Source organism: Burkholderia sp. AU18528 (assembly GCF_002223215.2).
GTDB classification, from domain to species: Bacteria; Pseudomonadota; Gammaproteobacteria; order Burkholderiales; family Burkholderiaceae; genus Burkholderia; species Burkholderia semiarida.
In genome coordinates, this window is the sequence record NZ_NKFC02000008.1 from 111780 (window position 1) to 167762 (window position 55983).

Annotated in this window: 53 protein-coding genes and 2 pseudogenes (2 of these 55 running past the window's edge); 18 read left to right on the forward strand and 37 right to left on the reverse strand. The window is 67.6% G+C overall.

The window, feature by feature from the left end; all coding sequences use genetic code 11:
- Window positions 1–437 carry the 5' portion of a LysR family transcriptional regulator gene (locus tag CFB52_RS30015; protein ID WP_099318274.1) on the reverse strand. 481 nt of this gene lie to the left of the window's left edge, so 437 of the gene's 918 nt are visible here — the first part of the coding sequence; it begins with the start codon at window positions 435–437; its stop codon lies beyond the left edge, outside the window.
- Between the two features lie 129 nt (window positions 438–566).
- On the opposite strand from CFB52_RS30015, the gene CFB52_RS30020 reads away from it, so the two are divergent.
- Window positions 567–1292, forward strand: coding sequence for a pirin family protein (locus CFB52_RS30020; protein ID WP_059579385.1), 726 nt, complete (start codon window positions 567–569; stop codon window positions 1290–1292).
- 62 nt (window positions 1293–1354) lie between these two features.
- Window positions 1355–1957, forward strand: a complete 603-nt coding sequence (wrbA, locus tag CFB52_RS30025; RefSeq protein ID WP_059579387.1) for an NAD(P)H:quinone oxidoreductase — start codon at window positions 1355–1357, stop codon at window positions 1955–1957.
- A gap of 90 nt (window positions 1958–2047) precedes the next feature.
- On the opposite strand, the gene CFB52_RS30030 is transcribed toward wrbA, so the two are convergent.
- The 6 genes from CFB52_RS30030 to CFB52_RS30055 form a co-directional block, all read right to left on the reverse strand.
- Window positions 2048–2353, reverse strand: a complete 306-nt coding sequence (locus CFB52_RS30030) for a hypothetical protein (RefSeq protein ID WP_099318275.1) — start codon at window positions 2351–2353, stop codon at window positions 2048–2050.
- Window positions 2354–2578: 225 nt separating this feature from the next.
- On the reverse strand, window positions 2579–3313 hold the full coding sequence (locus tag CFB52_RS30035; RefSeq protein WP_059579392.1) for an LrgB family protein: 735 nt from the start codon (window positions 3311–3313) through the stop codon (window positions 2579–2581).
- Window positions 3310–3681: a CidA/LrgA family protein gene (locus tag CFB52_RS30040; protein ID WP_060967232.1), complete on the reverse strand. Its 372-nt coding sequence runs from the start codon at window positions 3679–3681 to the stop codon at window positions 3310–3312. Before CFB52_RS30040 ends, CFB52_RS30035 begins: the two co-directional genes overlap by 4 nt.
- A gap of 257 nt (window positions 3682–3938) precedes the next feature.
- A complete protein-coding gene (locus tag CFB52_RS30045) occupies window positions 3939–4973 on the reverse strand; it encodes an alpha/beta hydrolase (protein WP_059579397.1) in 1035 nt (344 codons plus the stop codon).
- Between the two features lie 57 nt (window positions 4974–5030).
- A complete protein-coding gene (locus CFB52_RS30050) occupies window positions 5031–5456 on the reverse strand; it encodes an organic hydroperoxide resistance protein (RefSeq protein WP_059579400.1) in 426 nt (141 codons plus the stop codon).
- A gap of 224 nt (window positions 5457–5680) precedes the next feature.
- Complete coding sequence (locus CFB52_RS30055; RefSeq protein WP_099318276.1) at window positions 5681–6247, reverse strand: TetR/AcrR family transcriptional regulator; 567 nt, start codon at window positions 6245–6247, stop codon at window positions 5681–5683.
- Window positions 6248–6534: 287 nt separating this feature from the next.
- On the opposite strand from CFB52_RS30055, the gene CFB52_RS30060 reads away from it, so the two are divergent.
- Window positions 6535–8388 carry an ABC transporter ATP-binding protein gene (locus CFB52_RS30060; protein ID WP_099318277.1) on the forward strand — a complete coding sequence of 618 codons (1854 nt, stop codon included), beginning with the start codon at window positions 6535–6537 and terminating at the stop codon, window positions 8386–8388.
- An 87-nt stretch (window positions 8389–8475) separates the two neighbouring features.
- Here CFB52_RS30060 and CFB52_RS30065 read toward each other — a convergent pair whose 3' ends face one another.
- The 10 genes and pseudogenes from CFB52_RS30065 to CFB52_RS30110 form a co-directional block, all read right to left on the reverse strand.
- Entirely contained in the window at window positions 8476–9840 is a 1365-nt protein-coding gene (locus CFB52_RS30065) for an FAD-dependent oxidoreductase (RefSeq protein WP_099318278.1), read from the reverse strand.
- Window positions 9841–9899: 59 nt separating this feature from the next.
- A pseudogene (locus CFB52_RS35255) lies at window positions 9900–9995 on the reverse strand (alpha/beta hydrolase); the annotation flags it as partial.
- 16 nt (window positions 9996–10011) lie between these two features.
- Window positions 10012–11019, reverse strand: a complete 1008-nt coding sequence (locus tag CFB52_RS30075; protein WP_059579634.1) for a zinc-binding alcohol dehydrogenase family protein — start codon at window positions 11017–11019, stop codon at window positions 10012–10014.
- A gap of 32 nt (window positions 11020–11051) precedes the next feature.
- Window positions 11052–11906, reverse strand: a complete 855-nt coding sequence (locus tag CFB52_RS30080; RefSeq protein WP_059579412.1) for an alpha/beta fold hydrolase — start codon at window positions 11904–11906, stop codon at window positions 11052–11054.
- Between the two features lie 45 nt (window positions 11907–11951).
- Window positions 11952–12671: a hypothetical protein gene (locus CFB52_RS30085; protein WP_059579415.1), complete on the reverse strand. Its 720-nt coding sequence runs from the start codon at window positions 12669–12671 to the stop codon at window positions 11952–11954.
- Window positions 12668–13714, reverse strand: coding sequence for an alcohol dehydrogenase catalytic domain-containing protein (locus CFB52_RS30090; RefSeq protein ID WP_059579417.1), 1047 nt, complete (start codon window positions 13712–13714; stop codon window positions 12668–12670). The genes CFB52_RS30085 and CFB52_RS30090 overlap by 4 nt, the downstream gene beginning before the upstream one ends.
- Window positions 13711–14400, reverse strand: coding sequence for a hypothetical protein (locus CFB52_RS30095; RefSeq protein ID WP_257220766.1), 690 nt, complete (start codon window positions 14398–14400; stop codon window positions 13711–13713). The genes CFB52_RS30090 and CFB52_RS30095 overlap by 4 nt, the downstream gene beginning before the upstream one ends.
- 96 nt (window positions 14401–14496) lie before the next feature.
- Window positions 14497–15351: an alpha/beta fold hydrolase gene (locus CFB52_RS30100; RefSeq protein ID WP_099318279.1), complete on the reverse strand. Its 855-nt coding sequence runs from the start codon at window positions 15349–15351 to the stop codon at window positions 14497–14499.
- 104 nt (window positions 15352–15455) lie between these two features.
- Entirely contained in the window at window positions 15456–15782 is a 327-nt protein-coding gene (locus CFB52_RS30105; protein WP_230961827.1) for a response regulator transcription factor, read from the reverse strand.
- 179 nt (window positions 15783–15961) lie between these two features.
- Entirely contained in the window at window positions 15962–16387 is a 426-nt protein-coding gene (locus tag CFB52_RS30110; RefSeq protein WP_059579427.1) for a DUF3331 domain-containing protein, read from the reverse strand.
- A gap of 256 nt (window positions 16388–16643) precedes the next feature.
- On the opposite strand from CFB52_RS30110, the gene CFB52_RS30115 reads away from it, so the two are divergent.
- Entirely contained in the window at window positions 16644–17993 is a 1350-nt protein-coding gene (locus tag CFB52_RS30115) for a sensor histidine kinase (protein ID WP_179231814.1), read from the forward strand.
- An 18-nt stretch (window positions 17994–18011) separates the two neighbouring features.
- Here the strand turns inward: CFB52_RS30115 and CFB52_RS30120 are convergent, their stop codons facing one another.
- The 3 genes and pseudogenes from CFB52_RS30120 to CFB52_RS30130 all read right to left on the reverse strand — a co-directional run.
- Complete coding sequence (locus tag CFB52_RS30120; protein WP_059579432.1) at window positions 18012–18647, reverse strand: response regulator transcription factor; 636 nt, start codon at window positions 18645–18647, stop codon at window positions 18012–18014.
- Window positions 18648–19128: 481 nt separating this feature from the next.
- Complete coding sequence (locus tag CFB52_RS30125) at window positions 19129–20082, reverse strand: GlxA family transcriptional regulator (protein ID WP_060310008.1); 954 nt, start codon at window positions 20080–20082, stop codon at window positions 19129–19131.
- Between the two features lie 172 nt (window positions 20083–20254).
- A pseudogene (locus CFB52_RS30130) lies at window positions 20255–20645 on the reverse strand (aldehyde dehydrogenase family protein); the annotation flags it as partial.
- Between the two features lie 14 nt (window positions 20646–20659).
- Here CFB52_RS30130 and CFB52_RS30135 point away from each other — a divergent pair.
- Complete coding sequence (locus tag CFB52_RS30135) at window positions 20660–20836, forward strand: LuxR C-terminal-related transcriptional regulator (RefSeq protein WP_180278283.1); 177 nt, start codon at window positions 20660–20662, stop codon at window positions 20834–20836.
- A 147-nt stretch (window positions 20837–20983) separates the two neighbouring features.
- Window positions 20984–22156: a porin gene (locus CFB52_RS30140; protein ID WP_059579444.1), complete on the forward strand. Its 1173-nt coding sequence runs from the start codon at window positions 20984–20986 to the stop codon at window positions 22154–22156.
- A gap of 290 nt (window positions 22157–22446) precedes the next feature.
- On the opposite strand, the gene CFB52_RS30145 is transcribed toward CFB52_RS30140, so the two are convergent.
- The 3 genes from CFB52_RS30145 to CFB52_RS30155 all read right to left on the reverse strand — a co-directional run bounded on the left by CFB52_RS30145 (window position 22447) and on the right by CFB52_RS30155 (window position 24329).
- Window positions 22447–22911, reverse strand: a complete 465-nt coding sequence (locus tag CFB52_RS30145) for a hypothetical protein (RefSeq protein ID WP_059579635.1) — start codon at window positions 22909–22911, stop codon at window positions 22447–22449.
- Window positions 22912–23137: 226 nt separating this feature from the next.
- Window positions 23138–23605, reverse strand: a complete 468-nt coding sequence (locus CFB52_RS30150; protein ID WP_099318281.1) for a sodium:proline symporter — start codon at window positions 23603–23605, stop codon at window positions 23138–23140.
- Window positions 23606–23666: 61 nt separating this feature from the next.
- Window positions 23667–24329 carry a hypothetical protein gene (locus CFB52_RS30155; RefSeq protein WP_059579449.1) on the reverse strand — a complete coding sequence of 221 codons (663 nt, stop codon included), beginning with the start codon at window positions 24327–24329 and terminating at the stop codon, window positions 23667–23669.
- 397 nt (window positions 24330–24726) lie between these two features.
- On the opposite strand from CFB52_RS30155, the gene CFB52_RS30160 reads away from it, so the two are divergent.
- Window positions 24727–25329 (forward strand): hypothetical protein, encoded by a 603-nt coding sequence (locus CFB52_RS30160; RefSeq protein WP_099318282.1) that lies wholly within the window; start codon window positions 24727–24729, stop codon window positions 25327–25329.
- 45 nt (window positions 25330–25374) lie between these two features.
- On the opposite strand, the gene CFB52_RS30165 is transcribed toward CFB52_RS30160, so the two are convergent.
- The gene (locus CFB52_RS30165; protein WP_059579454.1) at window positions 25375–26337 is read right to left on the reverse strand and encodes a LysR substrate-binding domain-containing protein; all 963 of its coding nucleotides are present in this window, start codon (window positions 26335–26337) and stop codon (window positions 25375–25377) included.
- Window positions 26338–26394: 57 nt separating this feature from the next.
- Between CFB52_RS30165 and CFB52_RS30170 the strand changes: the two genes are divergently transcribed.
- The 3 genes from CFB52_RS30170 to CFB52_RS30180 all read left to right on the forward strand — a co-directional run bounded on the left by CFB52_RS30170 (window position 26395) and on the right by CFB52_RS30180 (window position 29479).
- Window positions 26395–27294 (forward strand): DMT family transporter, encoded by a 900-nt coding sequence (locus CFB52_RS30170; protein ID WP_099318325.1) that lies wholly within the window; start codon window positions 26395–26397, stop codon window positions 27292–27294.
- 640 nt (window positions 27295–27934) lie between these two features.
- A complete protein-coding gene (locus CFB52_RS30175) occupies window positions 27935–29089 on the forward strand; it encodes a branched-chain amino acid ABC transporter substrate-binding protein (protein WP_059579457.1) in 1155 nt (384 codons plus the stop codon).
- Between the two features lie 87 nt (window positions 29090–29176).
- Entirely contained in the window at window positions 29177–29479 is a 303-nt protein-coding gene (locus tag CFB52_RS30180; RefSeq protein WP_059579460.1) for a hypothetical protein, read from the forward strand.
- Window positions 29480–29573: 94 nt separating this feature from the next.
- Here CFB52_RS30180 and CFB52_RS30185 read toward each other — a convergent pair whose 3' ends face one another.
- Window positions 29574–32621 (reverse strand): FAD-binding and (Fe-S)-binding domain-containing protein, encoded by a 3048-nt coding sequence (locus tag CFB52_RS30185; protein WP_099318283.1) that lies wholly within the window; start codon window positions 32619–32621, stop codon window positions 29574–29576.
- Window positions 32622–32773: 152 nt separating this feature from the next.
- Here CFB52_RS30185 and CFB52_RS30190 point away from each other — a divergent pair, with 152 nt between their 5' ends.
- On the forward strand, window positions 32774–33664 hold the full coding sequence (locus tag CFB52_RS30190; RefSeq protein ID WP_060310015.1) for a LysR substrate-binding domain-containing protein: 891 nt from the start codon (window positions 32774–32776) through the stop codon (window positions 33662–33664).
- Between the two features lie 20 nt (window positions 33665–33684).
- Here the strand turns inward: CFB52_RS30190 and CFB52_RS30195 are convergent, their stop codons facing one another.
- Window positions 33685–34536: a LysR substrate-binding domain-containing protein gene (locus tag CFB52_RS30195; RefSeq protein ID WP_059579469.1), complete on the reverse strand. Its 852-nt coding sequence runs from the start codon at window positions 34534–34536 to the stop codon at window positions 33685–33687.
- Between the two features lie 111 nt (window positions 34537–34647).
- Between CFB52_RS30195 and CFB52_RS30200 the strand changes: the two genes are divergently transcribed.
- Window positions 34648–35295 carry a LysE family translocator gene (locus CFB52_RS30200; RefSeq protein WP_059579641.1) on the forward strand — a complete coding sequence of 216 codons (648 nt, stop codon included), beginning with the start codon at window positions 34648–34650 and terminating at the stop codon, window positions 35293–35295.
- A gap of 60 nt (window positions 35296–35355) precedes the next feature.
- Here the strand turns inward: CFB52_RS30200 and sfnG are convergent, their stop codons facing one another.
- Window positions 35356–36459, reverse strand: coding sequence for a dimethylsulfone monooxygenase SfnG (sfnG, locus tag CFB52_RS30205; RefSeq protein ID WP_059579471.1), 1104 nt, complete (start codon window positions 36457–36459; stop codon window positions 35356–35358).
- 37 nt (window positions 36460–36496) lie between these two features.
- On the reverse strand, window positions 36497–37057 hold the full coding sequence (gene msuE / locus CFB52_RS30210; RefSeq protein ID WP_099318284.1) for an FMN reductase: 561 nt from the start codon (window positions 37055–37057) through the stop codon (window positions 36497–36499).
- A 453-nt stretch (window positions 37058–37510) separates the two neighbouring features.
- On the opposite strand from msuE, the gene CFB52_RS30220 reads away from it, so the two are divergent.
- Both CFB52_RS30220 and dhaL read left to right on the forward strand, forming a co-directional pair.
- Window positions 37511–38638, forward strand: a complete 1128-nt coding sequence (locus tag CFB52_RS30220) for a sigma-54-dependent Fis family transcriptional regulator (RefSeq protein WP_081066442.1) — start codon at window positions 37511–37513, stop codon at window positions 38636–38638.
- 244 nt (window positions 38639–38882) lie between these two features.
- Window positions 38883–40583, forward strand: a complete 1701-nt coding sequence (gene dhaL, locus CFB52_RS30225; protein WP_099318285.1) for a dihydroxyacetone kinase subunit DhaL — start codon at window positions 38883–38885, stop codon at window positions 40581–40583.
- Between the two features lie 19 nt (window positions 40584–40602).
- Here the strand turns inward: dhaL and CFB52_RS30230 are convergent, their stop codons facing one another.
- Entirely contained in the window at window positions 40603–40890 is a 288-nt protein-coding gene (locus CFB52_RS30230; protein ID WP_059579480.1) for a DUF1330 domain-containing protein, read from the reverse strand.
- 262 nt (window positions 40891–41152) lie between these two features.
- Between CFB52_RS30230 and CFB52_RS30235 the strand changes: the two genes are divergently transcribed.
- Entirely contained in the window at window positions 41153–42538 is a 1386-nt protein-coding gene (locus tag CFB52_RS30235; protein ID WP_059641089.1) for an MFS transporter, read from the forward strand.
- A 296-nt stretch (window positions 42539–42834) separates the two neighbouring features.
- Window positions 42835–43767, forward strand: a complete 933-nt coding sequence (locus CFB52_RS30240; protein ID WP_059579484.1) for an MBL fold metallo-hydrolase — start codon at window positions 42835–42837, stop codon at window positions 43765–43767.
- A 153-nt stretch (window positions 43768–43920) separates the two neighbouring features.
- On the opposite strand, the gene CFB52_RS30245 is transcribed toward CFB52_RS30240, so the two are convergent.
- The 8 genes from CFB52_RS30245 to CFB52_RS30280 form a co-directional block, all read right to left on the reverse strand.
- Entirely contained in the window at window positions 43921–45315 is a 1395-nt protein-coding gene (locus tag CFB52_RS30245; RefSeq protein ID WP_099318286.1) for an aspartate aminotransferase family protein, read from the reverse strand.
- A 20-nt stretch (window positions 45316–45335) separates the two neighbouring features.
- On the reverse strand, window positions 45336–46814 hold the full coding sequence (locus CFB52_RS30250; RefSeq protein ID WP_099318287.1) for an NAD-dependent succinate-semialdehyde dehydrogenase: 1479 nt from the start codon (window positions 46812–46814) through the stop codon (window positions 45336–45338).
- Between the two features lie 121 nt (window positions 46815–46935).
- Window positions 46936–47406: an Lrp/AsnC family transcriptional regulator gene (locus CFB52_RS30255; protein WP_099318288.1), complete on the reverse strand. Its 471-nt coding sequence runs from the start codon at window positions 47404–47406 to the stop codon at window positions 46936–46938.
- A gap of 13 nt (window positions 47407–47419) precedes the next feature.
- Window positions 47420–48445, reverse strand: a complete 1026-nt coding sequence (gene doeB / locus CFB52_RS30260) for a N(2)-acetyl-L-2,4-diaminobutanoate deacetylase DoeB (protein ID WP_099318289.1) — start codon at window positions 48443–48445, stop codon at window positions 47420–47422.
- A gap of 4 nt (window positions 48446–48449) precedes the next feature.
- Window positions 48450–49658, reverse strand: coding sequence for an ectoine hydrolase DoeA (doeA, locus tag CFB52_RS30265; protein ID WP_099318290.1), 1209 nt, complete (start codon window positions 49656–49658; stop codon window positions 48450–48452).
- Window positions 49659–49668: 10 nt separating this feature from the next.
- Window positions 49669–50673, reverse strand: a complete 1005-nt coding sequence (locus CFB52_RS30270; protein ID WP_099318291.1) for a cyclodeaminase — start codon at window positions 50671–50673, stop codon at window positions 49669–49671.
- A 1-nt stretch (window position 50674) separates the two neighbouring features.
- Window positions 50675–51646: a hydroxyectoine utilization dehydratase EutB gene (gene eutB / locus CFB52_RS30275; protein WP_059579506.1), complete on the reverse strand. Its 972-nt coding sequence runs from the start codon at window positions 51644–51646 to the stop codon at window positions 50675–50677.
- Window positions 51647–51753: 107 nt separating this feature from the next.
- Window positions 51754–53166: a PLP-dependent aminotransferase family protein gene (locus CFB52_RS30280; protein WP_059579509.1), complete on the reverse strand. Its 1413-nt coding sequence runs from the start codon at window positions 53164–53166 to the stop codon at window positions 51754–51756.
- A gap of 415 nt (window positions 53167–53581) precedes the next feature.
- On the opposite strand from CFB52_RS30280, the gene CFB52_RS30285 reads away from it, so the two are divergent.
- Window positions 53582–54061, forward strand: coding sequence for a MarR family winged helix-turn-helix transcriptional regulator (locus CFB52_RS30285; RefSeq protein ID WP_059579512.1), 480 nt, complete (start codon window positions 53582–53584; stop codon window positions 54059–54061).
- Window positions 54058–55983, forward strand: the 5' portion of a protein-coding gene (locus tag CFB52_RS30290) for an FUSC family protein (RefSeq protein ID WP_059579515.1). 198 nt of this gene lie beyond the right edge of the window; the window shows 1926 of its 2124 coding nt (coding positions 1–1926); its start codon is at window positions 54058–54060; the stop codon falls past the right edge of the window. Before CFB52_RS30285 ends, CFB52_RS30290 begins: the two co-directional genes overlap by 4 nt.

Consider the following 55983-nt stretch of genomic DNA (forward strand, 5'->3'; position numbering starts at 1 on the left):
GAGCCGATCCGCAGCACGAGGTCGAAGCCCTCGCCGATCAGGTCGACGCGCCGGTCGGTCAGGTCGATGTTCAGCCGCACGGCCGGGTGCGCGGCCAGGAATTCGGCGATCAGCGGCGACACGTGCGTGATCCCGAACGACAGCGGCGCGCTGATCTTCAGCGAGCCGTGCAGCTCGGTGCTGCGTACTGACATCGCCTGCTCGGCGTCGGCGATCTCCGCGAGGATGCGCTGCGCGCGCGCGTAGAACTCCTGCCCCGATTCGGTCACCGCGAGATTGCGGGTATTGCGATGCAGCAGCCGCACGCCGAGCGACGCCTCCAGCGCCATCGTGCGCCGGCTGACGAACTGCTTGGACAGCATCAACTGATCGGCCGCCGCCGTGAAGCTGCCTGCGTCCACCGTCGCGACGAAGATCCTCAGGTCGTTGAGTTCCATATTGTCCACTCCATAGCGACAGTCATTATCTCTACAGCGATTTATTTGTCAAATCGATTGACCTAAGATTCATCTCAACGAACAGCCGAGCCCACTTCCGAGGTCCGGCGACTTCAAGGACAAAAAATCATGATCGACATCCGTGCAGCAAACCAACGTGGCCGTGCGGAGCATGGCTGGCTCAGCTCCCGTCATACGTTTTCGTTCGCGAATTACTACGATCCGAAGCAAGTCGGCTTCTCCGACCTGCTCGTGATCAACGATGACCGCGTCGCCCCGGGCCGCGGCTTCGGCACGCACCCGCACCGCGACATGGAAATCCTGTCGTACGTGCTCGACGGCGCGCTCGAACACAAGGACTCGATGGGCACCGGCTCGGTGATCGTGCCGGGCGACGTGCAGCTGATGAGCGCGGGCACCGGCGTGCGCCACAGCGAGTTCAACCACTCGCAGGACACACCGGTCCACTTCCTGCAGATCTGGGTCGGGCCGGCCGAAAAGGGCGCCGAGCCGCGCTATCAGCAGACGAATGTCGCGGCCGACGACAAGCGCGGCAAGCTCGCCCTCGTCGTGTCGCCGAACGGCGACGCCGGTTCGCTGAAGATCCGGCAGGACACGCGGATTTACGCGGGCCTGTTCGACGGCGACGAAAGCGCGACGCTGGAACTTGATCCGAACCGCTTTGCTTACGTGCACGTGGCGCGCGGCAGCGTGACGGTCAACGGCGTGACGCTCGGCGAAGGCGACGGCGCGCGCATCCGCGGCGAACACGCGCTGACGATCGCCGACGGCAAGGACGCCGAAGTGCTCGTGTTCGACCTGCGTCCGGTCGAAGTGACGGCCGAATGGGCGTGACGCCCGTTCGGGAAACCGGGCCCCGCCGAAACGCGGGGCCCTTTTAATCGGAGATTCGCAACATGGCCAAGGTTCTCGTTCTTTACTACTCGTCCTACGGGCACGTCGAAACGATGGCGCAGCACGTCGTGGAGGGCGCGAAATCGGTGCCCGGCGTCGAGGTCACGCTCAAGCGCGTGCCGGAAACGATCCCCGCCGACCAGGCCCGCGCGATCGGCGTGAAGGTCGATCAGGCCGCGCCGGTCGCCACGGTGGACGAACTCGCCGACTACGACGCGATCATCTTCGGCACGCCGACCCGCTTCGGCAACATGGCCGGGCAGATGCGCACGTTCCTCGACCAGACCGGCGGCCTGTGGATGAAAGGCGCGCTCGTCGGCAAGATCGGCAGCGTGTTCGCGTCGACCGGCACGCAGCACGGCGGCCAGGAAACGACGATCACGTCGTTCCACACGACGCTGCTGCATCACGGGATGGTGATCGTGGGCGTGCCGTATGCGTGCAGCGGGCTCGTCAACATGAACGAAATCACCGGCGGCACACCGTACGGCGCGACGACGCTCGCCGGCGCGGACGGCAGCCGCCAGCCGAGCGCGAACGAACTCGACATCGCGCGCTACCAGGGCAAGCACGTGGCGGAACTCGCGAGCAAGCTCGCGTCGTAACGCGGCGGCGTCGCGCCTCCCGAGTCGCGCCCACGAACGAACGGCGCCGGTTCGACCGGCGCCGTTCGTGCTGTGCGACGCTGTCGACCGTTACTGGCCCGAAGCCGGCGCGGCCGGCGCCGCCTTCGTCCCGGGCGCCTTCTGCACCGCGTTCTGCGGATAGTTGCTCTGGTCGCCGGTCAACCGGTAGCCGCTGCCGGTGCCGATCGCCTTCAGGTCCGACGCGTGCCGCGCGCGGGCCGCCTTGCGCGCCGCCTTCTTCTGCGCCTTGTCGAGCTGCTTCTGCGTCGGCGCGGGCGCAGCGTCCTGCGCGTATGCCGCCGGCGCGGCGGTCAACAACAGACCGAACGACGCCGCTGCTGCTACTGCCACCGAAACCACGCGAGACTGCTTCATGACCGATCTCCTTGTCGATTGTTGAGTGTGGGTCGGACACCGGCGCGCACGCGACGGCCTGCGACAACGGCACCGATGCAACGTTAGCCGATCGCCGCGCAAATGTCCGTGTGCGTTCCTGAATTCTTCTGATAACGTCAACGATACATGCGTACCGAATGCGCCGCGCGTTCGGCCTGTCGTGCGCGCCATCAGGGAAACCGATAGCCCGTGGCCCGCCGGCGCTCAGATCCAGCGCGACAGCACCGGCAACAGGATCGGCACGACGAATGCCGTCAGCACGCCGTTCAGCCCCATCCCGAGCCCGGCGAACGCGCCGGCTTCCTCGCTGACCTGGAACGCGCGCGCGGTGCCGATCCCGTGCGACGCGACGCCGAGCGCGAAACCGCGCACGGCCGGCTCGTCGACCTGCAGCAGATTGAGGATGCCGCGCGCGCACACCGCGCCGAAGATCCCGGTCGAGATCACGAGCACGGCGGTGAGCGACGGAATGCCGCCGATCTCGGCGGCGACGGCCATCGCGATCGGCGTCGTCGCCGATTTCGGCGCGAGCGACGCGATCGTCTGGTGCGACGCCCCGAACAGCGCAGCGATGCCGACCGCCGACACGATCGCGGTCAGCGAGCCCGCGAGCAGGCCGACGAGCAGCGGCAGCGCGGCGCGCCGCAGCTTCGACCACTGGCGGTACAGCGGCAGCGCGAGCGCGACGGTCGCGGGGCCGAGCAGGAAATGGACGAACTGCGCGCCTTCGAAATACGTGGAATACGGCGTATGCGTGAGCGTCAGCAGCACGACGATCATCGCGACCGCGATCAGCACCGGATTCGCGAGCGGATTGAAACGCGCCCGCGCATAGACGGCCTGCGCGAACAGATACGCGACCAGCGTGATGGTCAGGCCGAGCAGCGGGCTCGCGGCGAGATAAACCCAGATCGCGCCGAGTTTCGGGAAGGCCGTCATTGCGCGCCCTCCGCGGTGCCGCCCGCGCGGCGCTGGCGCCGCAGCAGCGCGCGCGTGACGAGGGCCGTCACCGCGATCGCGAGCGTGGTGCTGACGGCCAGCGCGACGACGACCGCGACCGCGTCGCCGCGCACGCGGTCGGCCGACACCATGATGCCGACGCCGGCCGGCACGAACAGCAGCGACAGGTGACGCAGCAGCTCGAGCGCGGTCGGCTCGATCGCATCGGCCGCCTGCGGGCGCAGCATCACGAAGCCGAACAGCAGCAGCATGCCGATCACGGGGCCCGGCACCGGCAGGCCGAACAGATAGGACACGCCTTCCCCGAGACACTGGAAGATCAGCAAGACCGCGAACGCCTGCAACATGAACCGCTTCTCCCGAACGTGGCCGCGCTAGCGTACGGCTGCGCGGCCGATGAACCGGCGGCTGGCGACGCCGGCGTGAACGATACGCGCGATCGTACCAACAATGCCGGCGGCGCGGCGCGGTCGTGCGATGGCGCGCTCGCCATGCAGCCGTTTCGCACGACGCGCTGCCGGTATGGACGACACACCCCCATGCAAAAAACGGCGGGCACCTGCCCGCCGTCCTGTCGTTCAGCTTCGAACGCCTGCCGATCGCGTTACTTCAACCGCGTCGCGATTTCGTTGGCCATCGCCTTCGTCGCGGCTTTCGTCGGCGCATCGTCGGCCAGCGCGTTCAGCAAACCGAAATCGTGAATCGTGCCGTCGTAGCGCGTGGTCGTCGCGTCCACGCCGGCCGCGTCGAGCTTGCGGCCGTACGCCTCGCCTTCGTCACGCAACACGTCGAACTGCGCGACCTGGATCAGCGCGGGCGGCAGCCCCTTCAACTGCGCGACGCTCGCGCGCAGCGGCGACGCGTAGATCTCGTTGCGTTGCGCTTCATTCTTCGTATAGGCGTCCCAGAACCACTTCATCATCGGCCGCGTCAGGAAGTGGCCCTGCTGGTACGCGTTGTACGAGCCCGTGTTGAAGTTGTGGTCCGTGACCGGCCACATCAGCCCCTGGAAGCGGATCGCGGGGCCGCCCTTGTCCTTCGCCATCAGCGCGACGACGGCCGACATGTTCCCGCCGACGCTGTTGCCGACCACCGCGAGGCGGCTGCCGTCGACGCCGATCTCCGCGCCGTGCGCGGCCACCCATTTCGTCGCCGCATAGGCCTGGTTGATCGCGACCGGGTAACGCGCTTCCGGCGACGGCGTGTAGTTCACGAACACCGCGACGGCGCCCGACTGCACGACGAGATCGCGCACGAGGCGCTCGTGCGTCGGGAAATCCCCGAGCACCCAGCCGCCGCCGTGGATGAACACGAATACCGGCGGCGTGCCCGTCACGCCTTGCGGGCGCACGATCGTGACGGGCACCGACACGCCGTCCTGTTCGATCGTGCGGTTCGACACGTCGATGCCGGACAGATCGACCTTCACGCCGTTCTGCGCGTCGACCAGCACCTGGCGCGCCTTCGCGGGGCTCAGCGTCTCGAGGCCCGGGCCCTTCTGGCCGTTCAGCGCGGCGAGGAACGCGCTCGTCTTCGCATCGGGACCGACGGCATCGGCGCCCGCGGCGAACGCGGCAGGTGCGGTGGACAGTGCGGCTGCCACGGCGGCAGCGATCAACAGCGGCTTGACGATCTTCATGGTGCAACTCCTTGGTCGAATCTTCGAATGGCGATGGATGGTTGGCACTGCGATTGATCAGACGAGCGTGAGCGTGACGTCGATGTTGCCGCGCGTCGCGTTCGAGTACGGGCAGACGACGTGCGCGCGATCGATCAGCGTCTGCGCGACGTCGCGATCGAGGCCCGGCAGCGAGATCTTCAGTTCGACTTCGATGCCGAAGCCGTTCGGGATCGCGCCGATGCCGACGCTGCCTTCGATCGACGCGTCCGCGGGGATCGCGATCTTGTCGCGCGCCGCGACGAACTTCATCGCGCCGATGAAACACGCGCTGTAGCCGGCGGCGAACAGTTGCTCGGGGTTCGCGCCCGCACCGCCCGCGCCGCCGAGTTCGCGCGGCGTGGTCAGCTTCAGGTCGAGACCGCTTTCGGGCACCGTCGCACGGCCGTCGCGGCCGCCGGTGGCTTTTGCATGGGCGCGGTACAGCACTTTTTCGATCGACATGACAGACTCCTTTTCCATAAATGAATGAAACAGCCTTCGAACCGGGGGTCCGCGTGCCGGCGGCTTCTCCGCCGGCATCGCGCTTATTTATCTACTCATAGATAGATAAACATCCCCAAAAAATGCAGGCGGAAGATTCACCTGCGCCAATCATCTATCTACTACATGATAGATAACGTGATCCAATAAAAGGCGGCGAACCGCCCGACTGCTTGCGCCGTCCGTCAGGACCGCGTTTTCCAGACGGCCTCGACGTCCTCGAGACGCGCCCGCGTGTGAAACAGCCGGCTGGCCAGCACGCTGCCCTGGAACGCCGCGTACAGCGTGCGCGCCGCGGTTTCTGGCTCGCCGCTGAACTGCAGCGTGCCTTCCTTCGCGCCTTGCGCCAACAATGCCGCGAGCCAGCGCTCGTTGGCCGTGAAGAACGCCTGCACAGCCTGCCGCACGTTCTCCGGCAACGTTTCGATGTCGGACGCGAGCATCCCGCACAGGCAGATCAGGTTGCCGTCGCCGAGCGTGCGACCGAACATCTTCGTGTACAAGCTCAGCTTCACGTCGGCCGGCAATGTCGGATCGATCGCCCGCACGGCCGCGAGGACTTCGTCGCTGTAGGCCGCCACCGCTTCCAGCACCAGATCGTCCTTCGACGGGAAGTAGTAGTGGATGCTCGACGTCTTCACGCCCACCAGGTCGGACAGGTCTCGATAGCTGAAGCCGTTGTAACCGCGCTGCATCATCAGCGTGATCGCGTGGTCGAGAATCTGTTCGCGGACGGTCGGTTTCGTTTCCATGGGTCGAACTTTATCTACTCATAGATAGATAGTCAAGCATTTTTTTAAGGGCGTGATGGCCCCTCCTTCGAGCCACCCGACGCGCAAGTCCGGCGCCGTTCGCCTGGCCCGCGCGGCTTACAACCGGCCTGCAGCACGGTCGAATCGATGCGACACTTGAAACCGGGCCACGCGATCGCAACGTCCATCCCCGGGACGGACGTGCCGGCACACGATGACCGCATCGCATCCGGCCCCGCCATCATCGGCCCACCCGCTGCGTCGGGCCGCACAAGGAGAACAAGTCGATGTATTCGTGGTTCGAACGGCGCCTGCCGACTTTCCCGCTCGAAGATCCCGTCACGCCGCCGAAGGGATTCTTCTCGTTCGTCTGGGCGTGCACGAAAGGCGCGCGCGGCTGGATCCTGCTGATCGCGCTGACGTCGGCCGCATTGGCCGCGTACGAAGCCGCGCTGTTCGCGATGATGGGGCACGTCGTCGACTGGCTGTCGTCGTCGACACCGGCCGACTTCGGCGGCCGCCACTTCGGCACGCTCGCCGGTTTCGCGGCGATCCTCGCCGGCAGCGCGCTGCTGATCGCACTGCATACGATGGTCAAGCACCAGGTGCTCGCGATCAACTTCCCGATGCGGCTGCGCTGGCTGTTTCACCGGCTGATGCTCGACCAGAGCCTGTCGTTCTACGCGAACGAATTCGCGGGCCGCGTGACGACCAAGATCATGCAGACCGCACTCGCGGTGCGCGACGCGCTGTTCATGTCGGTCGACGTCGTGATCGGCGTCACCGCGTACCTGATCGGCATCCTCGTGCTCGCCGCGAGCTTCGACTGGCGGCTGATGATTCCGCTCGCGCTGTGGGCGCTCGGCTACGGCGCCGCGTGCGCGTATTTCGTGCCGCGCCTCGGTGCGGTCGGCAGCCGGCAGGCCGACGCGCGCGCGCTGATGACGGGCCGCATCACCGACGCGTATTCGAACATCACGACCGTGAAGCTGTTCTCGCATACGCGGCGCGAAGCCGACCATGCGCGGCGCGCGATGGAAGCGTTCAAGGCGACCGGCGACGCGCAGATGCGGCTCGTCAGCGCATTCGAGATCGTCAACCACCTGCTGTCGACGCTGCTGTTGATCGGCTCGGCCGGGCTCGCGCTGTATCTGTGGCTGCACGGCGAGGCGAGCGCGGGCGTCGTCGCGGCCGTGATCGCGATGGCGCTGCGCCTGTCGAGCTACTCGCACTGGATCATGTGGGAAATGACCGAGCTGTTCGAGAACGTCGGCACGATCCAGGACGGCATCAACACGTTGACGAAGGTGCGCAGCGTGGTCGACGCGCCCGATGCGAAGCCGCTTACGGTACAGCGCGGCGAGATCGTGTTCGACAACGTGCAGTTCGCGCACGAGGACAACGATCGCCCGGTATTCGACGGGCTGAACCTGACGATCCGGCCTGGCGAGCGGATCGGCCTGATCGGCCGCTCGGGCGCCGGCAAGTCGACGCTCGTGAACCTGCTGCTGCGCTTTTACGACGTGAACGGCGGCACGATCCGGATCGACGGGCAGGACATCGCGCATGTGACGCAGGACAGCCTGCGCGGCGCGATCGGCATGGTCACGCAGGATACGTCGCTGCTGCACCGGACGATGCGCGAGAACCTGCTGTACGGCCGGCCCGACGCGACCGAGCAGGAGATGCACGACGCGGCCGTGCGGGCCGAAGCGTCCGAGTTCATCGAGCGGCTGCGCGATCGGCACGGACGCAGCGGCTACGACGTCGAAGTCGGCGAGCGCGGCGTGAAGCTGTCGGGCGGCCAGCGGCAGCGCGTCGCGATCGCGCGCGTGATGCTCAAGGACGCGCCGATCCTCGTACTCGACGAAGCGACCAGCGCACTCGACTCCGAGGTCGAAGTCGCGATCCAGCGCAGCCTCGACAGCCTGATGAGCGGCAAGACGGTGATCGCGATCGCGCACCGGCTGTCGACGATCGCCGCGATGGACCGGCTGATCGTGCTCGACGAAGGGCGCATCGTCGAGGAAGGCACGCACCGGCAATTGCTGCAGGCGGGCGGCATCTATGCGGCGCTGTGGGCGCACCAGAGCGGCGGGTTTCTCGGGGAGACAGCGGACGCGGAAAGCGTCGCGCAGTAGGTCGGCCGCCCTGGCGACATGGCGGCGCTTCGATCATCGCTCGTCGGACGAACCGAGGGCACAATGCGTACCCCCGTCGCTCCAGGGTCAATGCAACGTCGCGAACAGCAGGTTCAGCCCTTCCGAAATAATCGGATGACCGATGATCGCATCGCGCACCGCCGTGTACGGCAGGCCGCCGAGCATCGCCATCTGGACTGCGGTCGTCACATCGCCGGCGCCCGTGCCGACCATCGTGAACCCGAGAATCGCGCCGGTGCCCGGATGCACGAGCGCCTTCATGAACCCGCGCGTGTTGCCGTCGGTGCGCGCCCGCGGCACGGAAGCCATCGGCAGCTTCGCGACCCGGACGTCGATCTTTCGGGCATTCGCGTCCGCTTCGTTCAAGCCGATTCGGCCGAGTTCCGGGTCGATGAACAATGCATAAGGGATGAGACGTTCCGCGGTGCTCGCCGGCCGGCCTTCGATACCGGCTTTCAGCACACGGTAGTCGTCGAACGACGCATGCGTGAACATCGGCGTGCCGGCGACTTCGCCGATCGCCCACGTGCGCTCCGCCGTCGTCGCGAGCCGATGGTCGACCTTGATGAACCCGCGCTCGTTCGTCTCGACGCCGGCCAGCTCGAGCCCGATGCCGGCCGTCTGCGGCGTGCGCCCGGTTGCCACGAGCACGTGCGTACCTTCGATGGCACGGCCGTCTGCCAGCCGCACCGTGACGCGCTCGCCGCTTTTGCCCTCGACGCCGACGAGCCGCGCGGCGAGTTCGAGGCGAATGCCATCGTCGGTCAGCGCCCGCTGAATGACCGTGCTGACGTCCTCGTCTTCGCGCATCGCAACGCGCGGCGTATCGCTGACGAGCGTGACCGCGCTGCCGAGCCGCCGAAACGCTTGCGCCATCTCGAGCCCGATATAACCGCCGCCGATGACGACCAGATGCCCGGGAAGCGTCGTCAACCGCAATGCCTCCACGTGCGTGAGCGGCTGCGCATCGCGCAGCCCCGGCACGTCCGGGCTCGACGCGACCGTACCCGTGTTGATGTAGACGTTCTCGCCCTCGTAGATCGTTTCGGCCCCCTCAGCGCCGCGCACCGCGATGGTTCGCGGCGCGACGAACCGCCCCGTCCCGATCACGAGTTCGAGACCCGACTGCTCGAATGCGCGGCGATTGACGTCGACCATCCCGTTCACGACCGAGGCGACATACGCGGAAACGCCCGCCATGTCGGCCGTCACGTCTTCCTGTTGCGCCGCATCCCGCCACGCATGCATCGCGCGTGCACGGTGTATCAGTGCCTTGCTCGGGATGCACGCGACGTTGATGCACGAGCCGCCGATCATCCCGCGCTCGATCACCGCGACGCGCTTGCCTTGCCGGGCCATCTCCATCGCAAGCGATTTTCCGCCCTTGCCGCCGCCCAGAAACAGGTATTCGACCCGTTTGACCTCTGCCATGCTGCTCTCCAGGTTCCGTTTGTCCCGCTCGAAGTGTGTGAGTCGCGCGCGTTTCCGCGTCACGACTGCAGAAAGGCGAGCAGATCCGCATTGACGCGATCGGCATCGACGACGCACATGCCATGCGATGCGCGTTCATACACCTTCTGCGTCGCATGTAGCGGTGCTCGCTCAGAAGCCTTCGAGCACGATCTTGCCCTTCGCGCGCCCGCCTTCCAGCAGCGCGTGCGCGCGCCGCAGGTTCGCCGCGTCGATCCTGCCGAGGTGCTCACCGACGGTGCTCTTGAGCACGCCGTCGTCGATCAGCGTCGCCACGCGGGCGAGCAGCGCGTGCTGACGGTCCATGTCGGGCGTGCGGAACATCGAGCGCGTGAACATGAATTCCCAATGCAGTGAGATGGCCTTGCGCTTGAGCGGCATCGCATCGAGCGTGTCCGGATCGTCGATCAGCGCGAGCTGGCCCTGCGGCTTCAGGACATCGACGATCTGCGCGTAGTACGTGTCGGTATGCGTGAGGCTGATCACGTGGTCCACGTGGTCGATGCCAAGCGACTTCAGTTGCGGTTGCAACGGCTGGCCGTGATCGATCACGTGGTGTGCGCCAAGCTCGGCGACCCACGCGTGCGTGGCCGGCCGCGATGCCGTGCCGATCACCGTCAGCGCGGTCAACCGGCGCGCGAGTTGCACGAGAATGGATCCGACGCCGCCGCCCGCGCCGATCACCAGCACGCTCTGCCCGGCGCCGCCGCGCTCGGCGATCTTCAGCCGGTCGAACAGCAGTTCCCACGCGGTAATCGCAGTCAACGGCAGGGCCGCAGCGTCGGCAGCGCCCAGTGTCGTCGGGCGGCGGCTTGCAATCCGCTCGTCGACGAGACCATATTCCGCGTAGCTGCCGGGCCGCGTGATGTCGCCCGCATACCAGACCTTGTCGCCCGGCGCGAACAGCTCGACGTCGCTGCCGACCGCCTCGACCGTTCCCGCCGCGTCCCAGCCGAGAACGCGCGGGCCGCTCGGCTGCACGCCGAGCCGCAGCTTCGAATCGACCGGGTTGACGGCGATCGCGTCGATCCGCACGAGCAGATCGCGCGCGCCGGGTGTCGGCACCGGCAGCTCCGCGTCGTACAGCGACGCCGGATCGTCGATCGGTACGCCGGCCTTTGCATAAACGATGGCTTTCATCATTGGCTCCTTGAAGAGGGTGAGCGACGCGGTCACGCGCCGCGCAGGAATTCCGCGACGTGCGCGACATACGCGCTCGCATGCTGGAACAGCGCGCCGTGGCCTGAATTCGGATAGACGATCAGCGTCGCATCCGGCAGCCCCTGCGCGAGCACGAAGCTGTTCGCGGTGGGGATCATGCGGTCGTCGTTGCCGTTGGTCACGAGGGCCGGCTGCTTGATCCGGCCCAGCTTGCCTGCCACGTCCCCGCTCCAGTTCGCCCACGCGATCATCGCCTGCAGCTGGGCGGACGCGACTTCGGGGCCCGCCGGCAAATCCGGCTCGGCGGTGCGCGCGGCGAGGCGGTCGACGAATGCGGCGGCGGCCGTCTGGCCGGCGGGCGTTGCCGGGAAAAACAGCCGCTTGAGCTTTTCGCTCATCGGCATCTCGCCGTCCGTGTAGATCGCGAGCAGTTCGGGCCGATCCATCCCCGCCCCTTCGCCGCCTTCGGGCGCGGTGCCGGACAGGATCATCCGCTCGACCTGCTCCGGTCGCGCGATCGCGATGTCCTGCGCGAGAAAGCCGCCGAGCGAAAATCCGAGGATATGCAGCCGGTCGATCGACAGGGCGTCGACGAAGTGCAGCACGTGCTGCGCCATGTGCGCGATCGACGTCGGAACCTGTCCGCCGGAGCGGCCGACGCCGGCGTTGTCGAACAGGATGATTTCGCGATCGCGCGCCAGCACGTCGACGATCGCCGGATCCCAGTTGTCCAGCGTGCCGGTGAAATGCTGAAGACACAGCAGCGGCCGCCCGCCCTTTTCGTTGCCGAAGCGGCGATACGCGTAGCGCACGCCGGCTGCATCGATGTAGCGGGTCGTAGCGGCGGATGATGCAAATTGCGTCATGATGGGTTCCCTCGATGGGCGCGCGACGCGCGCCGTGGTTCACGCTCAGCTCAGCGCGATGTCATGCAGGTCGATCGATACGACGAGCGGTTCCGGCACGGCCTGCCCGTCGGCTGCACGCGGGTAGATGCGCCGCTTCGTCGGGAAGCGGATCCCCGAAACGGTCACATAGTCGCTGACGTAATGCGCGCCCGGTGTGTTGCCCGCGATTTCGACGTCGTAGTCGAGGCGGCGCACGAGGCCGTCCGGCCCGACGTAGATCGTCTGCGCCTTGCTGAACACTTCGAGCGTGTCCGGGTAGTGCACGCGAATCCGGCGCCACGCTTGCCCGTGTTCGTTCCAGATGCCGTCTTCTTCGCAGCGCACACCGTCCCATGCAAGCACGAACGGCGCGTTCAGGTACGTCCACATCGCGCATCCGGCGAAAAACGCCAGTTGAAGCTCGTCCCACGGCGTCTCGAGCGTATGCCCGTCGAACGACCGGCGCGGCTCTTCGCGCGCCGCGAGCACATGGCCGGCCGAATCGAGCAGCGCAATGCGCTCGCCGGTGAATTCGCTGCGCGCGGCTGACGCACCGAACGGCGCGTGCGACGCCCATTGGCGATCCGTCGCGACGGTGACCGTGGTGTCGTCGAGCACGCCGGCGTGACCTTTGAGGCCCCACAGCGCACCGCCTTGTACGAGGCGCGCGCGCACCTGCCGAAACTTGCGCCACTGCACAAGCCCGCCGTGGGCGTCGATGATGGATTGGGCGATCGCGTTCATGCGGAAGCTCCCGTGGGTGCGGAATTCATGGTCAGTACCGCGCGGAACCGGACGTCCGCGCGCATCATGCGGTCGTACGCCGCTTGCGCGTGCTCGAGCGGGAACGTTTCGATCATCGGCCGCACGTTCTGCAGCCGCGCGAACGCGAGCGTCTCTTCGTTGTCCGCCACCGTTCCCGTCAACGCGCCGACGACGGAGCGGCCACCGAACACGAGGTCGACCGCATTCACGGCGATCGGCTCGCCCGGCACGGCAACGACGATCAGCTTGCCGCGTGCGGACAGCCCCGCGACGGTGTCGGCCATGCCCGAGCCGGTCGGCGCCGTGCCGAGCACGACCTTCGCCCCGCCGAGCGCGCGCAGCGCGGCGGCGACGTCCTCGGTCCGCGCATCGATGTAGCGATGCGCGCCGAGCTGCGCAGCAAGCACGGCCTTGTCGGCTCCGCGCGCAATCGCGACGGTGTGAAAACCCATCTTGTTCGCGAATTGCACGGCGAGATGGCCGAGCCCGCCGAGGCCATGGATGGCGACCACGTCGCCGGCCCGCGCGCCGGCATTGCGCAGCGCGTTGAACGTCGTCAGCCCCGCGCACAACAGCGGCGCGGCCTCGGCCGCATCGAGATCGTCCGGCACGCGCACGAGCCCGCGGGCTTCGGCCAGCATGATTTCCGCGTAGCCGCCGTCCGTCGTCATCCCGGTGATGACCGGGTTCTCGCAGTTCACGATGTCGCCGTGCCGGCACGACGGGCACGTGCGGTCTTCGCCGGCGAGAAAGCCGACACCGACGCGCTCGCCGAGCCGCCAGCCGGACACCCCTTCGCCCAGCGCGTCGATTCGGCCGACGACTTCATGCCCCGGTACGCGCGGCGGCGCGCCATCCGGCGCTTCGCGCTCCACGGTTGCACTGTCGGAATGGCATACCCCGCAGGCTTCGACGCGAATGCGCACCTGCCCCTGTGCCGGCGCGGGAATCGGGCGCTCGACCAGTTCCAGTCGCCCGGGCGCCTTGACTACCGCCGCGCGGTAAGTCGCTTGATTCGTCATGATTGCCTCGTTATTCGAAACGGAAGTTCGACAGATCGACACCCACGATCAACGGAGCGGGCAGCGCTACGTTCGCATCGGTACGCGGATAAATCCGGAAGCGCGTCGGCATCCGGATGCCTTGCACGTCGACGTAGTCGCTGATGTACCGCAGCCGCGTTGCGCCCCTGGATGTCGACCTCGTAGTCGTGCCGGCGCAGCAGCCCGTCCGCGTCGAAGTAGACCGTCTGCACGGCGCTATGCGTCGCGATCTCTGGCGCGAACTCGACACGCAGCCGCCGCCACGGCAGCCCGTCGACGGTCCACGGCGCGATTTCGCGGCTGCGAACGCCGTCGTGGCGCAGCAGGAACGGCGACGTCAGATACGTCCACATCGTGTAGCCGGCGAAGTACGCCAGCTGTGCGTTGGACCACGGCGTCTCCATTTCGTAGCCGTCGAACGATGCGCGAGGAGCGTCGAGCGTATCGACGACGGTCCCGTCGTCGCGCCGGATCTCGACGCGCGAAGGCGTGTAGACCGAGTGGTCCGTCGTCGGAGCGAACGGGGCATGCGATACACGCTGCTCGTGCAACTGCACCGTCACGCGCGAATCGGTGAGCACGCCGTCGCGCTGCTTCAGCGCCCAGATCGCGCCCGTGTGATGCAACTGCGCCGATACGCTGCGAAAGCGCTTGAAGCGCTCCATTCCACCTGCCGCGCGAATCGCCAAATCAATCAGATCTTCCATTTGTTATCCTAAACAATAAAAAACGACTTCTTCATTCCTTCATTGCGTGTGCGATCAGCCGGCGTGCACGCCGACGAACGCCGCGATGTGTCTGGCGCAAGCCACTGGATACTCGAGTTGCGGCCCGTGCCCGGTCCGCGGCAGCGTCACGAGATGCAGCGTCGGAAGCTGGCCGTTGAGCGCATACCAGTTCTCCACCGGGAACACGATGTCGTGATCGCCGCCAACATGAAGCACCGGAATCGACGTCGAGCGCAGCGCATCGAGCACGGCATCGACCGGGAAGGCCGGGTTTCGCGGGCCGTCGCCGACCTGCTCGCCGGCCCACGCAACCGGCACTGCCGGGCCCAGGTCGACCTTGCGCCGCGCAACGCGCGCGGCCGCTTGTTCGGCCGCCGTGCGGCTCGCGGCGGAGGCCGGCTCGAAGAACAGCGTGACGAAATCCTCGAAGTCGTTTTCGCGCTTCGCCATCGTGTAGAACAACGGTTCGCCGGCCTTGACCAATTGGCCCGGCGGTGTGGTCGCGATCAGCACCGCGTGCGTGACGAGCTGCGGCGCTTTCGCGAGCACGATCTGCGCGGCCATCCCGCCGACCGACCAGCCGCCGATCACCGCCTTGCCGAGCTGGAGCGCGACGATCAGGTCGATCGCGTCCTTGGCGAGCGACGCGGGATGATAGGTTCGCTCGCCGCCCGACTGCCCGAGGCCGCTGTAGTCGAAGATCGTGACCTGGAAGCCCTGCTCGGCGAGACTGTCGAGGAACAGCGGATCCCACGTGTCCATGGTTCCGCGAAAGCGCACGCACAGCACGAGCGGCGTGCCACTGCCGAACGTGCGATACGCGAGGCGTCGACCATCGACGTCGACGAACTGCGTTCTGGCGCCGAGGCTCGGACTATCGTTTTCCATCAGTTCTCCCGTCGTTCGAAACAAACCACGTAATGGACATGCCGGTCGCGATAACGCGGCCCGAACGCACCGCTGCCGCGCCCGTATGCCGCACTGCCGCCCATTCAGCCCCCTGCGAGCGCGCGCATCACGCACTGCACGAGTTCGCGCGGATCGAACGGCTTCTCCAGCACGCACAATGCGCCGAGCCGTCTCGCTTCGAGCGCCCGGCGCGCACTCGGGTGCGCGGTCACGAAGATGATCGGCACGTCGCAACACCCTGCGCGCAGCACGGCGAGCAACTCGATGCCCGACATCCCGGCCATCTGGATATCGCACACGATGCAGTGCGACGTCCCGTTCGCGCCGTGTTCGAGAAACGCCTCGGCCGACGCGTACAGCCTCACGCGCACGCCCATCGAGCGCACGAGCGATTCCAGCGACTGTCTCATCGCCAATTCATCGTCGATGATGCAAACCGTCTTGTCGTGCACAGAGTGTCTCGCGTGACGCCACGCTCGCTGGCAGGGCCGGGAACGCAACCGGATTTCGGACAGCGTACCGACCGCCCCCTGTGCCGGCAATCATGCCGAGGTATGGTGCGGTCGATACCGACCGACCCGCTCGCGCGTCACCAGCCGTCCGCGCTGGCGGACGACGCGGGTGCGACTGCCGCGGCATGGATCATCCTGTCCCAGTTGCACGGAACGGTGCGGCCGCGCCCCCTCGGCCGATACACGCGATCGCCCGGCTTGATCGGCGCACCGGTCAGCACGCAGCGTGACGCGGTTCTCGCGGTCACGCAATGCCACAGCTGTTCGCCGAAATGCCCGTACCTCGGGTCGCTCCAGCGCACGCTGACAGCGGTATCCGACAGAATCTCGACGATCCTGATCCGCGACGCCGCCGGCGCGGCGGCCTCGCGCGCGCCGTCATTGCGCTTGCCGCGCACGCGCCGCCGATGCGAGCCCGGCGCGCCCGCCGTTCTCGACGGATCCAGCAGGCCCATCAGCGCGCGTTCGAATACATCGTCGTATGCACACGTTGGCTGCGTCATCTCTACCGTTCCCCTCGCATTGAACGCGCATGCGCGGCTTGCGCAATCGGCCCGTCGCATCGACGCATCGCGAACATCGCCTCTTCGCTATCTCCGCGCCGCGCGCTTCACTCACGTTGGAATCGAGTCTAGAGGAACGGTTTTCTGCGATCCATCAGACCGTGGTCGATGCCCTCCCATACCAAAGTCTGACCGTCGCGCCGGCCTGCATGCGCCCGCGGTCACGGTCAGCAACACGCAGCGATCTGCTTTATAGTTGCAAGTACATCGAAGTCGGACGCGCACGTCGTTCGTCGTCCCGATGCTTCACTTCCGGTCATCCGGTTTCGCGCCGCGCGCGAGCCTCAGCGAGCACCACGTCCCCATGTCCACGTCCGCAGCCCCGACGATCGCCCCGCCTGCCGACCCTCATCCCGCGGAAAGCGAGCTCTTCCTGTCGGCGCCGATACCGATCCTGATCGAAGACTGGTCGCGCGTTTATCGCGCGGTGAAGGAACTCAAGATGGCCGGGGTCTCCGATATCGACCGCTATTTCGACGAGCATCCGCAGGCCGTCGCCCGGTTGCGCGCGCTGCATGCGTTCGTGGCGGCCAACGACGCGGTGGTGCAACTCTTCGACGCGGAGTCGAAGGAACATTTCCTGCAGCACGCGGAGATCCTGTTGCCGGCCGACCGGCTCAGCAACAGCGCGGTGCTGCGCGCGATCTACGAAAATCGGATCGCCTGCCAGGGCGAGCGCACGCTGGTGACGTTCAAGGGGCGCCGCGTACCGATCGTATGGCGCTGCTCGCTGCCGAAGCACGAGGACGGCTACCGGCGCCTGCATTTCTATGCGTTCGACGTGACCGAACAGAAGGAGAACAGCGACCGGCTCGCGGTATTGCGCGCGGAAGCCGCACGTGCGGCCCGCGTGTCGCTATTTGCGGAGATGTCGGCCTCGATCCTGCATGAGGTCAGCCAGCCGCTGTCGGCCGTCGGTTCGTCAGCCGAAGCGGCGTTGCGCTGGCTCGAGCGCGACGAGCCCGACGTCGCCGAAGCCGCTGCCGCGATCACGCAGGCCGCCCGGTGGGCACGCGACGCGACGGAGATCTGCCGCAAGATTCGCGGCTTCATCGGCAAGGCGCCGGCGAAGTGCGTCGACTTCGCGGCCGCCGACGCCGTGCACGCTGCCCTGTTCCTGATCGGGCCGGAAGCCGCTGCACGCAACGTTCGTGTCGACAGCGACATCGATGCCGACGCACACCTGTTCGCCGATCCCGTGCAGGTCCAGCAGGTGCTCGCGAACCTGATGATGAACGGCATCCAGGCGATCGAAAGCGGCCCGTCGCACGCGCGCACGCTGACGGTCTCGGCCAGGCTGAGCGGCGCCGAAGTCGTGTTCGACGTATGCGACACGGGGCCGGGTATCGAACAGCAGTCGATCGATCAGCTTTTCGAGCCGTTTTTCACGAGCAAATCCGACGGCATGGGAATGGGCCTCACGGTCGCACGCTCGATCGTCGACGCCCACCACGGACGCATCTGGGCACGCGGCGAACCGGGCGCCGGCTGCTGCTTCTCGTTCGCGCTGCCGGCCCGCCCGCGCACGACCGACCCGGCCGCATGACGCTCGCGGCGCGCGGCGTCATGTCGCCAGTTGCACGCCGATCGCCTCGGACTTGCGCACGAGATCCGCAAGCGACGATGCATTCATCTTGCGCATCACCGATGCGCGATGCTGCTTGATAGTGATCAGGCTCAATCCGAGATGCGACGCGATCTGCTTGTTCAGCGCGCCGCTGACGACGTACGCAAGCACTTCGCGCTCGCGGCGCGTGAGCAGCTCGAACGACTGCCGCAACTCGTCGTGCGTGTCGTTCCGGACTCGCCGTGCCGCATCCAGCGACAGTGCGAGGTTCACGGCGTCGATCAACTCGTGGTCGGTGAACGGCTTCACGAGAAAATCGACCGCACCGCCCTTCAGCGCCTTGCGACACACTTCGACGTCCGCGAACCCGGTTATGACGACGATCGGGATCGATGGCCGGTCCGACGCCTGCTGAAACATCAGCCCGCTCTCCCCGCGCAGCCGCACATCGAGCAACAGGCAGCTCGCGACATTCTCCCTGTGCGTCGCGCGCAGCTCGGCGGTACTCGCGAAGGTCACGACGCGCAGGCCCAGCGATCGCAACAACGTATCGAGCGAGGCGCGTATGGCCGGATCGTCGTCGACGACGTATACAACAGCCGTCGAATCGTCTTTCATCGCTGCATCTGACATATCCTGCGCCCCAACCGTCCGTTCAGTTTCATCATCGCGAACCACGTGTCGCCCGATACGGTGCCGACGACGAGCGCCGACCCGGCCACCCGCTAGGCCGGTCGCGCCCCGCACAGCGCTTCGCTGATCCGCGCCACTTCGGCGGTTGCGACGTACGCGTCATGCGGCGCATCGGCACGGCGTGCCTGCCCATGCCGGGCACGCTTCGCGCGTGCGGCAACGCAATCGGCGACCGGGCGCGTCCGTGCGGCACACACGGCCGGTTCCAGCCTGGCGACATGACGCGGGCTACCGAGGACGGTTCACAAAACCGTGGGCGGACGAGCGTGCGGTCCGCTGTTGACGAGTCGTCGGTTCGGCGTGCCCGAGCAGGTACCGCCCGAAGAACATTCTATTGACGATGGGCGCGCGTGGAGGGACGCAGTTCCCTCCTTTCGTGCCATGATGTTGCAGCGCGGGATCCGGTATCGGCCAGCCGCGCTCAGTCGGTGTCCGTGTGTTCCGGCTTGCGCTGCCGCCGCAAGGCCTGCGGCGGATGGCCGAACGCGCGCACGAACGACCGCCTCATCCGCTCGGTATCCGCATAACCGGTTTCCCGTGCGATCGTGTCGATGGTCCACGACGAACTCGTCACGAAATCCCGGGCCGTTTCGAGCCGAATGCGCTCGACTGCCTTTGCAGGCGTCAGGCCGGTTTCGTCCTTGAAGCGGCGCGTAAACTGCCGCTTGCTCATCCTCGCCACGTCGGCCAGCTTGTCGACCGTCAGTTCGGTGCCGAGATTCGCCCGGATGTGCGTGATGACGTCGTGGATCCGATTGCTGCGTGCCGGATGGTCGATCAGCACGGACGATTGCGGCTGCGACCCCGAGCGCCTCCAGCGCTCGAGCACCAGGTCTTTCGCAACCTGCAACGCGGCGTCCGGGCCGAGATCTTCTTCGAGCATCGCGAGCGCCATGTCCATGGCCGTGCTCATTCCGGCCGAACTCCACAGCGCGCCGTCGCGCACGAAGATGCAATCGCTCTCCACCGATACCGCAGGGTAGCGATCCCTGAACCGGTCGAGAAACGCCCAATGCGTCGTTGCACGGCGCCCGTCCAGCAGGCCCGCCTCGGCCAGCAGAAACGCACCGAGGCAAATCGACGCCATGCGTTCGACCTTGCCGGACAGATCGACCAGCAGTTCGCGCATGCGGTCCGTGAGCGGCGGCGTCGACAGCGAAGCGCCGACGAATACCGTGTGCAGCTCCGACAGCCGCGCCGGTTGAGTCGATGCGCACATCCCGAACGACGCCTCCACGGGGCCGCCATCCTCCGAGATCACGCTCACTTCATAGAGCGAGCGGCCGGCGCGGAGATTGGCGATGTCGAACACGGACAACGCGAGCAGGCTCATCACCTGAAACTGAGGGACGACGACAAGCCCAATGCGACGCATACTGACCTCACGCGAATCGACCCCGCCGGCGCATACCGGCGGGGCCACAACAAACAGAAAATCGGGCATGCTGCGGGGATCGCGGCATGCCAACCGGCACTCCGGCGATGCTACAAGATTTTCGGGACAGAAAAGAATGGCCATGCAGCGGACATGGCCGAGCGCTCGGCCCGTCCCGTCGCACGACGACTGCCAGCAGGCGCGAGCCGGCCGTGCACACTTCGCCCATGTTGCAGAAGCGGCGCGCGCGGTGCGGTCGAGATCGGGACAGTCGGGCAGCACGAGGTTCGGCAACTTGCCGCCGAGTTCGAGCCACACGCGCTTCAGGTTTGACTGCGCGGCGCACGCCATGATCTGCTGCCCGGTGCGTGTCGATCCCGTGAACGCGATGCAGTCGACGTCGCGATGCAGCCCAGCGCCCGACCCGGCTCCGCGCCGTTCGGCACGACGTTGAACACGCCGGCCGGAATGCCGGCCGCGAACGCGAGCCGCGCAACGCGCGGCGCGGTCAGCGGCGATTTCTCCGACGGCTCGAGCACCACGCTGTTGCCGGCCGCGAGCGCCACGCGAGATGCACGTGTGCGCGTCGTTCGTCCAGGGCACGACGTCGGCCGCGATTGCGCAGTCGATGGGGCGCAAGACGTCCACCGTCGATACGTACGCGAAGCGCGCGTTCGCCAAGCTCGGCGTCGATTCGCGCCGGCAACTGATGACGCTCGTCCTGAGAAACGCGTCGCGGCGCCACGACACGTAGGCCCCGCGCGAGACGCCAACCCGTTGCGCACGCATCCATCGCCGCGCGCCTCATAACGATCCGACAATTTATTGGTTCCCTCGACGATGCGCGGTCCGTATCGTTCACCGATTCGTCAGACCAATTGACCAACGGGGGAATCCAATCATGAAACAGATCCGGTCATTCGCGCTGCTCGCACTGCCGGCCGCGCTCGCCACCGCCGGCGCCCACGCACAAAGCAGCGTCACGCTGTACGGCATCGCCGACGCGGGCATCGCGTACGTCCACAACGCGCAGAACGCGAACGGCAGCAACGCGTCGAGCCTCGTGAAGTTCAGCAGTGGCAACCTGTCGGGCAGCCGCTGGGGGCTGCGCGGCATCGAGGATCTCGGCAGCGGCCTGTCCGCGCTGTTCCAGCTCGAGAACGGCTTCAACATCGGCACCGGCGCGCTCGGCCAGGGCCAGCGCGAATTCGGCCGCAAGGCCGTCGTCGGCCTCGCAAGCAGCACGTTCGGCACCGTGACGCTCGGCCGCCAGTACGATCCGGTCGTCGATCTCGTGCAGGGCCTCACGCAGGACAACTACTTCGGCGGCGTGTTCGCGACGCCGGGCGATCTCGACAACTACGACAACAGCCTGCGCGTCAGCAACTCGGTGAAATACACGAGCCCGCTGATCTCCGGCTTCCAGTTCGCGGCGCTGTACGGCTTCGGCGGCGTCGCGGGCGCGACCGGCAGCGGCCGCACGTACAGCTTCGGCGCGAGCTACGCGAACGGGCCGCTGTCGCTCGGCGCCGGCTACTTCTACGCGAACGGCGGCACGACGGTCGCGAACGGCGTCCGCACGTGGTCGAGCAGCTCGGACACGCTGTTCAACACCGTGATCAACCAGGGCTTCTCGAGCGCGAAGTCGATCCAGATCGTGCGCGTGGCCGGCCAGTACGTGGCCGGGCCGGCGACCTTCGGCCTCGCGTATTCGAACACGCAATACGGCGCGGACACGCTGTCGGCGTTCAGCCAGAACGCGAAGTTCAACAACGGCTCGGCGTTCTTCAACTGGCAGTTCTCGCCGGCGCTGCGCGCGGGCGTCGGCTACAACTACACGTCGCTGACGGGCCCGGCTTCCGCGCACTACAACCAGGTCAACCTCGGCGCGGACTATGCACTGTCGAAGCGCACCGATCTGTATGCGCTGTTCGGCTATCAGAAGGCGAGCGGCAACACGCTCAACGCGAGCGGGGCGACCGTGAAAGCGGCCGCGTCGGTCGGCTCGTACGGCGTGAACTCGGGCACCGATACGCAGGAACTCGCGATCGTCGGCATTCGCCACAAGTTCTGATCGTCCCGTCGCACGACGATCGTTACGGCAGGCGCGCACCGCGGTGCGCGCCTGCCGCGTTTACACTGGCCATCTTCACGTTCGTCACGACTTCGAGCGGCGGCAGCGCCTCGAAAAATTGTCTCCGCCGACGCCCACCTTCGAAATTTTCGTCAGACGGAGAATACTGTGGCAATCGTACGGCCTCGGTTCATGGGACCGCAGCACGTTTCCGGCACTGAAGGCTCTGGACAGTCGCCGCACGCCTTCCAGGGTCGAACAGGCGTCGCAACACCGGTCCAATCATCGGTCTAATGTCGCCGCATGCCGCCGAACCCGTGACCCGCACCCACCGGGAACGCGCCATGGCGGAACCCCGCGCCCATCGGCACGCCGAAGCGGCGATGTCCGATCGGATTGAAATGATCGACGTGATCGAAATGGTGAAAACGCCGGAAGCGATCGACGAAGATGAAGCTCACACCCGCGCCGATGAACAGCGGCGGCCCCCAGTACCACGGATCGGCATACGGATAGGCTGCCACCGGGTACCAAAGCACGCTGCCGTCGGCGTCTTGCACGATCTGCCAGGTCCCGTCGTCTTGCAGACACGCGCGCCCCACGATCTGCTGCTCCGTGCCGTCGATGTTCGCCTGCGCGACGACCGCACGGCAGTTCGTGCCGTTCTCCGCTGGATCGTCGGTCATTTGCGCGAAGACGGACGCGGCAAAGCCGAGACAGACGATACCTGTCACGGATCGAAACGAGTTGCACATGATCGGCTCCTGCGTCGTTGCCCCCGACCCATTGATCCCGAGCGTCGCCAACGACGCCCGCGCACCGTTTTGCTTGCGCACGATTCGTCGCGCGGCGATCGCCTCTCGCCGCTGCTTCGCTTCGTACAGGGGTCTCCTGACGGCTAAACGACACAGCGCGGCAGGTTATTCCAGGGGTCGGGATACGGATGTCCGTCGCAGACATCCTTGGCAATCGATGCCGGGATCACCGCGTAGCGTGACGTCGGGCGACATGGTAGACAGCCGCTGCCGTGATCCCGAAGATCAGATGAGCGACCAGCGTGATCGCGCCGCGAACCGGGATGAACCACGGAAAGATCGCCGTGAACCCGTACAGGTTCACGCCATACAGGAGGAACCCGAACGCGCCGCCCGCGAACAGCGCGGCCACGAGCGGCAAACTGCGGATCAGCCGTGCCAGCACGGCCGCATAGACGAGCGAAATCGCCGCATGCACGAGCGTCGCCACACCCATGACCAGCGGATCGAAGCCGCCGGACGCACCGAGCACGCGTGGCCCCATCACGATCGCGGCGGTGAGGCGCGCATCGCGCAACAGGTTCCGGACGGCGTCTTCGCCGACGATGGCCCAAAGCAGCAACTCGATGACGGTCGATCCGACCGCCGCGCCGAACGCTGCCCAGAGAACCGGCACCACGCGCGCTTGTTTCAATGCTCGTCCTTATGGCGGGGAAATCGATGCATCGAGCGAAGCCGCCGTGCAAACCGGTCCGCTACGCCCCTTCGCAGTCCGACCAGTACGCAAACGGATCGCGATGTTTCGGATAGTGCTCGTCCAGCCATTTCAGCAGCGTCGCCCGCGCATTGTCCATGTCGGCCTTCAACGACGACGTCGTCAGTTCGTGCAATTCGACGGATTTTTCCCGATCGATCACGAAGCAGTTCCAGTCGGGGCCGTCGAGATCCGGATCGTCGGACGCCTTCGACGACTTGCTCCAGCCGAAACGCTTGCGCGCATCGATGTAGTAGCGCGGATGCACCTTCAAATACGACATCTCGCCGCCCTGCAGGCTGCTCTCGGCGCGCAGCACGTCGCGCTCGTCGACGATCTGCGTGACTTCCGGAAGCCGGCGCGAACGCCATCCGGCAGGCAGCGTCGCCACCGCGCGGACGCTGTCGTACGTGCCCCACTCGAGGCCCCACGCTTCGGCCATGCGCTTCATGAACGCGTCGGCGCTCGGATAACCGCGCAACTGGATGCGGGTCGACAACGTGACTTCGACGCCGCGACCGCCGGATGCGCTCGACACCTCGTCGTCCGTTGCGAACGGATTGCCCGGACGCGGCGATTCGCGCTTCGCGTCCGTGGGCGCCAGGCCGGAAAAAAGTTGATCCAGCGCCGCACGCGCTTTCGACGATTTGTCTGGTCTATTCATCGGTTCCCTTTTGTGCAAATTTGAACCCGTATTGCAATAATTGGTGATTGCCCTGCCGTCGGGCAAAGGCTCGATTCCGCTTCACTGTTCCGCTTCACCGCGGCGATCTCGCCGTTTTCCGCGGCTGCATTGTAACGATTCGGCGGCTGCGGCCGCGGCCGAACCCCGCCGCATTCCATTCGTCCCGAAACGGTCGCCGACATAAAGCGGCATGACCACGCGAGTTTCCATGGCAAGCCAGCCGTCCGTGCCGTATACACTCGCCCCTTTCGTAGCGTCGGAAGTCCGACGGTACGCTCGACGACATCGACACCGGGCTTCATCCGAAAGCCGGCTTCCCTGCCGGCCGTGATCGCACGCGTTGGTGGCCGCGAAACGAGGCAATGCTGGAGAAACCATGATCCGATTTTTCACGCGCTGGTTTGGCAACAAGACAAGCGACCGGAACGACACACCGGACGCGCCCGAGCCGGTTTCCGATGCCGATATCCTGCGCGATCACTTCTCGCCATCGCCAGACGCGTTGGCGGCGCTTGCGAAGCTGGTCGAGCTCATCGTAAAGCCGCTCGACACCGCGACCCGTCACCGTCTCGTCGCCTACGTCCTCGATGCCGAACCCGGAGAAGACACGTCGTCGATACTCGACTGGGTACTGACACGCGACATGAGCGCCCCGGAAACGCTCGACCCTTCCAACTGGTGCCTGTGCATTTCGGTCGACTGGCGCGCATCCGACCAAATCGAATGGCAGGCAAACCAGATGCTCGATACGCTGGGCATCGCCGAGCGCTGGACCTGGGACGGCGAAGGCGACGTACCGGCCGGGCTGCTCATGCTGGGCGCCTGGCTGGCCGATAAAGGGTACGCGTTGCTTCATCTCGACACCGGACACGACGCCTATACGGCGTTCGCCGTCAGCCAAGACGACCTCGCAGAAGCACTCGCGCTTGCCCATGCCGCGGGTGCGGAAATCTCGATGTACGACGACCTTCGGCCGTGAAAGGCATGCGTCCCGCTCGCCATTCTACGCAATCCGCCGCGCCCCCTACCCCAGCGCCCTGACCATCCGCTCCATCAACGCGAGCACCTCCGGCCGATTCTCGCCCTTCGCATGCACGAAGTGATAGCTGAGCAGCGAATCGACTTCGTGGCGGCTCACGCGCACGAGTGCGCTGCGCTTCAGATACGCATCGGCAAGCGGCGTTCGCGCAAGCGCCACGCCCAGCCCCGCTTCGGCCGCCGCCAGCACGAGGTTGTAATCCTCGAACCGGCGATCCTGCGCACGCGGCTTGAACGGAATGCCGAGCGCATCGAACCACGTGCGCCAGCCGGTCACGTCGGAATCGTGCAGCAACGGCATGTCGAGCAGCGCGGCATCGCCCGTTGCGCGGCGCATCCTGGCCAGCTGCCCGGCAAGTCGCGGATGGGCGACCGGATACAGCCGTTCCGGCATGAACGGCCGGGTTTCAAGCTGACGCCAGTTGCCGCGCCCGTACCGGATCGACAGATCGGCTTCGCCGCCGGCGATATCCACGTTGCGCAGCTCGATACCGAGCTCGATGCGCAACGCGGGCGCTTCACGCTCGAGCGCAGGCTGCCGCTCCAGCAGCCACAGCTGCGCGAACGCGGGCACCACGCTCATCCGGACCAGCCGCGGCGTGCGCGGCGAGCGCCACTGATCGGCCGCGCCGTCGATGATCGCGAACGCCTGCTCGATCCGGCCGACGAAGCGCTGCCCGTCCGGCGTCAGGCGCACGCCGCGCGCATGCCGCTCGAACAGCGCCATCCCGAGCCAGTTTTCCACGGCGGCCACCCGCCGGCTGATCGCGCCGTGCGTGACGCCGGAGACGTCGGCGGCCGCGAGAAACGAACCCTCGCGCGCGACCGTGCAGACCGTCTCCAGGCTCGCGAGCGGTGGCCGCGGGCCCGGCATCGGGGTGGCGGCCACCGGGCGCGCATGCGCCGGACCGTCTGCCCGCCGCGCCGCCGAGCTGTGAGCCATATTCATATCCGGGTGTTGATCTGTGCGCTAGCTTAGCATCTCGCCATGCCGCACCATTACCGCATGAATACGCTTTCGTCACCGACGTCGCGCGGCGCGCGACAACCGCTCGTCGCGGCAGCGGCCGTCGCGTTCACGATCGTCTCGTGGGCGTCCGCCTTCCCGTTCATCCGGATCGGCCTGCACGGCCTCGCACCGCTGCAGCTCGCGGCCGCGCGCTTCGCGACCGCTGCGTTGCTCGTGATCGCGTGGCTCGCGTGGCGACGGCCGCCGCTGCCGACGAAAGGCGATGCGTGGCGCTTTCTCGCGTGCGGCCTGCTCGGCATCGCACTCTACAACGCCCTGCTCAATACCGGCGAACAGACCGTGTCGGCCGGCGCGGCGAGTTTCATCGTGAACACGCTGCCGATCTTCACCGCGTTGCTGGCCGCCGTGTTTCTGCGCGAGCGCTTCAATTGCTGGGGCTGGCTCGGGTCGCTGATCAGCCTGGCCGGCATCGCGGTGATCGCGCAAGGGCAGCCGGGCGGCCTCGTCCTCGGCTCGGGAAGCACGCTGATTCTCGGCGCGGCGCTGTGTTCGGCCAGCTATTTCGTGTTGCAGCGGCGGCTGATTCCCGTGTACGGCGCGCTGCCGTGCACCGCATACACGCTGCTGGCGGGCGCGGCGCTGCTTGCGCCGTGGCTGCCCGGCGCGCTCGGGTCGCTCGGCGGCGGGTCGCGCGATACGGCGCTGGCCGTCGTGGTGCTCGGCGTCTTTCCCGCCGCGCTCGGTTACGCGACATGGACCTTCGCGCTCGGCTACTTCGGCGCCGCGCGCGCGGCCAACTTTCTCTACCTGACGCCGGCGGTTGCGACACTGCTGTCGATGGCGCTGACGGGCGAGCGGCCCGGCATCGCGACGGCGTGCGGCGGCCTGCTGGCGATTGCAGGCGTGACCGTCGTCGCATGGCGCGGACGGTCGTAGGTCGAGATGGCGGCGATTGCGTGGCCGACGCGACGATCCGAAAACCGAAGCGGGCCGGTCGTGAAAAGCCCCGGTTTCTGCCGAACTGGACGAATGGCGCGGTCAGTGCAATCGGCACCTATTCGTCGATGCTGGCGAACTAGACCGTTAGTTGCATAACGACAGCGATCGCACTCGACGAAGCATGACCATGCAACCGGATACGCGATTCGCAATTGACCAAACTGTGCAGACAAATCGACCAAACAGTTCCGGATTGACCGCACGTCAGTGTCCATGGCTTCGCCGCGACGACCGGCCGAATAATGGATACGGCCGTAAGGCCGACGACAGCGAATCGCAATCCGCAGGCCGCCGCGGCGCACGATTTCCGGTATCCGGAACCTTCGACGTCCGCGCGCCCGCAAGCGCCGCAACGGCCCGCCACACGGGGCACGGCGGCACGCGGAAGCGGGTTCCGATATATTCATACGATTGCATCGCGTCAGGCGCCGGTCCGCCCGCTCGCCCGGGCGGCAGGTCACCCGGCCGGACGCCATGCAAGCGCGCCCGTGACGGGTAGTGAAAATCGTCCGATCGCGCCGGCTGCGGCCGGCCGGTCGAGACGTCAATAGAAAGACATTCAATTCGGAGATGACAGATGGAACGAAGCACTGTCGGCATGCGCTGCAAACCCCTGATCACCGTTGCATTGGCTGCCGCCGCGTTCGCGGCCGCCTCGGGCGCGATGGCCGATCAAGTGGTGAAGATCGGCAGCGTCGAACCGACGACGGGTGGCATCTCGCACCTCGGCAAGGACAACGAGAACGGCGCGCGCCTCGCGGTCGAGGAAATCAACGCGAAGGGCCTGACGATCGGCGGCAAGAAGATCACGCTGCAGCTCGACGCGCAGGATGACGCGGCCGACCCGCGCCAGGCGACGCAGGTGGCGCAGAAGCTCGTCGACGACAAGGTCGTCGCCGTCATCGGCCACCTGAACTCGGGCACGTCGATCCCGGCGTCGAAGATCTACAGCGACGCGGGCATCGTGCAGATCTCGCCGTCTGCCACGAACCCGACCTACACGCAGCAAGGCTTCAAGACGACCTACCGCGTGGTCGCGACCGATGCGCAGCAGGGCCCGGCGCTCGCGAGCTATGCACAGTCGAAGGGCGTGAAGAGCGTCGCGGTGATCGACGATTCGACCGCGTACGGCCAGGGCCTCGCGAACGAGTTCGAGAAGAAGGCGAAGGCGCTCGGCCTGAAGGTGCTGTCGCACGACGCGACCAACGACAAGGCGGTGGACTTCCGCGCGATCCTGACCAAGATCAAGGGCGAGAACCCCGACGCGATCATGTACGGCGGCATGGACGCCACCGGCGGCCCGCTCGCGAAGCAGGCGAAGCAGCTCGGCCTGCGCGCGAAGATCCTGTCCGGCGACGGCGTGTGCACGGACTCGCTCGCGCAGCTGGCCGGCCCGGCGGCCGACAACGTGCTGTGCTCGCAGGCAGGCGCTGCGCTCGAGAAGATGCCGGGCGGCGCGGACTTCCTCGCGAAGTACCAGAAACGCTTCAACCAGGGCATCAAGTTCGACGCACCGTTCGCGTATGACGCGGTCTACATCGCGGTCGACGCGATGAAGCGCGCGAACTCGACCGATCCGGCGAAGATCCTCGCGGCGATGCCGGCGACGAAGTACGACGGCGTGATCGGCACGACGACGTTCGACTCGAAGGGCGACCTGACGCACGGGATCATCTCGATCTACGGCTACAAGAGCGGCAAGAAGACCTTCCTCGACCAGGTGAAGATGTAACCCCACGCGGCGCCGGCACGACGGGAACGCCACCCGTCGACGCCGGCGCCGCGCGGGCCGAATGCCGATTCACGGAGACGAAGCATCATGTGCGCAATGGCGTATGCGGAATTCCAGCAGGAGTTGAAGAAGGCACAGTTGACGGCGCGCGAGTTCGCCCGCCTGATCCGGATGAACGAAAGTTCGATCACCAACTATTCGAGCAAGGGCACCGTCCCTTCCCACCTCGCGGTCATCGCGAAACTGATCGGCACGCTGGCCGCGCACGAGATCGACTTCCGGCGCGTGATCCGGCAAATGCGGATCGAGCCGAAACGGCCGCGCGGCGTCGGCGTGCTTCCCGCGGCGGAAAAACCGCGGGCGCGTAAAGCGGCGAAAGCCGACGCCTGACCCGCGCCGGCGGCAGTCGACAGCGGCACGGGGTTGCCGCTCGATGCGCGAACGACGCCGCCTCGGCGGCCGCGCGCCCCGCACCGCCCTGTTGTCACCCCGCCGCCCGCACATGGTCGAGCAGCGCCTGCAACGGATGGCGCACCTGCTTCGACGACAGGCGTTTCACCTGGCTGCGGCACGAATACCCGGTCGCCAGCGCCTCGCCTTCCTGCTCCGGCCCGTCGACGTGCGCGGCCCACGACTGCGCATAGATCGTCTTCGACGTCGCGAGATTGCGCGCCTCGTGCCCGTACGTGCCCGACATCCCGCAACACCCGGCCGCCTGAACCTGCAAGCGCAGCCCGCGACGCGCGAACACCTGCACCCATTGCTTGCCGCTGTCCGGCGCATTGGTCTTCTCGGTGCAGTGCGGCAGCAGCCGATATGAAACCGTCGCCCCGCCCGCACCGGCTTCCGGCAGCACATCGAGCAGCCATTCCTGCGGCAGCGCGACCTTCGGCACGTCGGTGAGCCCCGTCACCTTCCGGTACTCCTGCCGATACGTGAGCGTCATCGCCGGATCGAGACCGACCAGCGCGACGCCCGAGCGCGCGAGCGCGGCCAGTTGCGTCGCGTTGCGGACCGCCGCCTTTTCGAATGCGTGAAGAAACCCCTGCACGTGCAGCGCCTTGCCGTTCGGCGCGAGCGGCGCGAGCCACACCTGGAAGCCCAGGCGCGCCGCCAGCTCGATCAGCGTCGCCAGTTGCTCGGTATCGAAGTAGCGCGTGAACGTGTCCTGCACGATGACGACGCTGCGCGCGCGCTGCGCATCGCTCAGCGCGGCGAGCGCATGCGGATCGGCCAGCTTCACGCGCCATGCGCGGATCACGGCCGCGAGATCGAAGCGGCTCAGCAGCGGGCTGTCGACCATGCCGACCCGGCGCTCGAGCAGCGTCCGCACCCAACCGGCACCCATCAGCCCGTTGTACAGCGCCGGCACGCGCGCCATCCACGGCATCGTGAATTCGAGCGAGCCGATCAGGTAGTCGCGCAGCGGCCGCAGGTACCGCTGGTGATACAGCTCGAGAAAGCGCGAGCGGAACTCGGGCACGTTCACCTTGACCGGACACTGTCCCGCGCACGACTTGCACGCGAGGCAACCGGCCATCGCGTCGTACACCTCGTGCGAGAAATCCGCGTCGCCATCGCGGGCGTTGCGGCCGTTGCGCCAGCGCGCGGCCAGACCGCGCAGGAACGGCTGCCGCGTGCGCGCCGCCGCGACGACGTCGACGCCCGCCTGCCCTTGCAGGCGCAACCATTCGCGCATCAGCGACGCGCGCCCCTTCGGCGACTGCACGCGTTCGCGCGTCGCCTTCCACGACGGGCACATCGCGTCGTCCGGATCGAAGTTGTAGCACGCGCCATTGCCGTTGCAATGCATCGCGGTGCCGTAGCTTTGCCACACGCGCTCGTCGATCTGCCGGTCGTGGTCGCCGCGCGTCGGCACCTCGTCGATCTTCAGCAGCCGCAGCGCGGAGTCCGGCGGCGTCGCGATCTTGCCCGGGTTGAACTGGTTGTGCGGATCGAACGCGGCCTTCAGTTGCTGCAGCGACGGATACAGCTCCCCGAAAAACGCCGGCGCATATTCGGAGCGGACGCCCTTGCCGTGCTCGCCCCATAAAAGGCCACCATGGCGCCGCGTGAGTTCGGCCACCGCATCCGACACGGGCCGCACCAGCGCCGCCTGCTTCGGGTCCTTCATGTCGAGCGCCGGGCGCACGTGCAGCACGCCCGCATCGACGTGGCCGAACATCCCGTACTGCAGCCCGTGGCCGTCCAGCAGCGCGCGGAATTCGGCGATGTACGCGGCGAGGTTCTCGGGCGGCACCGCGGTGTCCTCGACGAACGGCTGCGGACGCGCCTCGCCCTGCACGTTGCCGAGCAGGCCGACCGCGCGCTTGCGCATCGCATACACGCGCTTCACCGCGTCGTCGCCGACCGCCAGCGTGTGGCCGAGCCGCGCCACGCTCGTATCGGTGCGCAGATGCTCGACGAACGAACGCACGCGCGCATCGACGTCGTGTTCATCGTCGCCGCTGAATTCGATCAGGTTGATGCCGAGCGTCGGACGCGCGTCGTCCTGCGGGAAATACTCGGCCACGCTGCTCCACACGAAGTCCTTCATCGCGAGCATCAGCACTTTCGAATCGACCGTCTCGATCGACAGCGGCCGGTGTTCGAGCAGCGCGCGCGCGTCGCGCAACGCGTCCATGAAGCCCGCATAACGCACGTTGACCAGCACCGAAAACTTCGGGATCGGCAGCACGTTGAGCTTCGCCTCGACGACGAAGCCGAGCGAGCCTTCCGCGCCGCACAGCACGCTGTTCAGGTTGAAGCGGCCGTCCGCCTCGCGCAGGTGCGCGAGGTCGTAGCCGGTCAGGCAGCGGTTGAGTTTCGGAAACTTCGCGTCGATGAGCGCGGCCTTGTCGTCGCGGATGCGCCGCGCGGTGCGATACACCTTGCCGACGCGGTCCTGCCGCGCGCAGCGGCGCTCCAGTTCTTCATCGTCGAGCGCGTCGCTGTGCAACCGTTCGCCGCCCATCAGCACGAAATCGAGTTCGAGCACGTGGTCGCGCGTCTTGCCGTACGTGCAGCTGCCCTGGCCGCTCGCGTCGGTGTTGATCATCCCGCCGACGGTCGCGCGGTTCGACGTCGACAGTTCCGGCGCGAAGAAGAGGCCGTGCGGCTTCAGCGCCGCATTGAGCTGATCCTTGACGACGCCGGCCTCCACGCGCACCCAGCGTTCTTCCGCGTCGATCTCGAGGATGCGGTTCATGTTCCGCGACAGATCGACGACGATGCCGTCGGTCAGCGACTGCCCGTTGGTGCCGGTGCCGCCGCCGCGCGCGGCCACCGCGACGTCGCGATGCGCGGGCTCGGCCAGCAGCCGGGCCAGCAACTGGACGTCGTCCGCATGCGCAGGGCAGACCACCGCCTGCGGCAGGCACTGGTAGATCGAGTTGTCGGTGGCCTGCACGGTCCGGTTCGCATGATCAGCGCGGATTTCCCCGGCAAAGCCGGCGGCCTGCAGCGCGGCGAGAAAATCGCGATAAACGGTCGCGGACGGGCTCGCGGGACGGGGCAACGGGACGATCGACATGGGACAAAACGCAATGTGGGTGGAGCCGGCCGGTTTGCGTGCGCCTAAACATGAATTTTTGGCAAGTTTCCGCGCAACCGGGAATTCCAGTATCTTTGGATATCCCGCCGGAAACAAACGAATTCTCACCCGGCAAATCTTGCATAAAACTCATGAATTACCGTCGCCTCACCCCGTCGATGTCGCTGCTGCTCGCATTCGAGGCCGCCGCGCGGCATGAAAGCTACACGCGCGCAGCCGACGAGCTGTCGCTGAGCCAGAGCGCGATCAGCCGGCAGGTGCAGACGCTCGAGGATCAGCTCGGCGTGCCGCTGTTCCGGCGCGAGGGCCGCTCGGTCAAGCTGACCGAAGTCGGCCGCCGCTATTTCGCCGAGCTGAGCGGCGCGCTGGGGCGCATTCGCGGCGCGACGCTGCAGGCGATGTCGCATCAGGCCGGCGCCGGCTCGCTGCGGCTGGCCACCCTGCCGACGTTCGGCTCGAAATGGCTGCTGCCGCACCTGCACGGCTTCTACGCCGCGCATCCGGGTGTGACCGTGCACCTTCATTCACGAATCGGCGCGATCGATTTTCTCAACGACGACCTCGACGCGGCGATCACCGTCGGCGCGGACGACTGGCCGGGCCTGCACGCGCACCGGCTGTACAACGAGTTCCTGATCGCGATCGCGCCGCCCGATACGGGGCGCGGCCGCAAGACCGACACGCGCACGCCGGCCTGGGCCGCGAAGCAGACGCTGCTGGGCGTGACGAGCAATCAGCAGGCCTGGGCCGAGTGGTTCTCGCACTATCGACTCGACCATCGCCAGATGCGCGTCGGCCCGAGCTTCGAGCTGACGTCGCACCTGATTCAGGCCGTGCGCGCGGGAATGGGGATCGGGCTGGTGCCGAAGGTGCTCGTCGAGGATGAATTGAGCCGCGGCGAACTCGTGTCGATCGGCGACGCGATTACCAGCCAGCGCAGCTATTACCTCGTCTACCCGCCGGGCAACGAAACGCTGCCGTCGCTCGTCGCCTTCCGCGAATGGCTGCTGGCGTCGTGCTGACACACGGCGCGTAGCGGCCCTCAGACACGCCATTCGCCGAGAATCTGCTCGGCGAGGTAGTCGCACGGGGGGCGCGCGGACTGCGCGCTGCGCGCGAGCACGACTTCCATTTCGCCGAGCGGCGGCAACCCGTGGCTTTCCGACAGTTGCACGAGATGATCGGGAATACAGCAGCGCGCGAGCGGCGCGACCGCGAGCCCGGCCTCCACCATGCTCAGCAGCCCGAGGTGGCTCGGGCTTTCGTACGACATCCGGTATGGGATCTTCCGTCGATTCAGCGCCCTCACCGCGTGATCGCGCGCCATGCTGCCGCCGTGCGGGAAAAACGCCACCGGCAGCGGCCGCTCTTCCCACACGTTGCGCTTCGGCGAGCCGACCCAGACGAGCGGCTCCATCCGGATCAGCTCGCCCGTCACGCCCTTGATCCGCGTGAGGCACGCGAGATCGACCGTGTTGTCCCTCAGCATCGGCACGAGCGCGCTGCTCGGCTGGCCGATCACGCGCACCTCCACGCGCGGATGCATCGCGGCGAACTTGCCGAGCACCTGCGGCAGCAGCGACGAGATGTAATCGTCGGGCACGCCGATCGTCACGCGGCCGCGAATCTCCGGACGCACGACCGACGCCCACGCCTCGTCGCGCATCGCGAGCATCCGCCGGCCGTAGTCGGCGAGCATCCTGCCGTCGTCGGTCGCCGTGACGTTGCGCGTGTCGCGGATGAACAGCGGCTTGCCGAGCGCGTCCTCCAGCGTCCTGATCTGCATGCTCACCGCCGACGGCGACCGATGCACGGCCTGCGCGCCCTGCGCGAACGATCCGGAATCCGCGACGGCGACCACCATCGCGAGCACATCGAGGTCGAGCTTTTTCATGTCGATTCAGAAAAACTGATCAATCGATTCAGTTTATCCCGTTTTACTGTTCGCCTCCATCGCCGGAGAATGACCTGCGTCGGCACTCACTCGATGCAGGAAGCGGAAAACATGCACACGTCCGGATCGCTCTACGGGTTTCTCGTCATCGGCGGCATGCTCGCGGTCACGCCGGGGCCGAACATGGTCTACGTGATGTCGCGCTCGATCGCGCAAGGGCGCGCGGCCGGCCTCGTTTCGCTCGCCGGCGTGATGATCGGCTACCTGTTCTACATGTTCGCCGCGGCGTTCGGCATCACGACGCTGTTCATGAGCGTTCCCTATGCGGGCAGCGTGCTGGGCGCGGTCGGGGCGGCCTATCTGCTGTATCTCGCATGGCAGGCGGTGCGGCCGGGCGGCCGCTCGCCGTTCGAGGTGAAGACGCTGCCGAACGAGCAGCCGTTGCGGCTGCTCGCGATGGGCGCGACGACCAGCGTGCTGAACCCGAAGCTCGCGATGCTGTTCGTGTCGCTGCTGCCGCAGTTCATCGACTACGGGCGAGGCAGCGTGTTCGGCCAGTCGCTGTTTCTCGGCTCGCTGCTGATTGCCGCGTTCGCGTCGGCCAACGGGCTGGTGGCGATCTGCTCGAGCAGCCTCGCGAGGTTTCTGCACGGCCGTCCCGCGCTGCTGCTCGCGCAGCGCTGGGCGATGGGCGCGGTGCTCGGCGGCCTCGGCGTGGAGATGGTGATCGAGGCATCGAAGATGGCGGGCATCACGTAAGCGTCGTGCCGCCGCGCGGGCCCGCACGATCGCGGGCCGCGCGCTGGCGGCCGGTCGGCGTCACGCGGCCACTGCCTGCCGCTGCGCCTCCAGCTCGCGCACGAGCGGCAGCACGCGCTTGCCGAAGTACTCGACTTCCTCAATGAAATGCAGGAACCCGGCCAGCACGAGATCGACGCCGATCGCCTTCAACGCGACGATCCGCTCGGCGATCTGCCGCGGCGTGCCGATCAGGTTCGTGCGGAAGCCGTCGTTGTACTGCACGAGATCCTCGAACGTCGATTTCGCCCAGTTGCCCTCGCCCTCGGGCGACGCCTTGCCGGCCTGCTTCACCGCATCGCCGAACGCGTGCACGGCCTCGACGTGCGCATGCCGGATGATGTCGTCGAGCACGGCCTTCGCTTCTTCCTCGGTGTCGCGCGCGATCACGAACGCATTGACGCCGATCCGCACGCGATGGTTGTTCGCGGCCGCCTTCGCGCGGATGTCGTCGATCTGCGCCTTCAGGTTCTCCGGCGTATTGCCGTTCGTGAAATACCAGTCCGACACGCTCGCCGCGTTGTCGCGCGCCGCGCGCGAGCTGCCGCCCTGGAAGATTTCCGGATGCGGCTTCTGCACCGGCTTCGGGCTCAGCGTGTAGTCGTTGAAGCGGTAGAAGTCGCCCTTGAACGTGAAATTGTCCTGCGTCCAGATGCCCTTGAGCGCCTGGATGAATTCCTTCGAGCGCCGATAGCGTTCGTCGTGCTCGAGCCACGGCTCGCCGATCGCGGTGAATTCGCCCTTGAACCAGCCGCTCACGACGTTGATCGCGATGCGCCCGTTCGAGATGTGGTCGATCGTCGCGAGCTGCTTCGCGACCACGGCCGGATGCCACGGCCCCGGCAGGATCGCGGCGAGCACCTTGAGCTTCGTCGTCGCATGCAGCAGCGCCTGGCTGAACGACACCGACTCGTGCTGATATTCGGCGCCGTAGCCGGCCGTGAAGCGGATCTGGCTCAGCGCGTAGTCGAAGCCGGCTGCCTCGGCCGTGCGCGCGAGCTTCTGGTTGTATTCGAGGCTCCAGTCGGTGCGCTGCTCGATCGTGCTCACGACGAGGCCGCCGCTGACGTTCGGCACCCAGTACGCGAATTTGACGCCGTCGGCGGAAGGGTCGGGAAGGCTCATGAAGGTGTCCTGGTCGAAGGGGAAACGAAAAAGCGGTTTACGCGGCCGCGGCGGAACGCACATGCGCGCGCAGTTGCGGCACCGCGCGATTCACCGCGAGCGCGATGCGCTCGCGCAACGCCGGGCTGGCGATCTGGTACGCGTTGAAATCGCTTTCGGACGCATACACGCCGATCGGCAGCGTGCGTGCCTGGAAGAAGCTGAACAACGGACGCAGCTGATGGTCGATCACGAGCGCATGCCGCTCGCTACCGCCGGTGGCCGCGAGCAGCACGGGCACGTCGACGAGCGCGTCGTGGCGCACGAGGTCGAACAGGTGCTTGAAAAGGCCCGTGTACGACGCGCGGTACACCGGGCTCGCGACGACGAGCGCGTCTGCCGTCTCGATCGCGCGGATCAGCGCATCGAGATCGGCCGGCACCTGCGCGCGCGTGAGCGCGCCGGCCAGCCGGCTGCCGATCTCGCCGAGTTCGATCAGCCGAGTATCGATCGGCAGCGCGTCGCCGAGCGCCGTGACGATCGCGTCGGTCAGCGCCAGCGTGCGCGACGGCCGCTGCAGGCTGCCCGATATTGCGACGACGTTGAGGGTGTGACTCATGCCATGCGTTCCCGTGGTGGAGCCGCGTGCAGTGCGGCGATACCGGTTCGGGTCAGCAAGGAGCGTGCCATCGGTTCGGGTGCGCGGCTGCAAGGTCGTCTGCATCCCGAAACTTTGCGCCATCGCCCGTCAGCATTGGCGCTCGACCAAATGCGCGACAGTGGCAAGCGTTTCGGTTCGTGCGTCACATCGATATTCCGCAACGAGATGAATCCGGTGCAGCGGGCCTGCTGATGCGCTGCTGATCAGGCAGCAGCGCATCACATGTGGTAGCGCCTGATTCGACGTCATAGCGTCACGGCCCCGCCGCTCTTCCGCGCCATTGCAGGTTCCGCAGCAATCGCGCTTTGGTTATCAGAAATCGATGCTTTTCGCGCGCGGCGAAACGTTCAACACTCTGCTGATCACGCAGCAGCCGCCCCGCATCGCCTCGTCATCCAACGGTTCATCGCCATGACTTCCATTTCCCCATCGCCGCGCCCGCTCAATCTTCGTGTCGTCACCGCGCCCCGCGACCTCGCCGAGCGTCAGGCCGAGGCGCCCGTGCTCACGCGGCCCGAACGTCACGCGCAGCCCTGTGCGCAAGCGCAGGTGTTCGCCGATCCGCGTTCGCTCGCGCTGCTCGAACAGGTTCGCCGCGTCGCGCCGAGCGACGCGAACGTGCTGATCGTCGGCGAGACGGGCACCGGCAAGGAACTGATCGCGCGCCGCGTGCACGATCTCGGCGCCCGTCGCGACGGGCCGTTCGTCGCGGTGAACTGCGGCGCATTCTCCGAAACGCTCGTCGACAGCGAACTGTTCGGCCACGAGAAAGGCGCGTTTACGGGTGCGATCAACGCGAAGCCCGGCTGGTTCGAAGCCGCGCACGGCGGCACGCTGTTTCTCGACGAAATCGGCGACCTGCCGCTCGCGATGCAGGTCAAGCTGCTGCGCGTGCTGCAGGAACGCGAGGTCGTGCGGCTCGGTTCGCGCACGGGGATTCCGGTCGACGTGCGCGTGGTCGCGGCGACCAACGTCGACTTGCAGCAGGCCATCGCGGCCGGACATTTTCGCGGCGACCTGTTCTACCGGCTCAACGTCGTGCTGCTCGCGGTCCCGCCGCTGCGCGAGCGCCCGGGCGACATCCTGCCGCTCGCGCGGCACTTCTTCGACATGTACCGCGACCGGCTCGGCAGCGGCCCGCGCCGCATCGATCCACGCGCCGAGCGTCGGCTCGAGGCGCACGGCTGGCCGGGCAATATCCGCGAACTGGAGAACGTGATCCATCACGCGCTGCTCGTGAGCCGCCACGACGCGCTGCAGGACACCGACCTGCACATCGCGCCGCCATGCCGGCCGACCGTTGCCGCGCCAGCAGCCGATTCGCCCGCCGACGCACAGGCGGCGCTCGAACACGCGCTGCGCGACCTGTTCGACGAAGGGCACGGCAATCTCTTCGAACACATCGAGGACACGGTCATGCGCGTCGCGTTCGAATTCAGCCATCGCAACCAGATCCGCGCCGCGCAGTTGCTCGGCATCAGCCGCAACGTGCTGCGTGCGCGGCTGATTCGCGCGAAGGCGATCGCCGCGCTGAAATAGCGGCATACGGCGCGCGCCGCCGTTCCGCCCCGGCGCGATCACGTCGCGATCCGTGTCGCGACGTCCGAACCTGATGTATCGTGGCGCCAGGCGTACGCTTCGTTGCCCGCCCCGCATCCGGTCGTCGGTTATGCGATCGCCTGCGACCGGCAACCGCTCACGCACGATCCTCCGCAACACGAAAGCCGTCCGGCGCCCGTGCGCGTCCGGCCGAGCCCTGTTCACCCGTCCGGAACCCGTCGCCATGAAAAAGCTAGTAAACCGCCCGTCCGACGTCGTGCGAGAAATGCTCGAAGGCATCGCGCGGCAATCGCCGCATCTCGCGATCCTCGGCGACGAGCACGTGCTCGTCCGCCAGCCGCTGCCCGAGCCGTCGCAGCGGCCGGTCGCGATCCTGTCCGGCGGCGGCAGCGGCCACGAGCCCGCGCACGGCGGCTACGTCGGCGAAGGGATGCTGAGCGCGGCCGTGTGCGGCGAAGTGTTCACGTCGCCGTCGACCGACGCCGTGCTCGCCGCGATTCGCGCGAGCGCCGGCCCGAACGGCGCGCTGCTGATCGTGAAGAACTACACCGGCGACCGGCTCAATTTCGGGCTCGCCGCCGAGCTCGCACGCGCGGAAGGCATTCCGGTCGAAACCGTGATCGTCGCCGACGACGTCGCGCTGCGCGGCCGCGTCGAGCGCGGCCAGCGGCGCGGGATCGCCGGCACCGTGCTGATCCACAAGCTCGCGGGCGCCGCCGCCGCGCGCGGGCTGCCGCTTGCCCGCGTCGCGAGCATCGCGCGCGACGCGGCAGCCGAGCTCGGCACGATGGGCGTCGCGCTCGACGGCTGCACGATCCCGGGCGCCGACAAATCGGGCTTCAGCCTCGCCGATCACGAGATCGAGCTGGGCCTCGGCATCCACGGCGAGAAAGGCGTCGAGCGCCGCGCGCCGCTGCCGGCCGACGCGCTGGCCGACACGCTGCTGGCGAGCATCGTCGCCGATCTCGTGCTCGAGCGCGGCGAGCGCGTCGCGCTGTTCGTCAACGGCCTCGGCGCGACGCCGGACATGGAACTCGCGATCGTGCTGCGCGCCGCGTTCGACAACCTGAGCCGGCGCGGCATCGTCGTCGCGCGCGCATGGGCCGGCACGTTCCTGTCCGCGCTGAACATGCCGGGCTGCTCGATCTCGGTGCTGCGGCTGAACGACGAGCGCGCGGCGCTGCTCGATGCGCCGACGCAGGCGCGCGCATGGCCGGGCGGCGGCATCGTGAACACACGGATTCGCGTGGCCGCGGCCGCGTCGCAGGACGCGCCGCTGCCGCCGCTCGACGCAGCCGGCCGCGCGTGGGCCGCGCGCCTGCAACCGGCGCTGCACGCGGTGGCGCAAACATTGATCGACCACGAGCAGACGTTGACGGATCTCGATGCGGCAGCCGGCGACGGCGATCTCGGCGCGAGCATGCGGCGCGCCGCGCAGGCGATCCTCGAACTACCCGACACCGCGTACGGCACGCCGTCCGGTGCGCTCGCGGCGCTCGGCGCCGCGTTGCGTCGCGCGATCGCCGGCAGCTCCGGTCCGTTCTATGCGACCGCGCTGCTGCGCGCGTCGCGCCGGCTGGCCGATATCGCCGAGCCGTCGCCGCGCGACTGGGCCGCGGCATTGCGCGCGGCGGTGGATTCGATCAGCGAACTCGGCGGCGCGCAGGCCGGCGACCGGACGATGCTCGATGCGCTGGTGCCGGCCGTCGACGCATTCGGCCGCGCGCTCGATGGCGATCGCGATCCCGCGAGCGCATGGGCGGCGGCCGTCGACGCGGCCGAGCGAGGCGCGCGGGAAACGGCACGCATGACGCCGCGCGCGGGACGGGCCAGCTATCTCGGCGAACGCGCGATCGGTACGCCGGATGGCGGCGCGGTGGCCGTCGCGTACTGGCTGCGCGCGCTGCTGCCGCACGTGCGGTAACGGGCGCGCGCGGCCGCGCTCAGACGCCCTCGACCAGCACCGCGCGATAGCGCGCGCCCTTGAACCGGTGCTGGACGACCTTCTGGTATTCGGGGCCGTGATACCACGCGTGCGCGGCCTCCTTCGACGGGAACTCGACGATCACGACGCCTTCCGGGCCTTCACCCTCGAGGGTTTCCTGCGGCCCATAAGCGGCGAGCACCTTCACCGGATGGCCGGCGAGGGTCGCACCGACCTGGCTCGAGTAGAGGTCGAGCTCATGCTGGTCCTGCGTGCTTTCCCGTGTAAAGACGATGTAGGTCGCCACGATATGCGCTCCTGATGAAGGGTGAAAAAAGGGACGCCACGCGCCGCACACTCCGACGAATCCCGCATGGCTGCGCGCAGCTTACCGCCATTCGCCGGCCGGCGCCGCGGCGAGCCGGCCCCGGCCTCCGCCGGCCCCCCGCCACGGCGCGGGAAAACCCCGATCTCCACATCGTCCTATGACATCGGGCATCGCTAATTGGCGGGATTACTTTGATCCTCGTCGGCGCCCGCCCGGGCGCATGCTGATAGCGAGGACCCTCATGCGATACGTGCCATCGTGGACTTCCGTTTCCGCCGCGTCGTCGATTCCCGACGATACAACCACCCAGCGCGGCGACGAGCCGCACAGCCTGCCGCGGGTCGCGATCACGGCCGCCGCCCTCGGCAACGCGACCGAATGGTTCGATTACGGTATTTACGCGTACGGCCTCGCGTACATTTCCGCCGCGCTCTTTCCCGGCAACACGGCCAGCGCGACGCTGTTCGCGCTCGGCACGTTCGCGATCTCGTTCCTGATCCGCCCGCTCGGCGGCCTGTTCTGGGGGCCGCTCGGCGACCGGCTCGGCCGCAAGCGCGTGCTCGCGCTGACGGTCCTGACGATGTCGGGCGCAACCTTGCTCGTCGGCTTGCTGCCGAGCTACGCGACGGCCGGCTGGCTGGCGCCGGCCGCGCTGATCGTGCTGCGCATGGTGCAGGGCTTCTCGACCGGCGGCGAATACGGCGGTGCGGCGACCTTCATCGCCGAATACGCGCCCGATTCGCGGCGCGGCCTGTGCGGCAGCTTCCTCGAATTCGCGACGCTCGCCGGCTTCTCGCTCGGCGCGTTCCTGATGCTCGGCTTCGCGCTGCTGCTCGGCGATTCGGCGATGCATGCGTGGGGTTGGCGCCTGCCGTTCCTCGTCGCGGCGCCGCTCGGCCTGATCGGCTTCTACCTGCGCTCGCGCCTCGAGGAGACGCCGGTGTTCCGCGAACTCGAGGAACAGGCGCACCGCCGCGAGAAAAGCGTCGCCGCCGCGCTGCCGATCCGGCTGCTGCTGGTGCGCTATGCGAAGCCGCTGCTGCTGCTTGGCGGGCTCGTCGTCGCATTGAACGTCGTCAACTACGTGCTGCTCGCGTACATGCCGACCTACATGCACAAGGAGCTCGGCGTCAGCGAAAACATGTCGCTGCTGATTCCGCTGATCGGCATGCTCGCGATGATGGTGCTGCTGCCGTTCGCCGGCTGGCTGTCGGATCGCGTCGGCCGCAAGACGATGTGGTGGATCTCGCTCGTCGGGCTGTTCGTCGCGGCCGTGCCGATGTTCACGCTGATGACGCACGGCCCGCTCGGCGCGTTCGTCGGCTTCGCGGTGCTCGGCGTGCTCTACGTGCCGCAGCTCGCCACCATTTCCGCGATGTTCCCGGCAATGTTCCCGACCCACGTCCGGTATGCGGGCATGGCGATCGCCTACAACGTGTCGACGTCGCTGTTCGGCGGCACCGCGCCGATCGTCAACGACTGGCTGATCGGCAAGACCGGCAACGCACTGATTCCCGCGTACTACATGATGGCCGCCTGCGCGGTCGGGCTGATCGCGCTGCTGGCGGTGATCGAGACGCGCGGATGTTCGCTGCGCGGCGACACGCTCCCCGGCCAGCCGGGCTGACCCGCGCGCCGGCCGCGCCCGGCTTCCCATAAACGGCAACCATTGCATCGCCCGCCGTCCGGCAACGGACGGCGGGCGACGTGCATTTCGGGCCACCGAAGCCGCGGCCCGATTGTTGTCGTCCGGACAACACGATGTGCCCCCGCGCGGCGCTGTCGGCGTGTGTCGGCCGTCACTACAATCGTTGACACGCTCGACCGGAATCCGGGCGAACCGAAGCGCGGCCTTCACGATCGCGCCAGCGAGCCGCGCCGTGCCGCGCGGCTTCCCTCACTCGACGAACAGGATTACTGAACATGAACGCACCCATCCGCAACGTCCGGCCGGTTACCGCCCGCCTGGGCAACGAATCTTCGGGCGAGCTCGTTTCGTCCCGCTACGCGGTGCGCATCGGCGACGTCGATGTCGTGCTGATCAGCGACGGCGTGCTGCCGCTGCCGACTTCCACCATGTCCACCAACGTGAGCGAAGCGGACCGCAACGCGTGGTTCGACGGCCGTTTCCTGCAACGCGACATGTTCGACTGGGCGCTCAACATCGCGCTCGTGCGCAGCGGCGATCGCCTGATCCTGATCGATTCGGGCGTGGGCGACGGTTTCGAATACTTCACGCGCGCCGGGCGCTCGGTGATGCGTCTGGAATCGGCCGGCATCGATCTGGCCGCGATCACCGATATCGTGATCACGCACATGCACATGGATCACGTCGGCGGGCTGAACGTCGACGGCGTCAAGGCGAAGCTGCGCCCCGACGTACGCATTCACGTGTCGGCCGCGGAAGTGGCGTTCTGGAAGCATCCGGACTTCAGCAAGACGGTGATGCCGGAAACCGTTCCGCCCGCGCTGCGCAAGGCGGCAGCGAGGTTCATGGAACTCTACGGCGAACACGTCGTGCAGTTCGATCGCACCGTGGAAGTCGCCGCGGGCGTGTCGGCGCGGGTGACGGGCGGGCATACGCCGGGGCACTGCGTGGTCGACATCGCATCGAACGGAGAAAAGCTGACGTTCGCGGGCGATGCGATTTTCGAAGTCAACTTCGACAATCCCGACTGGCAAAACGGCTTCGAACACGATCCCGAAGCGGCGGTCGACGTGCGTCTCGCGCTGTTCAACGAAGCCGCGGACACCGGCTCGATGCTGGCTGCCGCGCACGTCGCGTTCCCGTCCATCGGCCATGTTGCCCGGGACGGCGACGGTTTCCGGTTCGTCCCGGTCGTGTGGGATTACTGAGTGACGGGCGATAGCCGACGCGCGCCGTAGGCGATGCGACGACGGTTTTGCTGAACCGGACCTGCACCCGGACCGGCAAGAAAACACGCCGCCGCACTTGCATGCGGCGGCGTCGCCTCGCGCGCCGGAACGCGCATCAGGATCGCTGACAACTCACGCGACGGCCGAAATATTCCGCTCCGCTACCTCGTCCACCGCATCCTTCACGATCGCGACGATCTCGTCGGCTTCCGCACGCGTCATCACGAGCGGCGGCGCAAAGCCGAGAATGTCGCCGTGCGGCATCGCCCGCGCGATCACGCCGCGCTGCAACGCCGCAGCCGACACCTGCGCGCCGATCTTCAGCGCGGGATCGAACGGCGTACGTGCGTCCTTGTCGGCCATGAACTCGAGCGCGGCCAGCATCCCGACGCTGCGCACTTCGCCGACGAGCGCATGCGCGCCGAATGCATCGCGCAGCTTCGCGCCGAAATACGCGCCGACCTCGGCCGCGTTGCCAACGAGGTTCTCGCGCTCCAGAATCGCGAGGTTCGCGAGCGCCGCGGCCGCGCATACCGGATGGCCCGAATACGTCCAGCCGTGCCCCATCGGCCCGTGTTCCTGCGAGCCGCGCGCGATCACGTCCCACACCTTCTCGCCGACGATCACGCCCGACAGCGGCGCATACGCGCTCGTCAGCCCCTTCGCGACGGTAATCAGGTCGGGCTCGATCCCGAAGTGCTGCGCGCCCATCTTCGAGCCGAGACGCCCGAACCCGCACACGACTTCATCGGAAATCAGCAGGATGTCGTGCTTGCGCAGCACGGCCTGGATCGCGGGCCAGTAGCCGGCCGGCGGTTCGATGATGCCGCCCGTGCCCATCACCGGCTCCGCGATGAACGCGGCGACCGTGTCGGCGCCCTCGCGCGCGATCAGCTTCTCGAGTTCGTCGACGCAGTACGCGACGAACTGCGCTTCGTTCATGCCGGCCGGCGCCTTGCGGTACCAGTGCGGACACACCGTATGCTTCACGCGGTCGATCGGCAGGTCGAAATGCTGGTGGAAGCTCGGCAGGCCCGTGAGGCTGCCCGTCACGATGCCCGAGCCGTGATAGCCGCGCTCGCGCGAGATGATCTTCTTCTTGTTCGGGCGGCCGAGCACGTTGTTGTAATACCAGACGATCTTGACCTGCGTCTCGTTCGCGTCGGAACCCGACATCCCGTAGTAGACCTTCTTCATCCCCGCCGGCGACCAGTCGATGATGCGCGACGACAGCTCGATGATCGCGTCCGACGCGTGACCGACGTACGTGTGGTAATAGGCGAGCTGCTTCGCCTGTTCGTGCATCGCGTCGGCCACTTCGGTGCGGCCGTAGCCGATGTTCACGCAGTAGAGGCCGGCGAACGCGTCGATATAGCGCTTGCCCTGGTGATCCTCGATGCGGATGCCTTCGCCGCCGCGCACGATCTTGCCCGGCAGCGCGCCGGTCTCGTGGTCGTACGCGTGCGTCGACGGGTGCATGAAGTGGGCGCGGTCCTCGCGCAGCAGTGCGTCGATCGATTTTTGCATGATGTGCTCCTTTGATTGGGTCAGGCCGTCGCCGCCACAGGCAGGCCGAGATTGCCGAGGCAGAAGTACTTGGTTTCGGTGAACGGCTCGAAGCCTTCGGCGCCGCCTTCGCGCCCGAGGCCCGACGCCTTCATCCCGCCGAACGGGATCGGCGCGCCGGTGAATTTCACGCCATTGACCGACACCATCGCGAAATCGAGCCGCCGCACGAGCTGGAAGATCGTGTCGACGCGCGTCGCGCACACGTAGGCGGCGAGGCCGTATTCGGTGTCGTTGGCCGTTTCGATTGCCTCGTCGAGCGTGTCGAACGCGCCGACGGCCGAGATCGGCGCGAAGTTTTCCTCGTCGACCACGCGCATGCCGGGTGCGGCATCCGCGATCACGGTCGGCTCGTAGAACCAGCCGCCGAGCGCATGCGGCCGGCCGCCCGCGACGATGCGCGCACCGCGCGCCCGCGCATCCTCGACGCGCGCCACGGTCGCGTCGAACGCGGCCTGATGCATCAGCGGGCCGACGTCGACGCCCTGCTCGAACGCGGGCCCCGTCTTCAACGCGCGCACCGCGTTCGCATACCGTTCGACGAACGCGTCGTACAGCGGGCGCGCGACGAGAATCCGGTTCGCCGCGCAGCAGTCCTGGCCGGACGTCTGGAACTTCGCGCCGACGGCGATCGGCACCGCCTGGTCGAGATCCGCGTCCTCGGTCACGATGAACGGCGCGTTGCCGCCCAGTTCGAGCGCGATCTTGCGAATGCCGGCCTTCGCGGCGGCTTCGGTCACGAGCCGCCCGACGCGCGTCGAGCCGGTGAAGCTCACCGCACGCACGCGCGCGTCGCCGACCAGCGTCTCCATCGCCATCTGCGGCTCGCCGAGCACGACGTTGAACACGCCGGCCGGGAAGCCGGCCTCGTCGGCGAGCTGCGCGAGCGCGAGCGCCGAGAACGGCGTTTCGTGCGCGGGCTTCACGACCACGGTGCAACCGACCGCGATCGCGGCTGCCGCCTTGCGCGTGATCATCGCGGCCGGGAAATTCCACGGCGTGATCAGCGCCGCGACGCCGATCGGCTCCATCACGGTGCCGAGTTGCGCACCGTCGATATGCGTCGGAATCGTGCGGCCCGCGACGCGTTTGGCCTCGTTCGCGAACCATTCGACGAAGCTCGCCGCATAGCGGATCTCGCCGCGCGCTTCGGCCAGCGGCTTGCCCTGTTCCAGCGACAGCAGTGCGGCCAGATCGTCGACGTGACGCAGGATCAACGCATGCCAGCGCAGCAATGCCGCGCTGCGCGCCGCTTGCGATGTCCAGCGCCAGGTGCCGTACGCGCGCTGCGCGGCATCGACGGCCGCGACGATCTGCGCGCGATCGAGCATCGGCACGTGACCGATCACGGCCTGATCGGCCGGGTTCACGACGGCGACCGTCGCGGCACTGTCGCTGTGGATCCAGCGACCGTCGACGTAGCAGGTCGACTTGAACAGAACGGGGTGTCCGGGCAGCATGCTGCGTCTCCTCGTTGGTGGGCACGGACTTCATTGTGTCGCGCCGGCGCATGCGGAAATTTCGGTTTGCACGGCTGGAAATGCCGGTTTTTTCCGTATTGCCGCGCACCGGCGCGAAGTTTCACAACCAGTCCGGCACGCCGCCGGAGGTGCACTTCACGACCTTCGTCACGATGTACGTGAAGTAGCGCTCGATGCCGAGGTCTTCCATCAGCAACGCATCGATGAAGCGCTGGTAATGGTCGATGTCGCGCGCGACCACGTGCAGCACGTAATCGACGCCGCCGCCCGTCGCGTAGCACTGCGCGACCTCGGGCGCCGCGGCCACGCGATCCTCGAAGCGCCGCATGTCGGGCGCGGTATGCCGCGACAGCGTGACCTCGACGACGATGCGGCTGCCGGCGCACGCGCCGATCCAGTCGACGTCCGCGCGATAGCCGCGGATCACGCCGCTTTCCTCGAGCTTGCGCACGCGCTCCCATGCCGGCGAAATCGACAGGTTCACGGCTTCCGCGAGTTTCGACTTCGTGATGCGCCCGTCGCGCTCGAGCAGGTGCAGGATCGCGAGGTCGTATCGATCGAGCTTGATCACGTCGTGCGCGTCCTCATACGGCCACCGGAATGTTGCGCTCGACGATGTCGGCCACCACCGCGATCGTGTCGCCGGGCTGCACGATGCCCGGGAAGTGCCGGGCCGCGAGCAGCCCGCGCCGCCGCGCGACGTATTCGATCGGCGTGACGCCCGTGCGATCGATGTCGTGCACGCGCACGAGCACGTCGCCGGCGTCGACCTCGGTGCCGAGATCGCGGCACATCTCGAGCAGCCCGTGATGCTCGCTCGTCGTGAAGCACGAACCGTCCGGCATGTCGAGCAGCGTCGTCGTACGCGGCGCGTTGCCGTCGATCACGTCCTTCGCGATCACGCCCGCATGCGCGAGGAATCCATACACGCCGCGCTCGGCGATCGCGACGCTCGCGGCCGTCGACGTGCCGCCGCCGCCCAGCTCGGTCGACACGAATACCTTGCCGGCCTCCTCGGCCGCGCTGTCGTAGAGGCCGACGCTGTCGAGCTCCAGCATGCGCATCGAATACGGCGCGCCGAACGCGCGCATCGCGCGCTCGCAGCGCGCTTCCTGATCGCGGTCCGCCAGCACGTGAATCGCCGCGAACGGCACGAAGTCGAGCGTGCGGCCGCCCGCGTGAATGTCGAGCACGTGCGTCGCGAGCGGCAGCAGGTGACGCTGAAAGTAATCGGCGATCTTCTCGGTCACGGTGCCGTCCGGCCGGCCCGGGAAGCTGCGGTTCAGGTTGCCCGCGTCGATCGGCGACGTGCGGCAACCGGCGCGAAACGCCGGATAGTTCATGAACGGCACGACGATCACGCGGCCGGTCACGTCGGCCGCCTTCAGCGAACCGGCCAGCTTCGACAGCGCGACCGGCCCTTCGTACTCGTCGCCGTGATTGCCGCCGGTCAGCAACACTGTCGGCCCGTCGCCGCGCTTCACGACGGTCACCGGAATCATGATCGCGCCCCACGCGGAATCGTCGCGCGAGTAAGGCAGCTTCAGGAAGCCGTGCTGTTCGCCGTCCGCGTCGAAATCGACGGTCGGCGTAATCGGGGAAGCACGCATCGCCCTACTCCTTCACGAACAGCTTGCGCGGCACGTTGCAGAACGTCTCGACGCCGGTCTCGGTGATCAGGATGCTTTCCGTGATCTCCAGCCCCCAGTCGTCGAGCCACAGCCCCGGCATGAAATGGAACGTCATGCCGGGTTCGAGCACCGTCCGGTCGCCCGGACGCAGGCTCATCGTGCGCTCGCCCCAGTCGGGCGGATAGCTCGCGCCGATCGGGTAGCCGCAGCGGCTGTCCTTCTCGATGCCCGCACGGCGCAGCACCGCGAAGAACGCATTCGCGACGTCCTCGCACACGTTGCCCGGCTTCGCGGCCGCGAGCCCGGCCTCGATCCCTTCGACCACCGCGCGCTCGCCTTCGATGAAGTGCGCGGGCGGCTTGCCGAGGTAGACCGTGCGCGACAGCGGGCAGTGATAGCGGCGGTAGCAACCGGCGATCTCGAAGAACGTGCCGGCGCCGCGCGCGAACGTCGAATCGTCCCACGTCAGGTGCGGCGCGGCGGCATCCGCGCCGGTCGGCAGCAGCGGCACGATCGCCGGATAGTCGCCGCCAAAGCCCTCCGCGCCGCCGATGCCGGTCGCATAGATCTGCGCGACCAGGTCGCTTTTCTTCATGCCGGGCTCGATCGTCTCGACGATGTGCGCATGCATCCGCTCGACGATGCGCGCGGCCACGCGCATGTACTCGATCTCGCGCGGCGACTTCACCGCGCGCTGCCAGTTCACGAGCGCGGTCGCATCGACCCAGCGCGCGGCCGGCAGATGCCGCTGCAGCGACGCGTACGCCGCCGCGCTGAAGTAGTAGTTGTCGAGCTCGACGCCGATGCGCAGCGTGCTCCAGCCGCGCGCCGCGATCACTTCGGCGGACAGGTAGTCCATCGGATGACGGGCCGTCGACTGCACGTAATGATCTGGATACCCGACGATGTTTTCGTGCGCCATGAACGCGGTGCGCTTCGCGCCGTTCGCGTCCTGGCCGCGGCCGAACCACACGGGTTCGCCGTCCAGCGCCAATAGCACGCACTGGTGCACGTAGAACGACCAGCCGTCATAGCCGGTGAGCCAGCCCATGTTGGTCGGGTCGGTGACGATCAGCAGGTCGATGCCGGCCCGCTCCATCGCCGCGCGCGTCTTCGCGATCCGCGCAGCGTATTCGCTGCAATCGAACGCGAGACGCGGCGCGGCTTCGTAGGTTTCGATGACTGCGGCCATCTGTCTCCTCTCAGGTCGTGAGGTCGTTGTGGAAAATCGTGCCGACTTCCGCCGCGCGGGCGCGTTGCAGCGCAAGCACGGCAATGGCGGTGTCCTGCGCGCCGGTGCCGGTCAGATCGCAGATCGTGATGTCGTCGCGATGCGTGCGGCCGTCGCGGCGGCCGGCGATCACTTCGCCGAGTTCGGGGAACACGGCATCGGCCGGCGCCACGCCGGCCGCGATCGCATGCGCGAGTTCGCCGGCCACGCGGGTCTGCTGCAACCGGTCGCAGAAGTAGTGCGCGGTGCCGAACACCGACGGCGCGAGTTCGGTCTTGTAGTCGGCGTCCGAACCCATCGCCGTCACGTGCAGCCCGGGATGCAGATCCTCCGCGTGCACGAGCGGCGCGCGGCTCGGCGTGGTCGTCACCGCGATGTCGGCGTCGGCGAGCGCCGCGTGCACCGAGCGCGCGACGATCGCGTCGATCCCGTATGCGGCGCGCACGTCGGCCGCGAATCGCGTGGCACGCTCGGCATCGCGCGCCCACACCGTTACATGCGTGATGTCGCGCACGAGCATCAGCGCGTCGAGCTGCAACCGGGCCTGCTCGCCCGCGCCGACGATCGCCGCGCGGCGCGCATCGGCGCGCGCGAGCCGGCGCGCGGCCACGGCGCCGGCCGCCGCGGTGCGCACGGCCGTCAGGTAGCCGTTGTCGAGCAGCACGGCCTCGGTCAGGCCGGTGCGCGCGGACAGCACGAGCATCAACCCGTTCAGGCTCGGCAGCCCGAGCGACGGGTTGTCGAAGAAGCCGGGGCTGACCTTGATCGCGAAGCTGTCGAAGCGTGGCAGGTAAGCGGTCTTGACGTCCACTTCGGCATGGCGCTCCGGCAGCGGGAGATTCAGGATCGGCGGCATCACGACGGCGTCGGTCGCCAGCGACGCGAACGCGGCCTCGATCTGGTCAATCGCGGCCAGATCGAGCGGCACCAGCGCGCGCAGTTGCGCCTGGCCGAGCAACGTGACGGGACGGGTCATGTCAGTTCTCCGAAACGAGCCGGCGATGCGCGGCCATGTCGATGTTCGCGCCGCTCACGACGACCACGATCGGGCCGCCGCGATCGCGGCGCGCGATCCGTTCATCCAGCAACGCGGCGAGGCCGACCGCGCCGGCGCCTTCGACGACGAGCCGTTCTTCCCGATACGCATGCGCGATGCCGCGCGCGATCGACGGCTCGTCGAGCAGCACGACGTCGTCGGCCAGCGCGCGCGTCATGTCGAACGTGTAGCGGTTGTCGAGGCCGATGCCGCCGCCGAGCGAATCGGCCAGCGTCGGCTGCTCGGCGACGTCGACCGGGCGGCCGGCCGCGAGGCTCGCATGCATCGCGGCGCCGCGCGCCATCGATACGCCGATCGCCTCGACCGCCGGCCGGATCGCCTTCGCGGCAAACGCGACCCCGCTGAACAGGCCGCCGCCCGACAGCGGCACGACGAGCGTCGCCGTATCGGGCAGCGCCTCGAGAATCTCGACGCCGATCGTCGCCTGGCCCGCGATGATGCGCGGATCGTCGAACGGCGGCACGTACGCATAGCCTTCGTCGCATACCAGGCGCCTTGCTTCGGCCTGCGCGTCGTCCTGGCTGTCGCCGACGATCACCACGCGCGCGCCGAGCGCCGCGACCGCATCGACCTTGTTGGCCGGCACGAGCGACGACATGCAGACGGCCGCGTCGATGCCGAGCGCGCGCGCCGCGTACGCGAGCGCGCGACCGTGATTGCCCGTCGACGCGGTGACCACGCGCGTCACGCGCTGCGCCGCGAGTTCCGCGAGCACGTTGGTCGCGCCGCGCAGCTTGAAGCTGCCGGTCGGCTGCAGCGTTTCGAGCTTCAGGTAGACCGGTGCGCCAACGCGCGCGGACAGCGCGGCGGATGCAACGAGCGGCGTACCATCTGCGCGCCCGGCGAGGCGGCGGCGCGCGCGGTAGACGTCGGACAGCGACAGGAAGGACATGGAACGCACGCCTCGCGACGAATGTGATGCGATCCAGTCTAATGTTCCAAATCGCGCTTTCGAATGTCCTGATACATTGCGCGCGACGTTGCGGCGCCGCCGCCGGTTCAGTGGAAATCGTTCAGGTGCGGATACTGCTCGAACACGCCCGCGATCGTCTCGAGCGCAGCGTTGCACGCGGCATCGGTGGTTTCGGCGCCGATGCACACGCGCACCGCGTTCGGCCGCTCCGTGCCGCCAACCAGAAACGGATCGGGCGACGTCACCGCGATCTTGCGCGTGCGCAATTCGCGCACGATCCGCTCGGCCTGCCAGTAGTCGGGCACGCGCAGCCATGCCGAAACCGCATTGGGATGCGCGCCCAGCACATACGGCCCCAGCGCGGCCCTCACCATCGCCTGACGCACGGCGAGCCGCTGGCGCTGCAGTTCGACGAGCCGCCGCGCGGTGCCGTCGGCGATCCAGCGCGTCGCGATTTCCGCGATCGGCGACGTCGCCATCCAGCTGCTCACGCGCAGCACGCTCTCGACGCGCAACGCGAGCCGCCGCGGCATCGCGAGATAGCCGGTGCGTAAGCCCGTCAGCACCGATTTCGTCATGCTCGTGCAGTAGAAGCCGAGCTCCGGAATCAGGCTGGCGATCGGCGTGGCCGTCTTCTCGGGCAGCGGACCATACACGTCGTCCTCGATCACGTACACGCCGTAGCGCGTCGCGATGCGCGCGATCGACCGCCGCCGCGACTCGGTCATCATCGACACGGTCGGGTTATTGAGGGTCGGCGTGCAGACGAGCGCGCTGATCCGCTCGCCGTCGCACATCTCCTCGAAATGTTCGGGACGGATGCCGTGCTCGTCCATCTCGAGCCCTTTCAGCGTAAAGCCGAGCACGTTCGCGGAGCCGATCACGCCGTGATCGGTCAGGCTCTCGCACAACACGGTATCGCCCGGCCCGACGATCGACGCGAGCGCGAGAAAGATCCCGTGCGCCGCGCCGTTCGTAACCAGCAGCGATTCGCGGTGCACGGGCATGTTCAGCGACGCGAGCCACGCGGCGCCGGCGTCGCGATGCGCATCGAGGCCGGCGATCGGCCGGAACGACCGGATCCACGGCTGATCGTCGGCGCCCGCCAGCGCCGCGCACACGCTGCGCCACGCGGCATCGTGCTCCGGCGTGTGGACGATGCGGGCGATCGAGAAGTCGACCAGTTCGCGCTCGGTCGTATCGAGGATGTAGTTCGACATCGATTCGGTCACGCGCGCGGCCACGAAGCTGCCGCGGCCGACCTCGCAGCGGATCAGCCCCTGGCGCTCCAGCTCCTTGTACGCGTTGGTGACGGTCTGCACGCTGACGCCGAGGCTCGACGCGACGTCGCGCTGCGGCGCGAGCCGTGCGCCCGGCGCGAGCGCGCCGGTCTCGATGTCGCCGGCGATCGCCTTCACGAGCCGCTTGTATTTCGACTCGATGCCGTGCACGGCGCCGATCGCGTCGCGCCAGCCTGCCGATACCTCGGTCCGTCCCATCTCGATGTCTCCGTCATGGCTTCCGCATGGTCGCTCAGAAAGACACCCTGAAAATATTGTCCTAGTGCAATCGCGCGCGAAAGCAGGACGTTGCGGGTCGAAACGGGCCGCGCAAGCGGCGTGCCCGGCATGCGTACGCGCCCGGCTCTTCAATTGATCGGACGAATGTCGGGGCGGCGGCGCGGAATGCGGCACGCGCGGGCGTACTTCGTGTTGCCGGACAGTTCTCGTTCCGACTATTCGATATGGTCGCCGCGCCGGACATGCGGGTTCGCGGTCGCCAGCCTTGCTTGACCACGGCCGGCACGCCGCCTGGATTGCTTCAGGTAGGCCGGCCGTGCCGCCTGCGATGTGTCATCCGGTTGGCAAATACGATAGTTTGCTATCGAATCTTTTTGCCCCTATCATCTCGCCCATGACCAATCTGCACGATCTCCGCCTCGCCGTCAGCAGCCTGCTCGTGCTCACCGCGCGCAAGTGGCGCCGCACCAGCGACGGCGTGCTGACCGCGTACAACGTGTCCGAGGCCTGCGCGACGCCGCTCCTGATCGCCGGGCGCCTCGGCGAAGGCGTGCGGCAAGGTACGCTCGCCGAACACGTCGGCATCGAAGGGCCGTCGCTCGTGCGCCTGCTCGACCAGCTGTGCGCGGCCGGCCTCGCGCGCCGCGACGAGGATCCGCACGACCGCCGCGCGAAGACGATCTCGCTGACGGCCGCCGGCCGCGCAGTCACCGCGAAGATGGAGGAAGACCTGCGCGCGCTGCGTGCACAGGTGCTCAAAGGCGTGTCGCGCGCCGATCTCGAAGCCACGCTGCGCGTACTGAACGCATTCAACGCAGCCGACGCGCCCCCTGGGGCTTCGCCCCCGTCCCACTCCGCCGATTCCGCGTCATGACCTATCCGAGCCTCCGCGACTGGCTGTTCTCGGGCAAGACGTTCGCCGCATCGATGCTGGCGCTGTACCTCGGCCTGTATTTCCAGTTGCCGCGCCCGTACTGGGCGATGGCGAGCGTGTACATCGTGTCGAACCCATTCGTCGGCGCGACGCGCTCGAAAGCGCTGTACCGCGCGCTCGGCACCGCGCTCGGCGCGGCCGCCGCGATCTTCTTCGTGCCGCCGTTCGTCGAGACGCCGCTCCTGTTCAGCATCATCGTCGCGACCTGGTGCGGCACGCTGCTGTACCTGGCGATCTCCGATCGCACCGCGCGCAGCTACGTCTTCATGCTCGCCGGCTATACGATGCCGCTGGTCGCGCTGCCGACCGTCACCGACCCGTCCACGATATTCGACGTCGCGATCGCGCGCACCGAGGAAATCGTGCTCGGCATCGTCTGCGCGAGCGTGGTCGGCAGCACCGTGTTTCCGAACCGGCTCGCGCCGACGCTGATCGAGCGCACCGACGCGTGGTTCAAGGACGCCGCGTTCTACGGCCGCGAAACGCTGTCCGGGCATCTGGCCGGCAAGGCGCTGTCCGCGTGCCGGCAGCGGCTCGCCGCGACCATAACCGGCCTCGAGTTCCTGCTGAGCCAGCTGGGCTACGACCATGCGCATCCGCGCCTGCTCGCGCGGGCGCAGGCGCTCGCGGGCCGGATGCAGTTGTTCCTGCCGCTGATGTCGTCGCTCGCCGATCCGCTGGTCGCGCTGATGCGCGACCTGCACGTGCGCCCGCCCGCGCTCGACGCGCTGCTGGCCGACGCCGCGAAGTGGTTCGACGCGCCGCTGCCGGCCGTGAAGACCGGCACCGACGGCGACATGGCGCACGATCCGGTCGCGGACGACCTGCGCGCGCGCATCGCCGCGCTGCAGCCGCCCGCCAGCGCGCTGGCGAGCTGGGACGGCGCGCTGCTGTCGAATGCGCTGTGGCGGCTGCGCCAGGTCATCGACATCTGGCAGGACTGCCGCTCGCTGCGTGCGCTGATCGCGAACGAGTCGGGCGTGTGGCAGCCGCGCTACCGGCACTGGCGGCTCGGCGGCACCGAGCGCTTCTTCGATCGCGGGATGATGCTGTTCTCGACGCTGACCGTCGTGTTCGCGATCGTGTTCGCGTGCTGGCTGTGGATCTCGTCCGGCTGGCACGACGGCGCAGCCGCCGTCACGCTCGTGGCCGTGTCGTGCAGTTTCTTCGCCGCGCTCGACGAGCCGGCGCCGCTGGTGTTCAAGTTCTTCCTGTCGACCGCCGCGAGCGTCGTGTTCGCCGGCCTGTACCTGTTCGTCGTGCTGCCGCACGTGCACGATTTCGCGATGCTCGTGCTGATGTTCGCGGGCCCGTTCATCCTGATCGGCACGCTGCTGCCACGCCCGCAGTTCAACATGGTGACGATGCTCGTCGCCGTGAACACGGCTACCTTCATCAGCATCCAGAGCGCGTACGAAGCCGATTTCTTCGTGTTCCTGAACAGCAACCTCGCGGGCGTCGCCGGGCTGCTGTTCGCGTACGTGTGGACGCGCGCGACGCGCCCGTTCGGCGCGGAACTCGCGGTGCGGCGCCTGCTGCGCTCGGGCTGGGAGGACGTCGCGCGCTCCGCGTCGACGCAGCCGCTCGACGACCAGCGCAACCACGCGTCGCGGATGCTCGATCGCGTCACGCAACTGCTGCCGCGCCTCGGCGCGTCCGACGATCACCGCCACCCGTCGATCGAAAGCTTCCGCGACCTGCGCATCGCGCTGAACGCGCTCGACCTGCGCCGCTCGCGCCGCCGGCTGTCGGGCGACGTACCCGACGCGATCGATCGCGTGCTGGCCGGCGTCACCGATCACTACGCGCGCTGCGCGGCCGCGAACGCGCGCCAGCCCGTGCCGCCCGCGCTGCTCGCGACG

Excerpts from the sequence above, each read along its gene's own strand:
- CFB52_RS30020 (WP_059579385.1), top strand. The coding sequence starts at position 567 with ATGATCGACATCCGTGCAGCAAACCAACGTGGCCGTGCGGAGCATGGC.
- wrbA (WP_059579387.1), top strand. The coding sequence starts at position 1,355 with ATGGCCAAGGTTCTCGTTCTTTACTACTCGTCCTACGGGCACGTCGAA.
- CFB52_RS30030 (WP_099318275.1), bottom strand. The coding sequence starts at position 2,353 with ATGAAGCAGTCTCGCGTGGTTTCGGTGGCAGTAGCAGCAGCGGCGTCG.
- CFB52_RS30035 (WP_059579392.1), bottom strand. The coding sequence starts at position 3,313 with ATGACGGCCTTCCCGAAACTCGGCGCGATCTGGGTTTATCTCGCCGCG.
- CFB52_RS30040 (WP_060967232.1), bottom strand. The coding sequence starts at position 3,681 with ATGTTGCAGGCGTTCGCGGTCTTGCTGATCTTCCAGTGTCTCGGGGAA.
- CFB52_RS30045 (WP_059579397.1), bottom strand. The coding sequence starts at position 4,973 with ATGAAGATCGTCAAGCCGCTGTTGATCGCTGCCGCCGTGGCAGCCGCA.
- CFB52_RS30050 (WP_059579400.1), bottom strand. The coding sequence starts at position 5,456 with ATGTCGATCGAAAAAGTGCTGTACCGCGCCCATGCAAAAGCCACCGGC.
- CFB52_RS30055 (WP_099318276.1), bottom strand. The coding sequence starts at position 6,247 with ATGGAAACGAAACCGACCGTCCGCGAACAGATTCTCGACCACGCGATC.
- CFB52_RS30060 (WP_099318277.1), top strand. The coding sequence starts at position 6,535 with ATGTATTCGTGGTTCGAACGGCGCCTGCCGACTTTCCCGCTCGAAGAT.
- CFB52_RS30065 (WP_099318278.1), bottom strand. The coding sequence starts at position 9,840 with ATGGCAGAGGTCAAACGGGTCGAATACCTGTTTCTGGGCGGCGGCAAG.
- CFB52_RS30075 (WP_059579634.1), bottom strand. The coding sequence starts at position 11,019 with ATGAAAGCCATCGTTTATGCAAAGGCCGGCGTACCGATCGACGATCCG.
- CFB52_RS30080 (WP_059579412.1), bottom strand. The coding sequence starts at position 11,906 with ATGACGCAATTTGCATCATCCGCCGCTACGACCCGCTACATCGATGCA.
- CFB52_RS30085 (WP_059579415.1), bottom strand. The coding sequence starts at position 12,671 with ATGAACGCGATCGCCCAATCCATCATCGACGCCCACGGCGGGCTTGTG.
- CFB52_RS30090 (WP_059579417.1), bottom strand. The coding sequence starts at position 13,714 with ATGACGAATCAAGCGACTTACCGCGCGGCGGTAGTCAAGGCGCCCGGG.
- CFB52_RS30095 (WP_257220766.1), bottom strand. The coding sequence starts at position 14,400 with ATGGAGCGCTTCAAGCGCTTTCGCAGCGTATCGGCGCAGTTGCATCAC.
- CFB52_RS30100 (WP_099318279.1), bottom strand. The coding sequence starts at position 15,351 with ATGGAAAACGATAGTCCGAGCCTCGGCGCCAGAACGCAGTTCGTCGAC.
- CFB52_RS30105 (WP_230961827.1), bottom strand. The coding sequence starts at position 15,782 with ATGAGACAGTCGCTGGAATCGCTCGTGCGCTCGATGGGCGTGCGCGTG.
- CFB52_RS30110 (WP_059579427.1), bottom strand. The coding sequence starts at position 16,387 with ATGACGCAGCCAACGTGTGCATACGACGATGTATTCGAACGCGCGCTG.
- CFB52_RS30120 (WP_059579432.1), bottom strand. The coding sequence starts at position 18,647 with ATGTCAGATGCAGCGATGAAAGACGATTCGACGGCTGTTGTATACGTC.
- CFB52_RS30125 (WP_060310008.1), bottom strand. The coding sequence starts at position 20,082 with ATGCGTCGCATTGGGCTTGTCGTCGTCCCTCAGTTTCAGGTGATGAGC.
- CFB52_RS30140 (WP_059579444.1), top strand. The coding sequence starts at position 20,984 with ATGAAACAGATCCGGTCATTCGCGCTGCTCGCACTGCCGGCCGCGCTC.
- CFB52_RS30145 (WP_059579635.1), bottom strand. The coding sequence starts at position 22,911 with ATGTGCAACTCGTTTCGATCCGTGACAGGTATCGTCTGTCTCGGCTTT.
- CFB52_RS30155 (WP_059579449.1), bottom strand. The coding sequence starts at position 24,329 with ATGAATAGACCAGACAAATCGTCGAAAGCGCGTGCGGCGCTGGATCAA.
- CFB52_RS30160 (WP_099318282.1), top strand. The coding sequence starts at position 24,727 with ATGATCCGATTTTTCACGCGCTGGTTTGGCAACAAGACAAGCGACCGG.
- CFB52_RS30165 (WP_059579454.1), bottom strand. The coding sequence starts at position 26,337 with ATGAATATGGCTCACAGCTCGGCGGCGCGGCGGGCAGACGGTCCGGCG.
- CFB52_RS30170 (WP_099318325.1), top strand. The coding sequence starts at position 26,395 with ATGAATACGCTTTCGTCACCGACGTCGCGCGGCGCGCGACAACCGCTC.
- CFB52_RS30175 (WP_059579457.1), top strand. The coding sequence starts at position 27,935 with ATGGAACGAAGCACTGTCGGCATGCGCTGCAAACCCCTGATCACCGTT.
- CFB52_RS30180 (WP_059579460.1), top strand. The coding sequence starts at position 29,177 with ATGTGCGCAATGGCGTATGCGGAATTCCAGCAGGAGTTGAAGAAGGCA.
- CFB52_RS30185 (WP_099318283.1), bottom strand. The coding sequence starts at position 32,621 with ATGTCGATCGTCCCGTTGCCCCGTCCCGCGAGCCCGTCCGCGACCGTT.
- CFB52_RS30190 (WP_060310015.1), top strand. The coding sequence starts at position 32,774 with ATGAATTACCGTCGCCTCACCCCGTCGATGTCGCTGCTGCTCGCATTC.
- CFB52_RS30195 (WP_059579469.1), bottom strand. The coding sequence starts at position 34,536 with ATGAAAAAGCTCGACCTCGATGTGCTCGCGATGGTGGTCGCCGTCGCG.
- CFB52_RS30200 (WP_059579641.1), top strand. The coding sequence starts at position 34,648 with ATGCACACGTCCGGATCGCTCTACGGGTTTCTCGTCATCGGCGGCATG.
- sfnG (WP_059579471.1), bottom strand. The coding sequence starts at position 36,459 with ATGAGCCTTCCCGACCCTTCCGCCGACGGCGTCAAATTCGCGTACTGG.
- msuE (WP_099318284.1), bottom strand. The coding sequence starts at position 37,057 with ATGAGTCACACCCTCAACGTCGTCGCAATATCGGGCAGCCTGCAGCGG.
- CFB52_RS30220 (WP_081066442.1), top strand. The coding sequence starts at position 37,511 with ATGACTTCCATTTCCCCATCGCCGCGCCCGCTCAATCTTCGTGTCGTC.
- dhaL (WP_099318285.1), top strand. The coding sequence starts at position 38,883 with ATGAAAAAGCTAGTAAACCGCCCGTCCGACGTCGTGCGAGAAATGCTC.
- CFB52_RS30235 (WP_059641089.1), top strand. The coding sequence starts at position 41,153 with ATGCGATACGTGCCATCGTGGACTTCCGTTTCCGCCGCGTCGTCGATT.
- CFB52_RS30240 (WP_059579484.1), top strand. The coding sequence starts at position 42,835 with ATGAACGCACCCATCCGCAACGTCCGGCCGGTTACCGCCCGCCTGGGC.
- CFB52_RS30245 (WP_099318286.1), bottom strand. The coding sequence starts at position 45,315 with ATGCAAAAATCGATCGACGCACTGCTGCGCGAGGACCGCGCCCACTTC.
- CFB52_RS30250 (WP_099318287.1), bottom strand. The coding sequence starts at position 46,814 with ATGCTGCCCGGACACCCCGTTCTGTTCAAGTCGACCTGCTACGTCGAC.
- doeB (WP_099318289.1), bottom strand. The coding sequence starts at position 48,445 with ATGCGTGCTTCCCCGATTACGCCGACCGTCGATTTCGACGCGGACGGC.
- doeA (WP_099318290.1), bottom strand. The coding sequence starts at position 49,658 with ATGGCCGCAGTCATCGAAACCTACGAAGCCGCGCCGCGTCTCGCGTTC.
- CFB52_RS30270 (WP_099318291.1), bottom strand. The coding sequence starts at position 50,673 with ATGACCCGTCCCGTCACGTTGCTCGGCCAGGCGCAACTGCGCGCGCTG.
- eutB (WP_059579506.1), bottom strand. The coding sequence starts at position 51,646 with ATGTCCTTCCTGTCGCTGTCCGACGTCTACCGCGCGCGCCGCCGCCTC.
- CFB52_RS30280 (WP_059579509.1), bottom strand. The coding sequence starts at position 53,166 with ATGGGACGGACCGAGGTATCGGCAGGCTGGCGCGACGCGATCGGCGCC.
- CFB52_RS30285 (WP_059579512.1), top strand. The coding sequence starts at position 53,582 with ATGACCAATCTGCACGATCTCCGCCTCGCCGTCAGCAGCCTGCTCGTG.